The organism is Pseudomonas sp. 3A(2025) (assembly GCF_054589175.1).
In genome coordinates, this window is sequence record NZ_BAAILM010000099.1 from 1 (window position 1) to 46,218 (window position 46,218).

The following is a 46,218-nucleotide window of genomic DNA, read 5'->3' on the forward strand; positions in this document are numbered from 1 at the left end:
TGCCGAGCGATCTTTCGATCAACTCGTCAGCGGGAGGCGAATAATACAGCAACCGAAGTGACTGTCAACTGCCTTTTTTCACCGCCGGGCCCGGAGGCCTGCACTATTCCCTCGCCGTTTTCGCTTCTAACTCGTTGATCTTCAAGGAGTTTTCAGTTTCTTCCGCGGCGGGAATGGTGCGCATTATAGAGCGCTGAGACGGGGCGTCAACACTTAATTTCAATATTGTGAAATTAACGCCCTAACCGCCCGTAAACTGCACTTCTTCTATATAGAGAGAAGGAGTGTAGATCACGCTGTAGATATTGTCGGACAAATTTACCAATAGTTCTTGTCGGATTCCCACGGGTGCGTTATCAGTGCAACGCACAGCAACCCTCGTAACCCTGATCTGCGGAAGTGCCCCATGCCCCTCGAAGCCCCTGCGCACAGCACATCCTTGAACAAGCCCGCCAGCCGCATTCGGCAGAAGAACCAGCTGCTTATCCTCAAGGCTGCCGAAGACGAGTTTGCCCGGCACGGATTCAAGGGCACCAGCATGAATGCCATTGCCCTGAAAGCCGGCCTGCCCAAAGCCAATCTGCATTATTACTTCACCAACAAGCAGGGGCTGTACATCGCCCTGCTCAACGACATCATCGAGCAGTGGGACAACACCTTTAATAACCTGGCAGTGGATGACGATCCGGCCACCGCCCTGGCAACCTACATACGTGCCAAAATGGAGTTCTCGCGACGCCAGCCGCAAGCTTCGCGAATCTTCGCCATGGAGATCATCAGCGGCGGCGAATGCATGAACCAGCACTTCAACCAGGATTACCGCCAGTGGTTCCGCGAACGTGCCGCTGTGTTCCAGGCCTGGATAGATGCTGGCAAGATGGACCCGGTCGATCCGGTCAACCTGATCTTCCTGCTCTGGGGCAGTACCCAGCATTACGCCGACTTCGCCAACCAGATCTGCCGCGTTACCGGCCGCAACCGCCTGACCCGCCAGGACATGGATCAGGCCGCCGATAACCTGATCAGGATCATCCTCAAGGGTTGCGGCTTGACGCCACCGACCTTGTAATATGCGCATCCCGTAACCGGTCGGACACAGCGCATGCCTTCTACCCTCGCCGGCTTTTGTGAATTTCGCGAAGACATCCGCAAAAGCCGCTTCATCACCTTCGCCGGCCCCATCAACAGCCCCGCCGAAGCACAAGCCTTTATAGAACAGCACAGCGACCTGGACGCCACTCACAACTGCTGGGCCTGGAAACTCGGCGGCCAGTACCGCAGCAATGACGACGGCGAGCCCGGCGGCACAGCCGGCCGGCCGATCCTGGCCGCCATCGAAGCACAAGATTTCGATCAGGTGGTGGTGCTGGTGATTCGCTGGTACGGCGGCATTCAACTGGGCACCGGCGGCCTGGCCCGAGCCTACGGTGGCGGTGCAAACAAATGCCTGCAGCAGGCCGAACGCATTGCTCTGATCAATCGCCAGCCGTTCAACCTCGAATGCAGCTTCAGCGAACTGGCCCTGGTCAAACTACGGCTGGCTGAACTCAACGGCCTTATAGAAGAAGAAACTTTCACCGCCAATGGCGTGCAGCTGTCGATCGCCGTAGGCCCGGAACACCTCGACACCCTGCGCCGGCAGCTGGCCGACCTGAGCCGTGGCCGGATCATGCTGCACGCACCCGACCAACCATGAGCGAGCAATTGCCCACATCTACTGTGCACCCGACTGTGGATAACCTGAGCATACCGCGCTGTAAGCCATACGAACCGGGCCTTGCAGAGCACTGATCATTATTTGCTCAATTAGCTGAGACATTGAACGCAGCCTGCTTTCAAACACTGTATCCACAGGCATGCGCCTGAAGTAGGCTGCAAGGCCGCACTGTCGACACCCGACGCGACAACTATCCACAGAAAAAGGAGTTTTCCATGTCTGCCGAAAAAACTGCGTTGATCATCGGCGCCTCTCGCGGTCTGGGCCTGGGGCTGGTCCAGCGCTTGACCGAACAGAACTGGAAAGTCATCGCCACCGTACGTGACCCGCAAAAAGCCGATGCCTTGAAGGCCATTGGCGGCGTGCACATCGAAACCCTCGACATCGATGACAATGCCTCGGTGCAGGTCCTGATCCAGAAACTCAAGGGCGAGGCATTCGATGTGCTGTTCATCAACGCCGGCGTGCTGGGCGCCCAGCATCAGAGTGCAGCACAATCGACTGCTGCCGAACTGGGTCAATTGTTCCTGACCAACGCCGTCGCGCCCATCCGCCTGGCTGAATACCTGGTGGGCCAGGTGCGGGCAAACACTGGCATCGTGGCCTTCATGAGTTCAGTGCTGGGTAGCGTCGCCTGTCCGGACGGCGACACCATGGGCCTGTATAAAGCCAGCAAGGCGGCCCTCAACTCCATGACCAATACCTTCGTCACCCGCCTGCCCGAGCCACGGCCAACCGTATTGTCGCTGCACCCGGGCTGGGTCAAGACTGACATGGGCGGTGAAAACGCCGAGATTGACGTGCTGACCAGCACCACCGGCCTTGTGCAACAGCTCAATGCCTACGCCGGCAAAGGCGGTCACCACTTCATCAATTACAAAGGCGAAAGCATCGTCTGGTAAATCGGTCGTTCACAGCCCCAGGCACGAGAGCATGATAAAGGTCGCGAACAACACGAAATGCGTCATGCCCTCGATCGCGTTGGTCTGCCCGTCATTCAGGTTGATCGCGCAGACCAGCAGCGTGATGAACACCATCACCGTCTGCACCGGGGTCATGGCCATCTGGAACGGCTGATCGCTGTACAGCGCCATGGCCTCCATCACCGGCACAGTCAGAATCACGGTGGACAACGACGCGCCCAAAGCGATGTTGACCACCGCCTGCATGCGATTGGCCAGCGCCGCTCGCAAGGCCGTCAGAATCTCCGGTGCTGCCGAGATGGCCGCCACCAGCACGGCGGTCATCACCGGTGGCGCGCCGCTGCCCTCCAGCCCGAGGTCCAGAGTCTTGGCCATCACCTCGGCCAGCGCGCCGATCACCACCACACCGGCCACCAGCGTCGCAATCGAACGGGTCAGGTTGCCCGCCGCGCCATGGTCTTGCGCAGCACCGTGGCGCTGTTTCTTTTCCGGGTAGTTGTAACTGAAAAAGTAACTGTGCGGCCCGACCTGCATGCGCAGGAACAACGCATACAGCACCACCATTGCACCAATGGTGAAGGCCGAGTACAGCTTCCAGTCGCCCTCGGGAATGAACTCGGGCACCACCATCGACACGCCCATCGCCGTCAGGATCATCACGCTATAAGTACGCGCCGAACTGTCGTTATACGACTGCTCGCCATGCTTGAGCCCGCCCATCAATGCCGCCAGGCCCAGAATGCCGTTGATGTCGAGCATCACGGCGGCATAAATAGTGTCGCGCACCAGCGTCGGTGAAGGTTCGTTGCTCATCATGATGGCCAGAATCACCACCTCTACCAGCACCGCCGACAAGGTCAGAATCATCGTGCCGTACGGGTCGCCGACCTTTTCAGCCAGCACCTCGGCGTGATGCGCCACCCGCATCGAGGCGCAGACGATGAAGCCCACCAGCGCCAGTCCTGCGATCAACGCCACGGTGCGACCGTTGCCGAGCAACGCGTGCTCCAGTGCATAAGCGGCCACCGCAGCGACAATCGCCAGGAGAAGGAGTTTTTCTTGCCTGAATATCGAGCCCATGTGCCTGTCCGCTGAATCACGCAACCTTGCGTGCAGTCTCAGAGCTGCCAATGTGTCAAAAGGTTTCAAAGCATCCAACAGATACGCATAGACCATTTGGTCAGCTTTCATCCCGCAAGCCCTTTGCCACCTGTAAAATGCCCGGCTATTGCACCTGATGAGAAGAATCCATGTACGACTGGTTGAACGCCCTGCCCAAGGCAGAACTGCACCTGCACCTCGAAGGCTCGCTGGAGCCTGAACTGCTGTTCGCCCTGGCCGAGCGCAACAAGATTGCCCTGCCGTGGAACAGCGTCGACGCCCTGCGCCAGGCTTATGCCTTCAACAACCTGCAGGAATTTCTCGACCTCTACTACCAGGGCGCCGATGTACTGCGCACCGAGCAGGACTTCTACGACCTGACCTGGGCCTACCTGCTGCGCTGCAAGGCGCAGAACGTGATTCATACCGAACCGTTCTTCGACCCGCAGACCCACACCGATCGCGGCATCCCGTTCGAAGTGGTGCTGGCCGGTATCACCCAGGCGCTGAAAGACGGCAAGACCCAACTGGGCATCGGTAGCGGCCTGATCCTGAGCTTTTTGCGCCACCTCAGCGAAGAGCAGGCCGAGCAGACGCTCGATCAGGCCCTGCCGTTTCGTGATGCGTTCGTCGCCGTCGGCCTCGACAGCTCGGAAATGGGCCATCCGCCAGGCAAGTTCCAGCGCGTGTTCGACCGCGCCCGTAACGAAGGCTTCCTGACCGTCGCCCACGCCGGCGAAGAAGGCCCGCCCGAATACATCTGGGAGGCGCTGGACCTGCTCAAGATCCAGCGGATCGACCACGGCGTGCGCGCCATCGAAGACGAGCGCCTGATGCAGCGCATCATCGACGAGCAAATCCCGCTGACCGTCTGCCCGCTGTCCAACACCAAACTGTGCGTGTTCGACGACATGAGCCAGCACAACATTCTCGACATGCTCGAGCGCGGCGTGAAGGTCACCGTCAACTCCGACGACCCGGCGTACTTCGGCGGCTATGTGACGGAAAACTTCCACGCCCTGCATACCCACCTGGGCATGACCGAAGACCAGGCCAGACGCCTGGCCCAGAACAGCCTGGATGCGCGTCTGGTCAAACCCTGATGCTACGCGGCTGACGCAATCTTGCTGATCTCGCGCTGACCATTGGACGAGATCTGCAACGTGTTGGACTCTTCGGTCGTCCGCAGCCAGCCCATCTGGATGAACAACTGCAACAGCCCCGCCCCCAGCGCGCCGCCCAGATGCGGGCTGCGTTCGCTACAGGCGGGGCACGTGCAGACGGTTTCACGTTCGCGCTGGGCCAGGGCCGGCACATAAATGCCGCGCTCGGCGAACTTGGCCATGCCCTTGCTGGTGACTTCTATGCGCTGTTCCTGCTGGGCGATCCAGCCGTCGCCCAGCAAACGCTGGTACAGCTCAGCGGCCAGTTCGCCACCCAGGTGGTCGCAGCACACCCGAGCACGACGTAACGGTAAAAGCGGCAAGGGCTGCGCCAGACGGCGACTGACGTGTTCGGCGCTGATTTGCGAAGCACTGGCCAAGGCTTGCACCGCCACACCGATTTCCGGCGCGGCCAGACGGAAAAACCGCTTGCGCCCACGGGTTTCCTGCTTGAGCAAACCGCCCGCCGCCAGACGCGCCAAGTGCGCACCCGCAGAAGCGGTCGACAATCCCGCCTGCAAGGCCAACTCATCGGCAGGCCGCGCAGCGCCGTCCATCAAAGCCCAGAGCATTGCGCTGCGCTTGGGATCGGCCAGCAATGACGCTATCTGGCTGATGCTAGGTGCGTAATCCATTTATTCACTCCCTGTCGAAACATTCATCCATCGCCTGCCGTCCCCGGACTACAGCGCGATCCCTCCCAGGTTCGGGATTATAGGCCCGGCATGCATCCCCAGGGACCGGGATAACGGCCATCATCGACGTGGTGCCTGCCAGCACGGTAGCCATTATGTTCATGTTGACACTTCGCAGCTAAAAGCAGTCTTTACCCCTGCTATTTTCCGAAATTGCCGTAGGAGATTTCGCCAGCCTGCGCCCCCCACTCGGCGCATCGCTGCCGCAGCATAGCCAACAGCAAATTGACCGGCCGGCTCAACTGCACGCGGTGGGTGCACAGCAGATTCAAGGGCGCCCATTCACCCAGCAGCTCGGGCATCAACACCTTGAGCCGTCCGGCGCGCACATCGGCGGCCACATCCAGCCACGACTTATAGGCCACCCCGGCACCGGCCACCGCCCAGCGCCGCACCACATCGGCATCATCGCTGAAACGGTCGCCGCGCACGGTCAGGCTGACTTCGCGCTTGCCATCCTGAAAACACCAATGGTCATGAGCCCGCTCGCCAAGCCGGTACAACAGGCAATTGTGTTGCGCCAGTTGTTCGACCTGTTGTGGCTCGCCATGCCGGGCCAGGTACGCAGGCGCCGCACACAGCACCCGCCGGTTGTCCGCCGCCACCGGCAATGCCACCAGGCTGGAATCCTCAGGCTCGCCATAGCGCAGCGCGACATCCACCGGCTGGCGAAACAGGTCGGTAATACCGTCGCCCAGCAGCAAGCGCACACTCAGTAAAGGATGTTGCTGCTGGAAGTCATCCAGCCACGGCAACAGCACATTGCGGCCAAAATCCGAAGGTGCCGAAAGCAGTAACACACCGCTGCATTGATCCTGACGCCCTGCCAGCAAACGCTTGCCTTCCTCCAGGCTGCTGAGCGCTGCGCGGGCATATTGCAGAAAACCTTCGCCCTCGGCCGTCAATCTCAGGCTACGGGTCGAACGCGCCAGCAAACGCACGCCCAACTGCTGCTCGATACGCTTGAGCGCCGCACTGGCGACCGCCGCCGACAGGTCCATCGCTCGCGCGGCGGCCGACAAGCTGCCCAGATCGGCCGCCCTGACAAACAACTGCAAATCGTCAAAACGCAGCATGCAGCCCTCGATTATCAAAATAATATTGAAAGAGACTGCGGTTTTAGCCGGTTTTACCCTGACCGGAAATAGGCAATGATTCACCCATCGATCAATCCCCCAAGGATTCACCATGAAAGCCATCGCTTACTATCAGCCGCTGCTCATCGACGACGCCAACGCCCTGCAAGACATTCAGTTGCCTGAACCGGTCGCCGGTCCGCGCGATCTGTTGGTGGAAGTCAAAGCCATCTCGGTCAACCCGGTGGACACCAAGATTCGCCGCAATGTCGCGCCTCAGGACGGCGCCGCCAAGGTGCTGGGCTGGGATGTGGCCGGGGTGGTCAAGGCGGTGGGCAGCGAAGTCACGCTGTTCCAGCCGGGCGACAAGGTGTTTTATGCCGGTGACCTGACCCGCGCCGGTGGCAATAGCGAGCTGCATGTGGTCGACGAACGCATCGTCGGGCACATGCCGGCCTCGCTCAGCTTTGCCCATGCCGCCGCCCTGCCACTGACCGCGATCACGGCCTGGGAACTGCTGTTCGAACGGCTGCAAGTTGCCCAGGGCGCAGCGCAAGAGGAGCAAACCCTGTTGATCGTCGGTGCCGCCGGCGGGGTGGGCTCGATCCTCACCCAACTGGCCCGGCAGTTGACCTCGCTGAAAGTGATCGGCACGGCCTCACGACCAGAAACCGCCGCTTGGGTGCGCGAGCTGGGCGCTCATGAGGTGATCGATCACAGCAAGCCGCTGGTTGAAGAGCTGCAACGCATCGGCGTGGCCAACGTGACCCATGTCGCCAGCCTGACCCACACCGACCAGCACCTGGCACAACTGGTCGAAGCGCTCAAGCCGCAGGGCAAGCTGGCACTGATCGATGACCCGGAGCACCTTGACATCAAACTGCTCAAGCGCAAAAGCCTGTCGCTGCACTGGGAGTTCATGTACACCCGCTCCATGTTCCAGACTGAGGACATGATCGAACAGCACAACCTGCTCGACCGCGTCGCTCGACTGATCGATGCCGGCACACTGAAAACCACTTTCGGCGAACACTTCGGCAGTATCAATGCCGACAATCTGCGCCGTGCCCATGCCCTGCTCGAAAGCGGCAAGGCCAAGGGCAAGATTGTGCTCGAAGGCTTTTAAGCAGCTGTTTTCTGCGCCTCGCGCCGGGCAACCTGGCGCGCGGTATAGATCGACACGGTCACCGCCACGGCGGCGCACAGGCTGATCACCAGGGTCATCGGTGTTGCGGTGCCGTCGTGCAACACGCCCACCAGGCTCGACGCACCGGCTGCCACGCTGAATTGCAGGCAACCGAGCAAGGCCGAAGCGCTGCCGGCGCGGCGACCCTGGCCGTTCATGGCGCAGGCCGAGGCATTGGGGATGATGCACCCCAGGCTGGCCAGGCACACGAACAGCGGCACCAGCAACGGCCACAGCTGTTCAGTGCGCAGCAGGCTGATGCACAGCACCGTCAAGGCTGCCGCGAGGTACACCAGAATGCCCCGCGACAACAGCCAGGCCGGGCCGAAACGACGCAACAAGCGTGCATTGACTTGCGCCACCAGAATGAAGCCTGCCGCGTTCATGCCGAACAGCCAGCCGTAATGCTCGGCCGGCACGCCGTACAGCTTGATGAACACGAACGGCGAGCCGGCGATGTAGGAAAACATCCCAGCCATGGCGATGCCACCGCTCAGCGCATAACCGATAAACACCCGGTCGCCGAGCAAACTGAAATATTGCTTGAGAGCACCACTTAACGGCGCACGCTTGTCGACGCTCAGGCTTTCCGGCAAACCACGGGTGACCGCGATCAGGCAGGCACCGCTGAACAGCGTCAACGCCAGGAAGATCGACTGCCAGCCGTAGGCGTTGACCATCACCCCGCCAAGCATCGGTGCCAGGATCGGCGCCAGGCCCATGACCAGCATCAGTTGCGAAAATACCTTGGCAGAACCGACCGCATCGCACGTGTCACTGACGATGGCCCGAGACACCACCATGCCCGCGCATCCCCCCAACGCCTGAACGAACCGCGCAGCGATCAGCCATTCCAGGTTGGGCGCAAACGCACAGGCCAGCGACGCCAGGGAAAACAGACTGACGCCCACCAGCAGCGGTTTGCGCCGGCCAAAGCGGTCGGCCGCCGGGCCATAGAGCAACTGCCCGATCGACAGCCCGAGAAAATACGACGCCAGGGTCAACTGCACGTGTTTTTCGTCGGTACCAAAAGCAATGGCCATCGCCGGAAAACCCGGCAGGTAAAAATCGATGGCCAACGGGGCGAAGGCACTCAGGGCGCCAAGAATGAGGATAATGCGAGGATTCATCGGGTATCCGTAAGCAAGCTAAGCATTACGCTAGTCTACCCGGCTTGCCCATGGATGACTGCCAGGGCAGCGAAATATTACCGCTACCCCGCACTGAACAAGGCATTCAGGATTGAACCTGATAGCCCTCTTCGCTGATCAGTTCGATGATCCGCTGCGCCGCCAGCGCACTCTCGACCTTCACCTGCTTGCCGGGCAGATCGACCTCGACCCGGGCCTGCGGGTCTTCGCCATGAATCACGTTGGTAACCGCCCGGACGCAATGGCCGCAGGTCATGCCTTGAACCTTGAAAACGTGCATATCGATAACCTCGTTGAGTGGTGTTGAACACAGTCTCAACCTTGCCATCGGGGCAAGGTCAAGTTTCGCGTGTCGCTGCCGGGCTGGCATTCGGGCCGGCACTGGGCCAAGCTTGGCCATCATCGTTTTCCACAGGAGTACCCGCGATGCGTCGGTCAGCTTTGAGCCTATTGGGCATCCTCGGTCTTCTGGCAGCAGCCCCCGGCGTCCAGGCCGAGCAGGAATACGGCATCCTGATCATTTCCCGCGAGCGCCTCGAAATCGGCAGCTCATGCGAAATCGGCATCTACGTCCAGGACCAACTGGCAGGCCGCGTCTTTCAGGAACAATCGGTGTCGTTCAACCTGCCGCCTGGCGATGTGAATGTGCGCCTGACCCGCCTGCCCGGCGCCGTTCCCGGCTGCGCAGCGGGCATGGAAGCGCAAAGCAGCACGCGCATCAAGGTCCATGCCGGCGACATCCTCAAGTACCGCATTGCGGCCAGTCTCAATGGTCTTTACCTCAAACGCGCCGACCTGAATTATTGATTGCCTTGACCTTGCCCCTGGGTCAAGGTTGATCCTTGCAGGCATTGAGCCTTCAGGGAGTGAACACAATGCAAGAACCCATCGTCTTCGACCTGCCGATTGGCGGCATGACCTGCGCCAGTTGTGCCGGCAGAGTCGAGCGAGCCCTGGCCAAGGTGCCAGGGGTCGACAGTGTGACGGTCAACCTGGCCAATGAACGCGCGCATGTCCAGGCCCGTCCGGACCTTGATCCGCAAACCCTTGTCGCGGCGGTCAGCCGCGCCGGTTATGACGCCAGCCTGGCCCCGCCGGGCGCCACGCCTCAAGAGCAACACACCCGCGCTCGGCAGAACCACCATGAGCGCTGGGCGGTACTGCTGGCGTTGGCACTGGCCTTGCCGCTGGTAATCCCGATGCTGCTCGCCCCGCTGGGCATCCACACCATGCTGCCGGCCTGGTTGCAGTTCGCGCTGGCCACGCCCGTCCAGTTCATTCTCGGTGCGCGCTTTTATGTCGCCGCCTGGAAAGCCGTACGCGCAGGCGCCGGCAATATGGACCTGCTGGTCGCACTGGGCACCAGCGCCGGTTACGGTCTGAGCGTCTACGCCTGGATCAGCGCCGCCCCCGGTATTACGCCGCACCTGTATTTCGAAGCCTCGGCCATGGTCATCGCCCTGGTCTTGCTCGGCAAACACCTTGAAAGCCGCGCCAAACGCCAGACCGCCAGTGCCCTGCGCGGCCTGGAAGCCCTGCGCCCGGAACGCGCCTGGCAAGTGATCGATGGTCAGGAGCACGACGTCGCGATCAGTGCCCTGCGCATCGACGACGTGGTGGTGGTGCGCCCCGGCGAGCGCTTTCCGGTGGACGGCCAGGTCATCGAAGGTCGCAGCCATGCCGATGAGGCCCTTATCAGTGGCGAAAGTCTGCCGGTGCCCAAGCATCCGGGCGACGCCGTGGTCGGCGGCGCCATCAACGGTGAAGGCCGCCTGCTGGTGCGGGCCACCGCTTTAGGCGCCGAGACGGTGTTGGCGCGCATCATTCGCCTGGTCGAAGACGCGCAAGCCGGCAAGGCGCCGATCCAGCGTCTGGTAGACAAAGTCAGCCAGGTGTTTGTGCCGGCGGTGCTGGTGATCGCCCTGCTGACCCTGGCCGGCTGGATGTACGCAGGCGCAGGCCTGGAAGTCGCGCTGCTCAATGCCGTTGCCGTGCTGGTCATCGCCTGCCCCTGCGCGCTGGGCCTGGCCACGCCGGCAGCGATCATGGCCGGCACCGGCGTGGCCGCCCGCCACGGCATCCTGATTAAGGACGCCGAAGCGCTGGAGCGCGCCCACCAGATCGACGTGGTGGTCTTCGACAAGACCGGCACCTTGACCAGCGGCACCCCGCGCATCACCAACATGAGCGCCGCACGGGTCAACGAAGAGCAACTGCTGCAATGGGCTGGCACCCTGCAACGCGGCAGCGAACACCCTCTGGCCAAGGCGGTGCTCGATGTCTGTGCGCAATGGCAATTGACCCTTGCAGTGCCCGAACACAGCCACGCCCTGCCCGGCCGCGGCATCGCCGCCACCGTGCAAGGCCGGCAACTGGCGCTGGGCAATCGCCGCCTGCTGGACGAAAACAATCTGGCGATGGCCGAGCTGGCAGAGTCTGCGCAGACCTGGGAAGCCGAAGGCCGCACCATCTCCTGGCTGGTCGAACTGGCTCCGGAGCCGGGCGTGATCGGCCTGTTCGCGTTTGGCGACACCGTCAAGCCCGGCGCCCTGGAAGCGGTGCAGCAATTGACCCAGCGCGGCATTACCAGCCACCTGTTGACCGGCGACAATCAGGGCAGCGCCCAGGCAGTGGCCAAGGCACTGGGCATCTTCGAGGTGCATGCGCAGGTGCTGCCGGCCGACAAGGCCACGATTGTCAGCGGCCTCAAGCGCAACCGGGTGGTGGCGATGGTCGGCGACGGCCTCAACGATGCACCGGCGCTGGCCGCCGCCGATGTCGGCATCGCCATGGGCGGCGGTACCGACGTGGCCATGCAGGCGTCCGGCATTACCCTGATGCGCGGCGACCCGCGTCTGGTGCCCGCCGCACTGGAGATCAGCCGCAAGACCTACGCGAAGATTCGCCAGAACCTGTTCTGGGCCTTCGTCTATAACCTGATCGGCCTGCCACTGGCGGCGCTGGGCTACCTCAACCCGGTACTGGCCGGTGCAGCCATGGCCCTGTCGAGCGTCAGCGTGGTCAGCAATGCCTTGCTGCTCAAGGCCTGGAAGCCCAAAGACCCGGTGGATACGCCATGAATATCGGTGAAGCGGCACAACGCAGCGGCCTGAGCGCCAAGATGATCCGTTACTACGAATCCATCGGCCTGCTGCAACCGGCGCACCGCAGCGACAGCGGTTATCGTCGCTACAGCGCGCAAGACCTGCACACCCTGAGCTTTATCAAGCGTTCGAGGGACCTGGGGTTTTCACTGGAAGAAGCCGGCAAGCTGCTGACCCTGTGGCAGGATCGCGGCCGCGCCAGCGCCGACGTCAAGGCACTGGCGCAGCGGCATGTAGAAGAACTGGAGCGCAAGATCATCGAGATGGCCAGCCTGCGCGACACCCTGAGCGACCTGATCGAGCACTGCCAGGGCGACCAGCGCCCCGACTGCCCGATCCTCAAGGACCTGGAGTCGGGTGGCTGTTGTGCAAAAACCCGCTAAACCCTAGCGCATCCAGGGCGGCGTCGGTTCTTCGTCAACCGGCTCGGCCGTCGTTTCAGCCGCTGCGCGGGCAGCCTGGCGGCGGGCTTCGTCGCGTTGCGCGGCTTCGATTTCGCGCATCACACCAAACACATCGGCGCTGTGATCGTCGTCCGCGAACACACCGGTCAGCTCGGTGGCAGGCGTTAACGTGGCGGCCTCGTAGTGCGACCACATCTCGCGGGCATAACGGGTTTGCAACAGCTCCGGCGCAAAGCGGCCGAAGTAGCTGGCCATGTTGCCGACATCGCGCTCCAGCATGTTGAACGCATGGTTGTTGCCCGCCGCATCCACGGCCTGCGGCAGGTCGATGATCACCGGACCATCGGGCGCCAGCAGCACGTTGAATTCCGAGAGGTCACCGTGCACTAAACCTGCGCAGAGCATCAGCACGATCTGTTTGATCAGAAAGGCGTGGTATTCACGCGCCTGATCAGGCTCCAGCGTTACGTCATTAAGCCGTGGCGCAGCATCGCCATAGCCGTCGGTGATCATTTCCATCAACAGCACGCCGTCGAGAAAGTCGTACGGCGTCGGCACACGTACACCGGCGCTGGCCAGCTTGAACAGCGCGGCCACTTCGGCGTTCTGCCAGGCTTCTTCGGCCTCTTTGCGGCCGTACTTGGTGCCCTTGGCCATGGCGCGCGCCTGTCGGCTGTTGCGCACCTTGCGTCCTTCCTGATACTCCGCCGCCTGGCGGAAACTTCGTTTGTTGGCCTCCTTATAGACCTTGGCACAGCGCAGTTCCTTGCCGCAGCGCACCACATATACAGCTGCCTCTTTACCGCTCATCAGCGGACGCAGCACCTCGTCGACCAGACCGTCTTCGATCAGGGGTTCAATGCGTTTTGGAGTTTTCATCGGCTTTCAGTGTGGGTCCTTTGCCTGATACGCGGTACCGCCGTTATACGGCAATCTTCTACATGCGAGTAGAGGGAGCAGTGGCGGGTTTGACGCCCGGTGAAGATCAAGGCGTGTAGCAAGCCTTGGAGTAGCAGCTTTCACGCCAGTTTCATCCATGCCGAAACAACTCGCCGGGGGTAAAGCCGAACAGAATCTTGAAGGCTGCAATAAACGCTGAAGTCGAGTCATAGCCGCTTTGCAGCGCGGCTTGGGTAACACTGGCGCCGTTGTGCAACGCCCCCAGCGAGGCCAGCAAGCGGGCGCGCTGACGCCAGCCACGAAAGCTCAAGCCGGTCTCACGCTGAAACAAACGCATCAGGGTTTTTTCCGACATTCCCAGCCGCGCTGCCCATTCCTGCAGGCTGACCGTCAGGCTCGGCTCGGCAATCAGCTCGTTGCACAGCGCCAATAACCGCGCATGACGTGGCAGCGGCAGGCTGAAACCGACCTCTGGCAGGTTCTCCAACTGATCGAGCAACACCTGCACCAGCCGCGCCTCGGCACTGTTTTGTTCAGGATAAGTGGCCGGTAACTGGCAGAAGCGCTTGATGAGCTCACGCGCCAGTGGCGTGACTTCCAGCACCCGGCAACGTGAAGGCGCCCATTCACAATCGCGGCTGCGCACATACAGGCTGCGCATTTCGGCCTGCATCGAGGTCAGCACCTGGTGTTCCAGCCCGGCCGGAATCCATACGCCCCACTGCGGCGGCGCGAAGAAACTGCCCTCGCTGGTGTGCACGCCCAACACGCCGCTGATGGCATACGAAAACTGCACCCAGTCATGGCTGTGCGGCGCGGTCCACGAGCCCGCGCCCAGGCTTTCGACCCGTGCATACAACGGGCGCGGCAAATCCGTAAGCTCTGGAATGCGCCGCTGCCCACGTGGCGCAGGGTCGGCAAGTTGTCCGTTACTCGGCATCTAATGGCCTTATGTCGCAAGACGGCAGAAGTGCATCAGAGTAGCCTGCCGACATTCCCTTTTACAAAGATCCGGCTCATGCAAGCTCTCAAACACCTCAAGCGCGTCGTCACCGACTGGTTCCTGTGCGGCATGGTGCTGATGACGATCCTCGCGTATTTCTTCCCGCACTTCGGCGGCAAGGGCGGCACGCTGCATGCCGAATACCTGATCAACGCCGGCGTGTTCATCGTGTTCTTCCTGCACGGCATCCACCTGTCCAGCGAACAGATTGCCAAAGGCCTGAAAAACTGGCGCCTGCACGTGATGATCCAGGCCTTCACTTTCCTGGTCTTCCCGCTGATCTGGCTGGCCTGCGACCGGCTGCTGGGCACGCACCTGCCGGCCATGCTGATGCTCGGTTTCCTGTACCTGTGCGCCCTGCCGTCGACCATTTCGTCCTCGGTGGCCCTGACCGGCAGCGCAGGCGGCAACGTGCCGGCGGCGATTCTCAATGCCAGCCTGTCCAGCGTACTGGGGATTTTCATCACGCCGTGGCTGATGAGCCTGGAAATGGGGTCGGGCACAGGCGGCATCGATCTGGGCGATACCTTGCTGGACCTGTGCACCATCCTGTTGCTGCCGCTGATCCTCGGCCAGTTGCTGCGCCCGGTATTGGGCAAGCTCTTCGCCCGCTACAAGAAATTCACCAACATCATCGACAAGCTGGTGATCCTGCTGTTGGTCTACGCGGCCTTCTGCAACTCGATGCTCTCGGGGTTGTGGCAAGACCAGGGCAACGGCGTGATCGTCGCGGCGATTATCGGCAGCGCGATTTTGCTGGCGGTGATTCTGCTGCTGACCACCTCGACGGCGCGTGTCCTGAAACTCGACCATGCCGACAAAGTCGCGGCGGTATTCTGTGCCACCAAGAAATCCCTGGCCGCCGGTGCGCCAATGGCGGCGATCATTTTCAACGGCCACCCGGCCATGGGCCTGATCCTGCTGCCGATCATGATCTACCACCCGTTGCAATTGATCGTCTGCTCGGTGATCGCGGAAAACTACGCCAGCCAGCACAAACGCACGCTGTCCGCCGCCGCCCTGGAAGAGGCCCGCGCCGCCTGAATACGGCCTACATCAATCCTTCGTCATCGAGCATCACCCGCGCATAAAAAACGATGGCGACCGTGGGAATCAACGCCGAATAACCCGGTCGCAGCGCACTGCCCAGCCGCGCTACCAGACGCTGCACCGGGACCTTGCCCGCCGCGGCACTCTTGAGCGACGTCGCCACGGTCAGGCGCTCGGCCAGAGCATCGACATGCCCGGCATACACCGCCCACGGCATGGCCCGAACAATCGCTCGCGGCGCCTGAACCAGGGCCTGCACCACCGGGTGCTCATCGACAAAGGCATGCCGAAAGAAACTGCGCAGCAACAAGGCCTCGACCTCTATCACCGAAGCGCACTGATGCAGCGCCTCGTCCAGACCGTACTGGCGGGCCAGCATATTCAACACCCGCGTATAAGAAACCCCACGCCGGCGCGCGGCATTGAGCAGAAAATGCCCTCCCACCAACTGGAACTCGCGCACGAAGGCATAGGTTCTATCGGCATCCGAATCCTTCAGGCGCGTCCAGCGGCTGCGGCTCAGGTGTTTGATCGCCGCATCCAGCAGATAGTCCGGCGAGCGCTCCAGCACGCTGTGCAGGTAAGCGTCCTGCAACACCGGGTCCAGATCGACAGCGCGCAGCAGCTCACTCCCCGCCATCGGCTCGCGAAAGCCACTGAACTCGCAAGCCACCAACACTTCACCCAGGCGCTTCCAGTAATGGTTGTGGCCAAAACCCTGCATGCACACGTTATCGAAATGCTCGACCACCGTGCGTCCCAGGCTGCGCTCGCCCAGATTGAGCAACAAAATCTGATCGTCGCGTGAGTAGGCATTGATCAGCCGCCCGTGGATTTTCGGCCGCAAGCACGCCGCCTCGTCGGCCTCCACACGCACCGCCGCCCCCATCAACAGCACATCGCCAACGCTCAGCCCGCCGTCAGCCTCGGAGCCCAGTTGCCGGAGCGCACTGACCAATAGCCGCCCGCCCAGCGAATGACCGATCAGGTTGATACGGGTGATTTCAGGATGATGCTCGGCCAGGTACTGCGCCAGTTGCGTGAGCAAGACCTTGCCCATCGCCTCGGCACGCGCACGGATGCGGGCAAAATGCAGTGCCCGGTCGCCCGCCAGCGCGGCCGCCGCAGCCAGCGGATGAAAACGGGCGGCAGCCATCAACAGCCCGCGAGAACGGTTATCCAGTTGCGCAAAATGACTCGACGGCCAGAAGGCCAGCACATTGACGCTCTGGCGCAACTCGCCGGGGATGCTGTTGGCCAGCAGGCGCCGGTCATCCAGATCGTGCCCGGCCGAATAGCCGTGAATGAAGATATTGGCGACGTTGCCCGTGGCCTTGGGCAGTGTCAGAAACTTGAAGTGATTGTCCACGGTGATCGAATGGCGCCCTTTCAATCTCTGACCTTTTAATCCCTGAAGATGAAACGCTTGGCGATCCGTTTGATCAGGCGCAGGCACAGCATCACACCGGCCAGTGCTATCACCGCCTTGGCCACCAGCATGAACCAGCCTTCGATTTCAGCCGACAACAGGCCCATCAGCCAGCCCATGCCGGCAATCAACAAACCGATCAGCAGCAGGCCGATGTGTGGTTGCAGCCAGCGAGTCCTGGCGCCTTTATCGAACAGATAAAGCGCGATGCCCACCAGAGTGAGAAAGACCAGTACCGCGATGATGAGTCCCATGTTCTACCTGTCAGCCAGCCAGTCGGTGCGCGCCGTGTCGCCGCAGCGCCCCGATTATGCCCACCGCCCCAACCTATTGCTATCAGGCTCAGCGCTCCAGAATCGCCGTCACGCCCTGCCCGCCGGCGGCGCAGATCGAAATCAGCCCGCGCCCCTGGCCTGCCACCTCCAGCAATTTGGCCAGGTTGGCGACGATCCGACCCCCGGTGGCCGCAAACGGATGCCCGGCCGCCAGCGAACTGCCTTTGACGTTCAGCTTGTTCAGATCGATGCTGCCCAATGGCGCATCGAGGCCCAGGCGGCTGCGGCAATAGTCCGGGTCTTGCCAGGCCTTCAGGGTGCACAGCACTTGCGCGGCAAAGGCTTCGTGAATCTCGTAGTAATCGAAATCCTGCAGGCTCAGGCCATTGCGCGCCAGCAGGCGCGGTACCGCATAAACAGGCGCCATCAACAAGCCTTCTTCGCCGCGCACGAAATCCACCGCCGCCGCTTCGCCGTCGCGCCAGTACGCCAGAATCGGCAGGCCACGCGCCTTGGCCCAGTCTTCACTGGCCAGCAGCACCAGGGAGGCGCCATCGGTCAGCGGCGTCGAGTTACCGGGCGTCAACGTGCCCTTGGCACTGCGCTCGAACGCCGGTTTCAGACTCGACAGTTTGTCCAGAGTCAGGTCACTGCGCAGGTTGTTGTCGCGGGTCAGGCCGCGAAACGGCGTCAGCAAGTCATCGTGCCAGCCTTCGGCGTAGGCGGCAGCCATCTTCACATGGCTCTCCAGCGCCAGGCGGTCCTGGGCCTCGCGCTCGATACCCCAGGTCTGCGCCATCAGCTCACAATGCTGGCCCATCGACAGGCCGGTGCGCGGCTCGCCATTACGTGGCAACTCGGGCTTGAGGTGGTGCGGGCGTACCTGAAGCAGCGCCTTGAGCTTGTCGCCGGTGGATTTGCTGCGATTAACCTGTAGCAGGATATTACGCAGCCCTTCATTGACCCCAATCGGCGCATCCGAGGTGGTGTCCACACCGCCTGCGATGCCGCATTCGATCTGCCCCAGCGCAATCTTGTTGGCCACCAGCAACGCCGCTTCAAGCCCGGTGCCGCACGCCTGTTGCAGGTCGTAGGCCGGCGTTTGCGCCGACAGCCGCGAGCCGAGCACGCACTCGCGGGTCAGGTTGAAATCGCGCGAATGCTTGAGTACCGCCCCCGCGACCACTTCGCCCAGACGCTGGCCGTGCAGGTTGTAGCGCTCGATCAGCCCTTCCAGTGCGGCGGTGAGCATGTCCTGATTACTGGCCGTCGCATACGCGCCATTGGAGCGGGCAAACGGGATGCGATTACCGCCGATAATGGCGACACGACGTGGCTGATTCATGGAAAAACTCCCTTTTTTCAAGGATTGCGCAAGCGCTTGGAGGCCTATGGATAAGTCGTGCTGTGGATAAGTCCGGCACAGGACGAACAGTACAGCCCAGACACGAACAAATGTCGCACCCCTGTGGTCCACTGCTTTGAACCCCGACTCAAGGAGAGTGTTCCATGTCGTCCGACCGTTATATCAATTTCGCCAATTCCGACATGGGCCGTCGGCTGGTGAAAGCCGTGGGCCTGCCGACCCCGACGCGTCTGGAACGCTGGCAGGCAGGACGCCTGCGCCCCATCGAAGGTGCCCTGCTGATCAGTGCCGGCCCCCTGGCCGATCAGGTCCGGTCGTTTGCCGCGCGGCTGACCGATGCGCAATACACGCTCGGCAGCGATGTGTCTGGCGCCAGCCCTTGGGTCGCCGAACAAAGCCCGCGTCTGAAAGCGGTGGTGTTCGACGCAAGCCAGTTGCAACGCAACGAACACCTGGTGCAGTTGCGCGACTTCTTCAAGCCGTTGCTGCGCCACCTTGAACGCAGTGCGCGCATCGTCATTCTCGGCCTGGCCCCGGATACCCTCGACGACCCGCTGGCCGCCAGCACCCAGCAAGCCATCGAAGGTTTCAGCCGCTCGCTGGCCAAGGAAGTGCGCGACGGTGCCACCGTGCAATTGCTGCGTGTCGATACCGGCGCCGAAAATCAGCTCGAAGGCGCACTGCGCTTTTTCCTGTCGCCCAAGAGTGCGTTCATTTCCGGCCAGGTGCTGCACCTGAGCGCCTCCAGCGGCCAGGTGCAGGACTGGAGCCGGCCCTTGAGCGGGCGCCGGGCACTGGTCACCGGCAGCGCCCGGGGCATTGGTGCATCGATTGCCGAAACCCTGGCCCGCGACGGCGCCAAGGTCATCCTGCTGGATGTGCCGCAGGCCCGCGCCGACCTCGAAGCCCTTGCCTCACGCCTGGGTGGCCAGGCGCTGGCGCTGGACATCACTGCCGACGATGCCGCCGCCCAATTGCAGGAACACCTGCCCGACGGCCTGGACATTCTGGTGCACAACGCCGGCATCACCCGCGACAAGACCCTGGCCAACATGACCCCGGATTTATGGGACGCGGTGCTGAACATCAACCTCGATGCGCCGCAAAAACTCACCCAGGCGCTGCTCGACAGCGGCACCCTGCACGACGGCGCCAGCATCGTGCTGATGGCCTCGATCAGCGGTCTTGCCGGTAATCGCGGGCAAACCAACTACACCACCAGCAAGGCCGGGCTGATTGGCTATGCACGGGCCATGGCGCCAGCCCTGAAGACACGCGGCATCAGCATCAATGCCGTGGCGCCGGGCTTTATCGAGACCCGCATGACCGAACACATGCCCTTTGCCCTGCGCGAAGCCGGGCGACGCATGAGCTCGCTGGGCCAGGGCGGCTTGCCGCAGGACGTCGCAGAAGCGGTGGCCTGGCTCGGCCAGCCGGGCAGCGGTGCGGTCAGCGGCCAGGTGCTGCGCGTGTGTGGACAAAGTGTCATTGGGGCCTGAAGCCCCCAACCCGTACAAGGAGGACATGCAAGATGACTGCTCACTGGCGATACCTCGAAAGCCTGCAACCGTTGCCCAACCTGTTTATCCAGGCCGCTCTGCGGCGCAAGGTCAGTGGCACGCAACTGCCGGACCTGGGCCTGCGCAGCTGGCTTGACGTAGACGCCGGCAAACTCGCCGTCTACCGCGAGGTGTGCGGTTTTGCCGAGAGCAGCCTGCTGCCGCCCACCTACTTGCACGTGCTGGCCTTCCCGCTACAAATGCAGTTGATGACCGCGCCAGACTTTCCCTTTCCGCTGCTGGGCCTGGTGCATCTGGCCAACCGTATCAGCATCCATCGCCCGCTCGGCGGAGTAAGCAAGGTCTATGTCAGCGTGCAGGCCACCGACCTGCAAGCACACGCCAAGGGCGCGACCTTTAACCTGGTCACGCAGATCGACGACGGTGTGGGCCTGCTGTGGGAAGAACACAGCACCTTTTTGTGCAAAAACGTCAAACTCGACGGTGCCATAGGCGGCGACTTCGAACCCTCGCCGCTGCCGCTGAGCGAGGTCACTCGCTGGGAGACTCCTGCCGCCATTGGCCGGCAGTACGCCAAGGTGTCCGGCGACTACAACCCGATTCACCTGAGTGCACCCAGCGCCAAGCTGTTCGGCTTCCCTACCGCCATCGCCCACGGCATGTGGCTCAAGGCCCGCACCCTGGCGGCACTGGCCGATCACCTGCCCGCCTCGAACGTCGAGATTGCCGTGCAGTTTCACAAGCCGGTGCGCTTGCCCGGCAGCGTGACCCTGTCGGCCAGTGCGGCGGGATCGCATGGCCAGTTCAGGGTCGACGGCCATGAAGCGGGCATCGAGCACATGACCGGGGAATGGAAACCGATCGAGGGATAACGACCAGAGCGGCGGCCTGGTAGCCTGGCGAGCCATTGTCTTGGCCCTGTTGCAACCGTGCCGCCGATATTCGCCTGTTACCAGGGCTGACGTTCACGGTCCCTGTCACGCTCCAGCTGGCGAATGCGATCAACATCGCGCTCGCGCTCCATTTCCCGATCGCGTTCCCGCTCGCGCACCTGATCGATTTCCCGCTGGCGTTGCATTTCTCGCATCCGCGAATCCTGGCTATAACCCCTGCGCTCGAAATCACTGTGTGGGGCACAAGCGCCGAGCAACGTCATCGGCAACAGCCATATAAGAAGCAGTCGTTTTTTCATCCTATTCACCCGGTAAGCACTTGTTGAACCCGAATTAAAAATGACACAACCCAAAGGATTCATTTAAAAACAGTCACCCTAAATCAATGTGAGAGCAAACTATAAACCAACGCATCAGCGCCTCTGGAAATACCGACTTGCGCCGCTGACAAGCGCCCGAAAGTTGCACCTATGTCATATACCTTCGGATATTGACGGGTGACATAAGACTCCAGTAGCTGTGAGGTAGAAGCATCAAAAATCTCAACTGCATAACTGACAGAACCGGTAAATGTGCCTTTACGGTCACGCACCGCTTGAACGAGGTTATAGGAGCCCATACCGATATCGAAACGAGAGAAGGTTGACAAGCCGGCCACCGTGGCCTCGGCCCCGGTCAAAGTAAGGCGGATTCTGAGGGTCCCGCGCGCAGACCTCGCAGTCAATCGAAAATGCTGGCCCAGTGCGTCCGAAAACCTGCCCGTCATGTCATTGGCCAGCGTTACTTTATCGTTGCGCTCCAGCCCGGAAAACTGCGCATCGGGCCCAGCGTAGATCACCACAGGTTCAAGTATGACCTGATCATAGTTATCCCAGTTAACGGCCGCCGTGTAGTTAAAGGGAATACGGCCGGTGGTGTCTTTTTCATTCAGGCGCATTTCACGCGACGACTCAATCCCCGTGTACGGAAACGGTTCCTGGCTGGCACAACCGACAATCACACTACTCAAGAGTAAAAGTCCAATCAGCTTTATAGATTCGAGGCAACGCATGCAGAACGCTCCAATTCAATCGGTTGATTTGATTTTACGGATTCGCCGATACAACATTCAGCCCTTGATTACCCATCAACCGACGACCCTTTTTGAACGCCAATTAAATCAACGCCAGGCACTGGCGCAGACAGCACTTTAAGCAGCCTCAGCAATAAGGGATTATCTGACACCTGATTCATTCAGGTCCCGTCAGGAGCATGGCTGCCCTCAAGTAATCGGCGAGTCATCGTCTACAATGGTGCACGGCATCCACCAGAACTGTACCAGCCCGTATAGTTTTAGACGGTTGGCTGCCATGCGTCAATCGAAAATGTACACCCGAGTATAGTTTTGGAGAAAAATGAAGATTCGTACCGCTGCTCGACGTGCTGCCATTGTAGAAACCGCTGCCAGCGTATTTCTTGAACTGGGATACGAAGGCACCTCGATGAACGAGGTCTCAAAACGCTTGGGTGGGTCCAAAGCCACGCTATACGGCTATTTTCCGTCCAAGGAGGAGCTGTTCGTTGCCGTGGTGGAAATGTATGCCACAGCCCACCTGAACGACGCCGTCTCTGGACTGGTGGCCACCGCAACGGAGCACGTTAGCTTGAAGGAGCAGTTGCTGCAGTTCGGCCGAAGGATGCTGATGATCATCCTTAATGATTCGACCGCTATACGGGTGTACCGCATGGTTCTGGCGGAATCCGGGCGCTCGGAAATCGGTGTTCTGTTTCACCAGTCAGGCCCCAGCCAATGCATTGATGCGCTGAGCGCGCATATCACCCGCGCCATGCAAAACGGCGAACTGCACAATGCCAATCCAAGAGTCCGGGCAAAGCAGTTTCTTTCGCTGCTGACTGCCGAACCCGATGAGCGTTTGTTCCAGCAAGCACCACAACCGGTGACCCTGGCGCAAATCGAGGAGATGGTAACCAATGCCGTGGACCTGTTTCTCGGCGGTGCGGCTCCACGCTGAAAAACGCAGACACGTACTCGGTCGGTCGGATATTGGCCCTGGCGGCGCAGGCAAATATGCCTGCGCCACTTGCCTGTCCGGCCATTGCACCTGAAGCTATGCGCCCTCAGGAGACCATTGATGAACCTCGAAGAACTTACCGCCCGCCTGCACCGTATCCGCGATAACAACGACTGGAAGCAGTTTCACAGCCCGAAAAACCTGGCCATGGCCGCCAGTGTCGAAATGTCCGAACTGGTGGAAATCTTCCAGTGGCTGAGCGAAGACCAGTCGCGCCAGTTGCCGCCCGAAAAACTCGCGCATGCCGGCCAGGAAGTTGGCGACATCGTGTTGTACCTGCTGTTGCTGTGCAGCGAGCTGGGGCTGGACATGAACGAGGTGGTGCGCAGCAAGCTGGCCGACAGCGAACGCAGGTTTGCCAAATGACCGATCTGGACATCACCGGCAGCGACCGGCATTTCGATCAACTTGCCACCCGCTTTGCCGAGAAAATCTATGGTGGCGCCAAGGGCGCGATCCGTCTGGCGGTATTACAGGCCGACCTGACCGAAGCCTTGCCCGCGCGCCCGTTGCGGGTCCTGGACATCGGCGCGGGCCTGGGCCATATGTCGCTGTGGCTGGCCAGCCTTGGCCATCAAGTGACCCTCGCCGAACCCGCCGCGCCGATGCTTGAAGGCGCGCGCCAGCGTTTTAGCGAGGCCGGCCAGTCGGCGACGTTCATCCAGGCACCCTGGCAGCAATTGCCTGACCTGCTGCACGAACCTTACGACCTGGTTCTGTGCCACGCCGTGCTGGAATGGCTGGCCGAGCCGTACACCATCCTGCCGGTGCTGCATCGACTGACCCGTCCCGAGGGCTGGTTGTCGCTGGCGTTTTACAACCGTGATGCGCTGGTGTACCGCAACCTGCTCAAGGGCCACTTTCGCAAACTGCGCGGCGACAGCCTGGCCGGCGAGAAACAGAGCCTCACCCCGCAAGAACCTCTGGACCCGCGAGAAATGGCCACGCAACTCGGCGCGCAATGGCGGGTCGAAACTCAAAGCGGCGTGAGAGTGTTCCACGACTACATGCCGATCGATTTCCAGAAGCGCGCCGAACTCGAGCAACTGCTGGAAATGGAACTGAGCCATCGCCGGCACCCGGCCTTTGCAGGGCTGGGTCGTTATCTGCACTGGATCTGCCGCCCCGTGTAAACCACACCGGAGACCGCGCATGAACATCAAGGTAAACCCTCGGCTCGCCGTGCTGGCCATGGCCTTGGCCATCAGCGCCTGTCAGAGCGAAAACCCATACCGTGCGGTCTCCAGCCCCTTGCCACCGGCCCCGCCGCAAGCCGCGCAGGCCATCGACCTGAGCGCCTACCCGGCAGCGCCGCGCGACTACGCCCAGTACCGCAGTTGGCGCTGGCTGGACGACCGACCGCCAACCGGCTCTGCCTGGGTGGATCCTGCACAGATCAGCGAGGCGATCAGCAACGGGCTCGACCAGCGCGGCCTGCGCCCGTCGCGTACAGCCGGTGCCGACCTTTATGTGCAAGCCGGCAGCCGGCTCGAAACCCGCCTGCGTCAGGTGCGCGAAGACTACAACGACCCTTATTATTCCGGCGGCATGGGCTATGGCGGCTATCACCGCGGTTATGGCGGTTACGCGACGGTGCCCATAACACGCACGTATCAAGAGCAAGTGCTGGTGGTCAACATTCAACTGTTCGATGCGCGCACCGGCCAGCCGGTCTGGAGCGCCAGCGCCGAAGCGCCCAGCGGCAACGACCAGGCCACCCGCAGCCAGGCATTGCGCCAGGCTGTGCAACAGGCACTGACGGCGTATCCTCCGTCCTAATTCCCTGGAGAAACTGCCATGTATCTTCGTCTTGCCGTGTTGTCTTTTACCGTGCTGCTCGGCGCCTGCCAGAGCAGTAACGTCAACCGTGACTTCGATGCCCGTCGCGACTTCGCCGGTTACCGCAACTGGAGCTGGCAAGAGCCCGGCGTGCAGTACCAGCCGGCCGACCCGCGGCTCAAAAGCGACCTGACCGAACAGCGCATTCGTGATTCGATCAACCAGCAACTCGAACAGCGTGGCCTGCGCCAGGCAGCCAAGGGCGCCCCGGTCGATCTCAAGGTGCAGGCCTGGCTGATCGTCGAAGATCGCCAGCAACTGGTCAGCACCAACTACGGTGGTGGCTGGGGTCCGTGGGGCGGTTATGGCTATTGGGGCGGGCCGATGGCCAGTGAAACCCGCAGCGTCGACTATAAAGTCACCACCCTGCAGATCGACCTGTTCGACGGCAAGGACGGCAAGCTGGTCTGGCGCGGCAGCACCGAGCGGATTCTCGACCAGAACCAGGCTGACCCGGCTGCGCGCGAGACAGCGGTGCGCAATACCGTGGCGAAGATTCTGGAGCAGTACCCGCCACGCTAAGCGCAGCGCGTACCTGCTACATCATGCCTGCAGCCAGACCCGCACCGTACGTTGCGGGCCTTCGCTCATGAGCAGTGCGTCAACCTGACCGGCTTCGCGCAGATCCTCCTGCGCTTGCACCAGCCATTCCAGCATCGCGGGCTGATCAATCACCTCGACCCGCTCAACCGCCGCCTTCATCGACAATTTCGCATCCGACTTGGCCTTGCGAATCGCCGCCAGTACCGCGCTCACGCCGTCGAGCATCGGTTCGACAAAATCGTCGGCGGCCTGGCCCTGCGGCCAGCCGGCCCGATGCACCGATTCTGGCTGCCAGCAGCGCCAGACCTCCTCACACGCAAACGGCATGAACGGCGCAAACAACCGCTGCACGATACTCAGTGCTTTGGCCAGCGCATTCCTCGCCGAATGCTCCTCGGGCCGATAGGCGCGACGCTTGACCAGTTCGACGTAGTCATCGCAAAACCACCAGAAAAATCCTTCGATGCGGGTCAGCGCAGTGCTGTAGTCATAACCCTCCAGCGCCGTGGTGGCGGCCAGCGTCACCGCGCCAAGCCGTTGCAACATGGCCAGGTCCAGCGGCTGGTCGACACACCCATCCGGATCACCCGGCAGCCCCAGTACGAATTTCGACAGGTTGACCAGCTTGAGTGCCAGGCGCCGGCCGATCTTCATCTGTTGCTCTTCAAAAGCCGTATCGCTGCCCGGCCGACCGAGCGCCGCCCAGTAACGCACGCCATCGCTGCCGTACTGATCCAGCAAGGCTTGTGGGGTGACCACGTTGCCTTTGGACTTGGACATCTTCTTGCGGTCCGGATCAAGGATCCAGCCCGACAACGCCACGTGCCGCCACGGCGCAGCGCTGTGCTCGAAATGGCTGCGCACCAACGTCGAAAACAGCCAGGTGCGGATGATGTCGTGGCCTTGCGGGCGCAAATCCATAGGCCAGACCTGAGCGAACAGGCTGTCGGCCTCTTCCCAGCCAGAGGCAATCTGCGGGGTCAGCGAACTGGTGGCCCAGGTATCCATGATGTCGCGCTCACCGATAAAGCCCAGCGCCTGACCGCGCTGCTCAGGCTGATAACCGGGCGGCGTATCGAGGGTCGGATCGATCGGCAAGTCGGCTTCATCGGGCAGAATTGGCGCGCTGTAATCCGCCTCGCCCTGTGCGTCCAGGCGATACCACAGCGGCAGCGGCACGCCGAAGATGCGCTGGCGGCTGATCAACCAGTCGCCATTCAGCCCGCCAACCCAGTGTTCGTAGCGGCTGCGCATGAACGGTGGATGCCAGTCCAGCGCCCGGCCACGCGCCAGCAATTGTTCACGCAAATCGGCGCTGCGCCCGCCATTGCGCAAATACCACTGGCGGGTGGCAACGATCTCCAGCGGCTGGTCGCCCTTCTCGAAGAACTTCACCGCATGCCGCATCGGCCGTGGCTCGCCGCTTATCCCGCCACAGGCCTGCAACAGCGGCAGCAAGCGCTTGCGCGCCGCGTTCAGCGACAAGCCGGCCAGCGCTGTCCAGGCTTCACGGCTGGCAGGTGAACTCAGCCAGTCCGGCGTTTCGCTCAGCAAGCGCCCGTCGCGGCCGATGATCGAACGCGTCGGCAATTGCAGCTCGCGCCACCACAGTACGTCGTTCAAATCGCCAAAGGTGCAGACCATCACCAGCCCGGTACCTTTATCCGGGTCGGCCAGTGCATGGGCCAGCAGCGGCACGTCGACGTCGAACAGCGGCGAGCGCAGCCGCTGGCCGAAACGCGCCTGATAACGCGCGTCGTCCGGGTGCGCAACCAAGGCCACGCAAGCCGCCAGCAGCTCGGGCCGGGTGGTGGCGATGCTCAACGGCGCGCCATCGCCGGCGGTAAAGTGCAGGTCATGCCAGACGCCGGCGACCTCGCGGTCTTCCAGCTCTGCCTGGGCCACCGCCGTCTGGTAGGTGACATCCCACAAACAAGGCGCCTGCTGGCTGTACAACTCCCCGCGCTGATAATTGCGCAGCAAGGCACGCTGGCTGACCCGCTGTGAACGTTCATCGATGGTCGCGTAGGTCAGGCTCCAGTCAACCGACAGCCCTAACTGCACGAACAACGCCCGGAAAGCCTGCTCGTCGATGGCGGTCAGTTGGTGGCACAGCGCGATAAAATTGCGCCGGCTGATCGGCGCAAAATCCCCGCGCCGCGCAGGCACTGTATCCGGCGGCTGGAAATCGGCCTGCCAGGCCGCATCGGGGTCGCAGCGCACGCCGTAGTAATTCTCGACCCGGCGTTCCGTAGGCAGGCCGTTATCGTCCCAGCCCATGGGATAGAACACGGCCTTGCCGCGCATGCGTTGAAAGCGCGCAATGATATCGGTGTGGGTGTAACTGAACACATGCCCGACATGCAAAGAGCCGGAAGCAGTGGGCGGCGGGGTATCGATGGAGTAAACCGCTTCACGCGGTGCGCGGCGATCAAAGGCGTAAGTGCCTTCTTCGAGCCAGCGGCGGGACCAGCGATGTTCGAGGGTGTCGAGCGAGGGTGTGACGGTGGGGTCTATCGGCAGGGTTATACGTTTAACGGTGACATGGCATCCTCCCGGGATATCGCCAGAGGGCACAACAACATGTTGCGCCTGAGCGTCTTTTATAGCGGTTGCGGCGCAATTGGTAAACCCATGACCACCCATCCAATTGAATGGCCCGTTGCCAGCGAGGGCCTTGCGCCTTTACTACACTCCCGACAGGCAGGTGAGTGAGCCAAAGGAGTGCCGATGTCTCCCCTGAAACGTGATATTGCGCCGCCCGCAAGGCAGCGAGGCGCAATTGGTCTGATGGCAGCCCTGACCCTGGGCCTGGCCATGCTGTTCATGGTCACGGTGGTCGACAGCGGGCGGCTGTATCTGGAAAAGCGCTCGTTGCAACGGGTTGCCGACATGTCGGCGCTGGAGGCGGCGACCCTCAAGGGTAACTGCGCCAGCGGCAACAGCGCGTCGACATTTGCCCGCCAAAGCGCGACCCGCAACGGCTTCCCGCCCGATGTCGATGACCGCACCATTACCGTCACCTGCGGCACCCTGAGCGTGAATGCCGCCGACAACCGGCGCACCTTCGTCAGCAATTCGACCAGCACCCAGGCCGTTCAGGTGGTGGTTTCGCACCCCGTTCAGCGCAGCATTGCCGCCGGCATCGCGTCGCTGTTCAGCGGCGGACCGCAGTCGACCACCATTACCTTGAGCGCCACGGCAGTGGCCGCCGCCGCGCCGCCGCTGGCGCAATTGAGCATTCGTAGCGTTGCGGCAGAGATCACCAGTGCCAACTCTGCCTTGCTGAACCTGATCTTCAGTAACCTGCTGGGTGGCAGCCTCAACCTCAGCGCGGCCAGTTGGGACGGCCTGATAAACACCAATCTGAACCTGCTCAGCTACCTGGACCGGCTCAAGCTAGACCTCAACCTGACAGCGCTGGATTACAACCAGTTGCTGGCGACCAACGTCACGCTCAACCAATTGATTCAAAGCACGATCAACCTGCTGCAAACCAACAGTACCGCGAACACCGCCGTCACGATCCTGGGCCTGCAAGCGCTACAGGCCTCCATCGGCAGTGCGACCATCACCCTCGGCGATCTGGTCAAGGTGCAGAGCGGCACCGATATTAGCGGGCTGACCACGCAACTGCGTCTGGTCGACCTGTTGCAAACCCTCGCTCAGGTGGCGAACAAGAAAAACGGCATCGCCACGTCTGCACAGATCAACCTGGCCCCGCTGGCCACGATCACCACACGCATTCAGGTGATCGAACCGCCACAGCTGTCGGCCATCGGCGACCCTAGCAAGGTCAACCCGAGCATCCCGGTACTCAATGACCCGAATCGTATCTATGTGCGCACCGCGCAGACGCGGGCACTGATTTCGATCAACCTGCCGATTCTGGATACGTTGCTCAATGGGCCACCGCTGTCGGCTGTGACCGATCTGGTCAACAACCTGACGCCGGTCCTGAACGGCGCCCTGAGCCTGAACCTTGTCAAACTGGTCGGCGGTTTGTCTTGCTTGCTGGCCAGCCCGTGCACAGTGACCGACATCAAGTTCCTGACTTCAAGCAGCTCTACCAGCCAGGGCCCGCGGATAGACTTGAGTCTGGCACTGGCCGCTGCCGAGAGCTATGTGACCGGTTACAGCTGCACCAGCAACACCAACAAGTCGTTAAGCGTACGCACCACCGCCACGCTGCTCAGTGCTCGCCTGGGTCTGATCGACAGCGCAGCGGCCTTTCCGGCCAGCACCGATCCGGCGGCGGTCGTCGCCCTGCCGCTGCCAATCGTCGATATCGGCACCAAGAAATGCAGCATCCTGCTGGGCTTGCTGGGCACCTGCTCCGCACGCACACCCTATGTCGGTGGCGGCCTGGGGCTCAGTTTCGGCACGCTGAACAATGCCATTGTCGGCACGGCCGCCAGCACCAACAGCACTTTCACCTCACCCAACCTGCCGGAAATCGGCCAGCCGCCCTATTACCTCAACAATGTGGCCTCGGTACTGCCCAGCACCGTGCTCGACGGGGTCGTGTCCGGGGTCCAGGTGCAGGTCTACAAGCCCATCGTCAATAACGTACTGGGCAACCTGATCAGCGCTACCGGCAGCTTGTTCAATCAGGTGCTTGCACTGGTCAACACGGAAATCATCGGCAAGGTCGTCAAGCCGCTACTGACCTCACTGGTCGACCCGTTGCTCAATAGTCTGGGCCTGACACTCAACCCTGCCGATGTCGGCGCCAACCTCAGTTGCAATATCGGCCAGGCGACGCTGGTGATCTAGGATTTATGAGCCCTTGACCACCGGCAAGGCGATCTTGAATTGCGCGCCTTCATCGACATTGCTGACACTCAGCTTGCCGCTCATTTGCTCGATGATCCCGTAACTGACCGACAGCCCAAGCCCGGTCCCGACGCCCACCGGCTTGGTGGTAAAGAACGGCTCGAAAATACGCTCCATCAAGCGTGGATCGATGCCGCCGCCGTTGTCCTGCACAGTGATCGACACCGTGTCGCTGTCCTGCTGTACCTGCACGTTGATGCAGGGCTCAAGGTCAGGATGGGTGGTTTCCTTGCGCGAGAGCATCGCGTCGCGGGCGTTGACCATCAGGTTGATCAGCACCTGTTCCAGTTGATCGCCATGCCCGCGCACCTGCACCGGCGCACCACGCTCACTGACGTGCACCTGCACGCCCTTGCCTTTCATGCCCTCGTTGAGCATGGCCATCGTGCCCTCGATGGCGTCGTTCAGGTCAAACACCTGTTCCTGGATTTCCGAACGCCGGCCAAACACGCGCATGTGGTCGACCACCCGCGCGGCGCGCTGCACCTGGCTGTCGATGCGGTTGAGCTTTTCGGTGATGTACTCGACATCGACATTGCCGCGCTCCAGACGCTTGAGCACGTTGATCACCGCCATGCGCATCACGTTCAGCGGCTGATTGATTTCGTGGGCAAGGCCGGTGGCCATTTCGCCCAGCGTGGCCATTTTCGCGCTCTGGTTGAGCTGCATGCGCGAGCGGCGCACATCGGTGTTGTCGCGCCCCACGGCCTGGATTTCGACCAGCGTGCCGTCGGCGTCGAACACGCCGCGGTCGGCCCACACCCACCAGGCATGCTCGCGGCCCGGCAGTTCGAGACACACCTCGGCGGTGCTCATCGGCGATTCGGGAGTCAGTTGGGCAATGCGCTGGACAAAGTCGGCGCGTTGCTCGTCGCTGAACCAGTCGCCCAGATTGATACCGGGCAGTTGCTGCGGGTCGCACTCCAGGTAGGTCGCCAGCGGGCGGTTGCCGAAGATCAGCGCCAGGTCCGGGGTGTAGCGGCAGATCATCGCCGGTGAGTCCTCGACCAGAATCCGGTAGCGCTCCTCACTTTCGCGCACACGCTCGGCGGCCAGGGTGGCATCGGTGACATCCAGCCACAGGCCGACGGCCTCGACCGGCATGCCCAGGTCATCGCGCAGCAGCCGCGCTTCATCCAGCAGCCAGTGATAACGGCCGTCCTTGTCGCGCAAGCGGTAACGGCGGCTGACCAGTCCTTCACGCAATAACTGACGATTGCGCTCGAACCACACATCGTGGTCCTCGGGGTGAATGTAGTCGGCCAGTTGCCCGTCGATGCAGTCGGCCAGGGTCCAGCCCAGTAACGGGGTCAGGCTGTCGCTGAAAAACGTCGGCTCCAGATTGCCCTGGTCGTAGCGCTGCACATAGATGACCGCCGGCGAACTGGCGATCAGGTTACCCAACCGGGCATGCGCGGCCGCCGCCTCGGTTTCCTGGTTCTTGATGTCGCTGACATCGAGCATGAAGCCCAGCACCCGCTGCACCTGACCGCTGATCAGTGCCTGGCCCTGAATGCGCAACCAGACCGTGTCCTGCGCCGCATCGGCCTGCGCCAGACGCACGCACAGCAGCATCGGCGTGCCTTTATCGCGCAGTTGCACCAGTCGGCTCGACAGCTCCTGGCGGTCGGCGGGGTGAATCAGCGCCAGCCAGTCCTGCCGCGACAGGCGCTCGACGCGGTCACTCAGGCGCAGGCTGCGCGCCAGTTGCGGCGCCATCAGAATCTCGTCGCTGCCCGGCAGCAGTTCCCACCAGCCGGTGCCGAGCAGGTCCTGCAACACCGCCAGGCGCTCGACATGGTGGCGGTTATGCTGCTCGGACAAGCGAAACAACACAGGGCCCGCCAGCGCCGAACACAGGTTCAGCCATTCGCGCTCGCCCAGGTCCGGGGCTTGCTGCTGTGCATCGTAGAAGCCAAACATCAGCCAGGCGCGGGCCACACTGTCGCGGCTGTGCGCCAATAAAAAACCATCGGCGTTGCCAAACATGCCCTGCAACGGCGACAACTCGCTGTGCCCGGCAAAGTGCAAGGCATGAGCGACATTGACGTCCAGCCGGTCAAACTCGGTGCCCAGCCGCTGGCCCACCTGCCACAGCTCGGGCGCAGTGTGCGCGCTGTACTGGCTGTAGACCCGCCAGCCAACGCCGCTGGCCTCGGGCAACGCCAGCGCCACACACGGAATGCGCCACATCTGCGCCAGTTCCTGAAGTTGCTCGGTGACCACCGTGGCCAGCCGCTCGGTGCTGCACACGCGGACTTTCTCGGCCATGGTCCCGGCAAAACGCAAGCATTGCTGGCGAATGCGTGCAGCGCTGGCCTCCTCCATCAGGTCGCTGATGTCGAGCAGTTGCAACAGCCAGCCCTTGCCGTGGTGCTGCACCCAGCCCCGGGCATGCAGCGTGTGGCCGTCGTTGCTGCGAAAGTCCAGGTCGAGCATGTGCCCCATCCAGTCCTGCGGCACGCCCTCGATCACCAGCGCGCTGTTGGGCAGCAGCAGGCTCATCAGGCGCTGGTTGACCACCGTGCTGCCAATCAGACCCAGACGGTTGAGCAATAACGGACTCAGGCTTTGCAGGCGTCCTTCTTCGTCGAGCAGCAGGTACAGGTCGGCGCCGATCGCTTCAGGCTCCGCGCTCAACGGTACAGACGGCGCGCTGGCAGGCGCCTCCGAGCGCCCCAACCAACGGCTCAAACGGCTTTTTTCAAGGGACAAGTTGGAGACTCGCTTGGGCAGACAGGTTAGTGGGCAGCTGTGGCACCTCGCCGATGAATGGCAGGGTCAGCACGGGGAGCACTTTGACCAGCTCGGTCTTGGGATAGTCGATGGCAACGGTCAGCAGACCACTGGTAAAGGTCACCTTGATATAGCTCGCGTTGAACTTCAGCGACGCCGGCATCCAGTCCAGCTGGCTCAGCACCGTGCTTTTTGCCTGGGTGACCACCTGGGTGGCGTAGTTGGCAGTGCCAATCGCCGGACTCAACGCCACACTGCGACGCACCGCCTCGCTGGCGGCGGCATTGAATGACTGCATCATCAACAGCGGCAGGCTATAGCTGACCATTGCATAGAAAACGCCAAAAAAGATCACGAATACGGCGGCGAACTCAATCGCAGCGGCGCCTTTCTGGCGGCGTGACCCAGATAATTGGTTGGCACGCATGTCGACGTCTACCCTGACAATGCTCCTGCAATGAGCATAGGTTCTTTCAGAAAAACAGGACGTTTTTTACGCAATGAAATTACTTTTCCTACTCACCTGGTTCGCGATCTGCGCCGAACAGGATGCACGGCATAAACAGATTTCCAACGGGCTGACTCTCGGCGGTTTTATCGCGGCGTTAGTGTGGTTGCTGTACAGCGGCCAGACCTGGCTGGGTGACACCGCCGCCCAAGGCGGCTGGGCGCTGCTGCTGGCCCTGGCCATGACCCTGCCCGGTTATGCGATGGGGCGCCTGGGCGCCGGTGACGTCAAATTGCTGGCTGCACTGGCGCTGGCCAGCAACAGCCTGTACCTGCTGGGCACTTTTATTGGCGCCGGTATGGCCGCCGTCCTCTGGCTGCTGATTCGCCGTCCACTGTTTCGCCATGCCGGTCAAATGTTTGCCCAACGCTATGCGGCCATGAACCCCGATATGACAGAAAAATTTCCCTTCTCGCCGTTGCTGTTTGCGGGGTTGCTACTGGTAGCGGTTTGCATCCATTAGTCTGAATCGCGCTGCATTTTTATGTACAGAGTCAGCAAGTGCGTCTAGGTTTATTGCATACCCGCCAGGTTCGCAGCGCTCTGCCACGCAGTGCGCTTACGGCTGGCCGGGATCAGGGACAAGTCGCCAGGGAGTCGCGTGTGACCAAGTATTCGGCAGTAAAGGTTCTGGTAGTCGATGATCAACCGCTGATCGTCGAAGAACTCAGTGAGTTTCTTGAGAACAGTGGCTATATCTGCGTGCAGTGCACCAATAGCCGTGAGGCTATCGAGCAGTTTCGTGACCAGCCCGACATCGGGCTGGTGCTCTGCGACCTGGACATGCCCGGCATGAACGGCATCGAGCTGGTCGAGGCGATGAAGCTGATCGGCGGCAAGCAGCACCTGTTCGAAGCCATCATGCTCACCGGTCGCGCAGAGAAAAAGGACGTGATCCGCGCGCTACGCGCCGGCATCTCCGACTATTACCAGAAGCCGGTCGACCTCGAAGAACTGCTTGAAGGCCTGCAACGTCAGGAAGTCGCCCTGCAGGAGCGCCAGCGCAGCATGCAGCAACTGGGCGTGCTCAATGAGAAGCTGCAATACCTGGCGGCCTCCATCGACGATCTTTATCAGGACCTGGACAAGGCCCGCCCACGCGGCGTGCAGCCATCGGCCAATGACATCGAACAGGACGACGTCGAGGCTGAAGTCCCGGCGCTGTTTGCCGACCTGTCGCCCCGGCAGATGGACGTTGCCCGGCTGGTCGGCAAGGGCCAGACCAACTACCAGATCGCCTGCGAACTGGGCATCACCGAAAACACCGTCAAACTGTATGTCTCGCAAGTGCTGCGCCAGACCCACATGCACAACCGCACGCAGCTTGCTCTTGCATTGGGCAGCGGTGCGGCACGCCGGCAGACGACGGCGCATTGAGGGGCGGTGCAAGCCGCTCCTGTGGACCACAGCTGCAATCACGCTTCATGCCCGTTACTTGCCCGAGCCCATCTTCCCTCCCGACTCCTGATCATAAAACTCCGGAATAGGATGTTTGTAGCTGTCCAGCCAGCGTTGCAGGCTCTGTTCCTGCTCGCTCGGGGTTGGGGTCTGCACCACCTTGCTCGCGGCATCGCCGCGCACCTGTAGCTGCAACCAGGCCTCGGTCTGCGCCTGGGTTGGTGCTGAGGGTCCGGGCTCGATAGCCCAGGCCGCGCCGCAAAAGCCGAGCCCCCAGAGCCCGGCAAGCACTACAGGTTTCATGGGGTCGCTCCTCGTGGGGTACGGCTGGCCGGTGTTTTCAATTGCGCGGCGCGTTGTTGCGCCTCGCTGACCTGACGCGGTGTCAGTCCTGCGCGCGTGGTCAATTCGGCGGCGCGTTGCCAGTTGTCTTCATAAATCAGCAGGGTGACCAGATTCTGCGCCGGCAGGGTGTCGCCGGGCTTGAGCTCAAGCGCGGTCAAAAACTGAAAGCGAGCCTCATCGGTTTTCATCAGGTTCAGGTAGGCAATGCCCAGGTCGTTGCGAATCTTCTCGTCAGTGGGCGCCAGTTTCGAGGCACGCAGCAAGTACTGTTGGGCCTTGCTGTAATCGCCACGGGCTGCCGCCAACTGACCCAGGCCATGCTCGCCTTCGGCGGCGCGGCAGGTGCCGAGCAGGCTGCTGTACAAGGGTTCGGCCTCGCCGCTGCCGAGCAGGCGCCAGATGCGCGCCTTGCGCAGGCGCACCTCGCCCAGGTCCCCCGGCAGGGTTTCGAGGTTGGCCAGGCTGGCGTGCAGGCGGCCTTCGTCAGCCATGTTCTGCGCCATGTTCAGGGTAAATTCCTGATCGGACGTCAGCTTGGGGCAATCGCCCTGACTGGACTGCCCGCCCGGCAACCAGGCGGTCTGGCCGCCTGTGGCGCACCCGCCCAGCATCAAAAGTGCACATGCTGCGATCACTGCCTTCATGCGTTGTCTTTCCTTGTACATTCGCGGCTAAAGCCGCTCCTACGAGGCCAATATAATCTTGAGCGATCTGCATCACTTGCTCCCCAGCGCATGGCTCAGGGCAATAAAACCCGGCCCCGCCAACACGATCAGCAGCGCCGGAAACAGAAACAGCATCATCACCACCGACATCTTCGCCGACAGTTTGGAAATGTACTCTTGCAGACGCGTCAGGCGCCGGTCGTCGATCAATTGCTTGAGCGCCAGCAACGAGCGCAGCGCACCACCACCCTGGTGGATCAATTGATTGAGGATCACACAGGTGTCGCTGAACTCGTCCACCGCCAGCAACCCTGAGGTTTTGCGCAACTCTTCTCCCAGCTCCAGCCCGGAGTCGACCCGTATCAGAATCAGGCGGATTTCTTCGGACAGCACCGGCAGCAAATCCTTGCCTTCATTGCTCAGTACGCGCAGTGCCTGCTCCACCGCCATCCCGGATTCGAACAGGATGCGCAGCAACGGAATAAACGTCGAAATCTCGACCACCACCTGCTTCTGGCGGTATTTGGCAGCGGCGGCCAGGATACGCTTGGGCAAAATATAGCCCAGCCCCACGGCAAACATCGGCGCCACGATCGGCTGCTCGATATCCTTGTAGAACAGAAACTGCACCGCCAGCGTCACGCCCAACAGCCCGATCGGCACCCCGATCTGACACGCCGCAAACAGCGAGCGCTTGCTCGCCCGGCGCCAGCCGACCCGGTTGAGCAGGTCCTGGGTTTCGCTGTCCATGCTGATCACCCGATGCCCCAGACGGGTGTCACCCAGCAGGCGCAGCCAGCTGCCGATGCGGCTTTCACGTACCACCTGGCCTTTCAGGCGCTGGGCCACCAAGCGTTCATTGCGCCGCTGGCTGGCGATGTTCGACAACAGCAGTGCCATCGCCATCAAAAACATCAGCACACTCACCATCAGCAGGACCATGTCAGATACTCCGCATCATGCGCCACAGGGCCAGGCAACCCGCCGCCTGAAAACCGAAGGCTGCCAGCATCAGGGTCTTGCCACCGTCGTCGTCCCACATGTGCATCAGGTAGTTGGGGTTGGTCAGCAGAAAGTAACCGACCATGGCCAGCGGCAGCGAGGCCAGTACCACGGCGGTCATGCGCGTTTCACCGGTCATCGCGCTTAACTGGCGAGCCATCTGGTCACGCTCGCGAATCAGCTTGATCAGGCTTTCCATCAATTCGCTGGCATTGCCGCCATAGCGGTGGTTGACCCGCAGCCCCAGGGCAAACATGTGAAACTCGTCGCGCTCGTACAGCTCGGCAAAGTCCTGCGCGGCATCCGGCAGGCTCACCCCCAGTTGCACGTTGCGCTCGATACGCCCCATGCCGTCGCGCAGCGGTTGATCGGCGGCCTCGATGCCATGCAGCACCGCATCGGCCAGGGTCCGCCCGGACTTGAGACTGCGCACACTGTGGTCGAGCATTTGCGGCAATTGTTCAATCATGCGCCGCACCCGCTTGCGATAGCGCCACGACACATACAGGCGCAGCAACAGCGGCGCGCCCAGCACGGCACCGATCAACCCAAACACGCCGCCCAGCAAATAGCCCAGCAGCGCCGCCAGCGCCCACACCGTCAGTGCCAGCCCCAGCCGGTCGGTGGGGCGGCCCATTCCTGCGCGCAAAAACGCCCGCTCCAGACGCTGCAATCCGGGCTTGGTGGTGCTCGGCGTCACCTGGCCCTGATTCAGGCGCTGCATGATCCGCTCGCTGGCACCGCGATTGAGGCTTACATAAAACAGATACCCGGCCATACCCAGCAACAGGATGAAGATCAGTGCCAGAATCCAGATCACCTTCATCCTGGTGCCTCCTCAATACATCGGCCGCAGCTTGTCGCCTGCCGCATGCATGGCCTCGCGATGAAAGCCGAAGCCGGTGCGCCGGTCCAGGCGGAACAACGTGTTGGTCACATAGATGTCGTCGCGCATGCCCACCACCTCGACCACTTCACTGACGCAACGGCGGCCGTCGGGCAGGCGGGTCAACTGAATGATCACGTCCAGCGCCGCACAAATCATCTGCCGCAGGGTCTTCTCGGCGATTTGCCGGCCGGTCAGGCCGACCAGCGTCTCCAGACGCAGCAAGGCATCCTGAGCGTTGTTGGCGTGCACGGTACTCATCGAGCCATCGTGGCCGGTGTTCATCGCGGTCAGTACATCGAGCACTTCGACGCCGCGAATCTCGCCGAGGATAATGCGGTCCGGGCGCATCCGCAGGGCGTTGCGGATCAGGTCGCTGGAGCGTACTTCACCATGACCCTCAGCATTGGGCGGGCGGGTTTCCAGACGTACCACATGCGGGTGGCTCAGTTGCAACTCGGCAACGTCTTCGATGGTCACCAGCCGTTGATGGGTGTCGATCAACTGGCTGAGCACGTTGAGCATGGTGGTCTTACCCGTGCCGGTACCGCCGCTGATCAGGATGTTGCAGCGCTTGCCCACCGCCTCCTGAAAAAACTCGAAAATCGACAGATCGATGGTCTGGGTCGCGACAAGGTCGGTGCTCTTGAGCATGTCCTTGCGAAACTTACGAATCGACAGGCACGGCCCGTCCAGGGCAATCGGCGGAATGATCGCGTTGACCCGGCTGCCATCGGGCAGGCGCGCATCAACCATCGGCGAAGACTCGTCCAGGCGCCGGCCCATCGGCGCCAGAATGCGCTGCATGACCCGCTCGACGTGATGCGAGTCGATAAAACGCAGGTCGGTGTGGTGCAGCACCCCGTCACGTTCGACAAAGACCTTGCTGGGCCCGTTGACCAGAATCTCGGTGACGGAGGTATCGCGCAGCAGCACTTCCAGCGGACCGAAGCCGGTCAGCTCATCGACCAGTTCTTCGGCCAGCCGCTCCATCTCATAGCGCGAGATGGCCAGGCGCAGCCGGGCGACATACTCGGCCACCTTGTCGATGACGAACTGCGCCAGTGCCGGGCGCGAGCCTTCGAGCAGGTTGCGGCCGTTTTCTTCGATACCGTCGATGATGTAGCGGTGCAGCACCAGCTTGAGGCCTTGCGCATCGTCGGCGGCGTGCTGGGCGCGTGAAGAGGCGCCAAAAGGTCTGTCGGGCATCAGCGGTTTCTCCGCAGCCGGCTGAACCAGCTTTCAGTGGGTTTTTCTGCCGCGCCGCTGTGGCGCACCAAGTGCTCACCCAACTGGCGCAGCCCTGAAGACAAGGCCTCGCGCGGCGCCAGATCGAACAGGGTCACGCCCTGGTTCTTGGCATTGAGGCGCAACTCGGGGTTGAGCGGCAGCACCGAGGCCACCGGCAGACCAAAGGTCTTGCCCACGGTGTCGGAATTGGGCGCTACCGCCCGCAGGTAACGGTCCACCAGCAAGACGGCGTGCGACAGTTTCATGCCCTTGTCGCGCCACAGGTTGAGAATCGCCAGATTGCGTCGGCACTCCAGCACGCTCTGGTCGGTGTACCACACCAATTGGTCGCAATGGCTGACCAGCGTGCGCAGCGCTTCGCTGTCGGGCTGGCCGACCAGGTTGATGATCACGTGCTCGAAATGCTGGCGCAGCGCACTGAGCAGCATGTACAGCTCGGCGGCGCTGGAATGCTCCAGGTTATCGTCGGCCTCGGTGTAGGCCAGAATGCGCAGCCCGCTGGGCGCGACGGTAAAGGCGCTGTCGATCAGGGTGGCATCGAGCCTGCGCAGATGACGCAAGGCATCGCCAAAACTGAACGTCGACTCAAGCCCCAGCAAGGCCAGGCTGTCGCCACGCGGCAGGCCCAGGTCCAGCAACAGCGTACGCGGCAGGGTCTTTTGCACCACCAGCGCCAGATGGCTGGAAATCAACGCGCCATCGCCATCGCACTGCACGCCATACAGCACCGACAGGCCACTCATGTTGGGGTTGGGCGCAACCGCGGGCAGGCGCTTGCTCAAGCGCCGCACCAGCCCCGCCACTTCGCTGGAGCGCGAACCGTAGGCGACAAAGTCGCGGGCACCGGCGCGCATGGCGTTGAGCACCAACTGGTTATCCATACCATCGCCCAGAGCGACGATGGCCAGCATCGGCTTGGCCTCCAGTGCACCTTCGATCAGCGCGCTCTGGGTCATCAGATGATCACGGTCCAGGCCGATGAACACCACGCTGGCGAAAGTCACATCGACCAGTGCCAGCAAGTCATCGAGACTGCCGGTGCCGGCGCTGACCACCTGGCCCAGCGAACCCAGCGCACCTTGCAGCCACTCAAGATCGGCGGCGCTGCGGGTAATCGCCAGAAAGGTCTGACTCAGGCTCTGGCTCATTGCGATAACCCGCTACGCCGATCGAAATCGCCTTTTTCGAGAAAGTACATGCGCAAGAAGCTCGGGTCGTAGTTGCGCAGCCCCTCACCCGGCAACGACGGCAGTTGCGCATCGCGGGCCAGTGGCCGGACCAGATGCGGGGTCACGATCATCAACAGCTCGCGCTCTTCACGGTTGATCTGTGAATTACGAAAAAACGCGCCCAGAATCGGAATATCGCCAAGCCCCGGAAACTTGCCCACCTGCGAGCTGTTGCTGGAACTGATCAGGCCGCTGACCACAAAGCTCTCACCATCGGCCAGGGCAATGCTGGTGTCGGTACGCCGCACGTTCAAGGCCGGCACCGTGGTACCGGAAATGGTAATCCCGGCACTGAAATCCAGCTCGCTGACCTCCGGGGCGACCTTGAGCAGAATGCGGTTCGCCCCGACCACGGTAGGCGTCAGGGTCAGGCGTACACCGTATTCCTTGTATTCGATAGAAATACCGCTGCCTTCGGCGTTGGGCACCGGCACCGGAAATTCGCCGCCGGCCAGAAAGCTTGCGCTCTGCCCGCTCAGGGCCACCAGGCTGGGCCGCGCCAGGGTATAGGCGAAACCGCTGTTTTCCATGGCATTGATGACGCCCAGTACCTTGCTGCTGCCACCGCCCCAGGCAATGTTGAACATGTTGTTGTTCAACGGAATCATCGCCGCCCCAGGCAATACGGGCGCTACGCCGCCGCTCGCTTCACCGAGGACCGATGGCACCAGACCCGGCGTAGCGCTGATGCCCGAAACGGTGCCCGGCGAGCCAAACAACGAGTTGTTCGAGCCCGTGCCAAAAATCGAGGTGCTGGCTTCCTTGAGCTTGCTACGACTGACTTCGACGAAACGGATATCGGTCTGCACCTGGCTGGGTAATGGATCGACCCCGGCCGGCAAACGCGCCGCCTCGGTCATCGCGGCGGTGGCCTTGCCACGTACGAAAACCATGCTCTGCTGCGGTGCCGGTGAGCAGTGGGTCCACAGCATCAGGCTGGTCGCGCCGGGCGCCATGCCGGTGAGCAGCACGCCCTGATTGCCGGTGACCTGCACGTCGGCAATCCGCGGGTCGCCGACTGCCACGCGGGTAATCGCAACCCCCGGACGGATGTCGCGCTGCGTGCCCTGATCGACCTCCAGCACGGCGGGCACAGCGCTCTGGGTCGAGCATCCCGCCGGGGCGGCGGCATAGCCCATCGGTACCCAGGCCCCGGCCAGCGCTACAGTTATAGAAAGGAAACGAACATTCATCGACGGCAATCCTTGGCTTTAATCAGGGCGTCTGTTGCCCGGGCAGGTTGCCGCGAATCACCTCGACCGGCTTCGGTGCGGCAGGTGAAGCGGCTTTGCTGGCGGGGCTGGCGAGGGTCAGTTGAGTAAAGCGCACCAGGCTGCGCCCGGTGGTGTCCAGGCGCAGGGCCACATCGCGGCTGCCGGCCTCGGCGGCCCAATAGTCCTGCAGGTGTTTCTCTTCGGCGCTGCGCACCGCCAGGCGCAGTACGCCATTCTGGGTGGCCAGCATCAGGCGACCGAGCAATGGCTCCGGCACCGCCAGCACCACGGTGCGGGCCGTGGCGCGGCGTTGCTCCTGCTTGAGTCGCTCCTCACTACTGAGCGCCTGGGCCGGGCTGCCGTCCAGCGTCGGGCCGAGCAGTTCACCAATGCTCAAGACCCGCAAGGCCGGCACCACAACCTGGGTCGAGCGCTGGGAGTTTTCGGTGTCCTGAGGCAAGTACAGCAGCACGTCGACATAGTCACCCGGATTGAGGTGCCCGGCCGCGCTGGCCACCTCGTCCACCGCCACGGCCAGTGCCCGTTCGTCAGGGCGAATCATCCGCGCCAGGCTGCCACCGGCCTCGAAGCTGCTTTCATTGAGCCAGGTGCCAGCAGCCAGACTGCGCCAGGTGCTGCGCCCTACCGCCTGATCCAGCGCGGTAAAGCTGCCGGGCGGCGCGACCTTGAGCCGCTCGACCGTCAGGTCTTCGGCCTTGATCGCGGTATAGGCCGGCAAGTCGTGAGCCAGCACCAGTACGTTCTGGCGCAGGGCATCTTCGGCTTTTTCGGCCACCGGTGCTGCAGTCACAGGGGCTGGTGCTTGTACAACGGGCTCAACCGGAACGGGTGGCGGGGTGGGCGAACTACTTAACGTAACGCCGAGATAGCCGACAAGGATCGCGCCCAGCAAAAAGACCAATGCCAGGATCAAGGTGGCGCGACTGCTCATGACGACTCTCCCTCTGTCACGACACACAACCCCGAGACCGCTGAACCTCGCGTTCACGCATGGCGCTGTGCTTTTCTTCCCTTCATTTTGATATAGGAATGTAGTTCACCCATTCGAAAACGCCATTATTGCGTGTGCAAATCGCCTTCATCTAAAGGCAGGCACAAGGCGCCGCCCCGTAAAACAGGCAGCCGACGGCGTCTATCACTTTATGACTAATGCTTTATTACGATTGAAGGAAGTGGTTGGCCGGACAATGCTGTAGTGGCAAGGAAGATTCATGCCCCCTTCCGTGATTGTCTGCGCCTTGAAAGGGTGCAAGGAGAACGACCATGTCACTCACACAATTGTTCGTACGCACCCAGTTGCGCATCGAGAGTTTTTTCAAGGACAAAGAGGCAGCTTCCGCCATTGAATATGTGCTGATTGCGGCGATGGTGGCGGTGGTCATTGTTCTGTTCGTGACGCCACTGGGTAACGCGGTGAAGGCCACCCTCAACGATGTTCTGGTCGCCTTGAAAGGGACTGCTGTCACTTGATACGCGCCCCCCAGAATGAGGTAGGATTCTGGATCGCTATCAACAACACAGGTATCCCTATGGCCGTCCAGCCCACCCGCCAACAACTGCTGCTGGTTGACGACGAAGAGGACGCCAATGAAGAGCTGGCAGAGCTGCTCGAAGGTGAGGGTTTCTGCTGCTTCACTGCGTCCTCCGTCAAGCAGGCCCTGCAGGTGCTCACCCAGCATCCGGACATTGCGCTGGTCATCACCGACCTGCGCATGCCCGAAGAAAGCGGCATCCAGCTGATCAAGCGCCTGCGCGAACACACCTCGCGACAGCACTTGCCGGTGATCGTCACCTCGGGCCATGCCGACATGGATGATGTCAGCGACCTGCTGCGCTTGCAGGTGCTCGACCTGTTCCGCAAGCCGATCTATCACGTGCGGTTGCTGGAAACCCTCAATAACCTGTTCCCGGAACCGAAGATTTTCCAGGTCGGGCACTGATCCCCCTTCCTCACTCCGTCACATTGAACGTCACCTGTGCCGTCTGCCCGCTTTCATCGAGCACGCTCAATTGATAGCGGCCAAGGCGGTTCAGGCTGGTGCTGAAGTGTTCCTGATTATCGGTGTCGGCGGCCGGTACGCCATCGATAAACCACCAGCGTCTGCCGCTGCCGCCCAAGGCCGATAACTTGAGGTTCAAGGCCTGACGGCTGCCGGCTGGCAACCGCAGGTTATCGCCCTCGCGCACCCCGACGATGCTCAGCGGCGTGGCCAGGCTCAAGTTGTGCGGCGGGCAGCTCGGGTCGATGGCCGGCAGCCGCGCATCGCGGCGCTCGGCGCGGGCCAGCCACGGCTCCAGCGGTGCCGGCCACAAGGCGACATCCCGCGATACCGCGCCCGGGCAGCCAGCATCGACACGCAAGCCCGCTTCGTTGACCCAGATCTTTTCCAAAAGCCCCAGCCCCAAAGGCTGATCGCCCGCCTGCAAGGTCGGCGGCGTGGTGCCGTCCAGGGTCCAGGCAAAGCGCTGGCGCCGGCAGTTGGGGTCGCTCTTGCTCAGCGGCTGGCCAAGCGGCCAGCAGATCGCGGCCACGCCAACGTTCATCGGCACCGGCGCCACGGGGCTGGCGATACCGCGCTGGCTGTCGCGGTTGGCCAGCACATCATGCACTTGCAGCATCAGCGGCGCCGCCGAGGCCAGGCCGAACTGGCCCGGCACCGGCGTGCCGTCCGGCCGGCCGATCCACACGCCGACCAGAAAGCGCGGCCCGACGCCAATTGCCCAGGCATCGCGAAAGCCATAACTGGTACCGGTCTTCCAGGCCAGTTGCGGGCGCTGTACCAGTTCGGCGTGCGGGTCGAGGTCCGGGCGCGACTGGCCGCTGAGAATGCGCCGGATAATCCACGCAGCACCGGGCGAGAGCATGCGCCGCTCGCGCAGCACATCCTGCGGTTGCAGGCGCACATCGGCGCTTACCCCGCCCCGCGCCAGCGCGCTGTAACCGGTGACCAGGTCCTGCAAGCGCGCACCGGCACCGCCCAGAATCAACGCCAGATTCGGTTCGGCCAGCGGCGGCAGAATCAGCGGCAGGCCGCCATTGCGCAGTTCGGCGGCAAAGCGCTTGGGTCCGTAGACTTCCAGCAACTGCACCGCCGGCAGGTTGAGCGACATCGACAGCGCCGAGCTGGCCGCGATCGCACCGCCGAACCCTGCGGAAAAGTTACCGGGGCGATAGTCGCCATAACGGCGTGGCACATCCTGCAGCAGCGACTCGGAATGAATCAGCCCGGCGTCCATCGCCATGCCGTACAGAAACGGCTTGAGCGTCGAACCCGGCGAGCGCACCGCGCTGATCATGTCGACGTGACCAAAGCGCTTGGTGTCGTTGATGTCCACCGAGCCCACATAGGCGCGCACCGCCATGGTTTCGGCCTCGACGATCAGAATCGCCGCCGAGGTGCGTTCCGGCAGCCGGGCGCGCCAACCCAGCAGCAGGTCTTCCATGCGCCGTTGCAGGCTGGCGTCCAGCGTGGTGCGGATCAGCGGCGGGCTACCCGGCCGGTTCAAACGCCGGGCCAGCAACGGCGCCAGAGTCGGCTCCTGACGCGGCGCCAGCAGCAAAGGCTCTTGCAGGGCTTCATCGACACTGCCTTGTGGCCACACGCCAAACTCGGCCATGCGCCGCAGCACCTTGTCGCGGGCCAGTTGCGCACGCTCCGGGTGGCGATCAGGGCGTAGCCGACTGGGCGCCTGGGGCAACACGGCAAGCAGCGCCGCTTCAGAGCGGGTCATCTGCGACGGCGACTTGCCCAGGTAGGCCCAACTGGCCGCCGCCACGCCCTGCAACGTACCGCCAAACGGCGCACGGTTGAGGTACAGCTCCAGAATCTGGTCTTTCGACAGGTGCCATTCCAGTTGCAGGGTGCGCCACAACTGACGCAACTTGCCCGGCAGCGTGCGCGAGTGCGGGTCGAGCAGGCGCGCCACCTGCATCGACAGCGTGCTGCCGCCCGACACCACACGTGCCCCGCTGAGGTTCTGCCAGGTGGCCCGCGCCAATGCCAGCGGATTAACCCCAGGATGGCTGTAGAACCAGCGGTCTTCGTAGGTCAGCAGCGCTTGCAGGTAATACGGCGACACCTGTTCGCTGCTCACCGGGTAGCGCCACACCCCGTCGCTATCGGCAAAGCGCCACAAGGGCGTACCATCCTCGGCCAGCACCACCCGGGCCAGATCGTCCGCCGGCAGCGGCAACGGCCACAGGCGGTCGGCCAGCCACAGCAAGGCCGGCGGCACGACAATGATCAGCAGCGCCAGGCGTAGCCATTTACGTGCACGCAGGTTCATGGCAAATACGCTTCCCGGCACAGGGAACCGCAATGGCTGGCCGATGGCCAAAGCCAACAGACATCTCTTTCAGGCAGGATGATTACATGCAAGTAGAAGGCTTCTTTGAGTGGCTGGGCCAGGCGATCGGGTCGGTGATCCGCTTTGTGGTCGACGGGCTGGCGTGGTTGTTCAATCTGCTGGCTCATGCCGGTGGCAACTTTGTCGATGGTTTGTCCCGCGCGCTGGGCATGGACACCTCACTGATCAGCATCCTGGCCCTGATCGTCGGCCTGATGCTGCTGTACGCCGCGATTCGCGCCTTCATGCGCGCCTCTATCGTGCTGGGCATCATCTGGCTGGCGCTGGGATTATGGTTGCTGAGCTGGATTATCAGCTAAAAACACAGACCTATGGGATCAAGGACGGCGCGGTGTCTGGGACACCGCGC

At 62.2% G+C, this 46,218-nt stretch carries 46 protein-coding genes; 22 read left to right on the plus strand and 24 right to left on the minus strand.

The genetic code is table 11. The features are described from left to right. Positions 1–406: 406 nt before the first annotated feature. The 3 genes from ACYP2A_RS25780 to ACYP2A_RS25790 all read left to right on the plus strand — a co-directional run bounded on the left by ACYP2A_RS25780 (position 407) and on the right by ACYP2A_RS25790 (position 2,619). Positions 407–1,069: a TetR/AcrR family transcriptional regulator gene (locus ACYP2A_RS25780; protein WP_459748761.1), complete on the plus strand. Its 663-nt coding sequence runs from the start codon at positions 407–409 to the stop codon at positions 1,067–1,069. A 33-nt stretch (positions 1,070–1,102) separates the two neighbouring features. Next, positions 1,103–1,696: an IMPACT family protein gene (locus ACYP2A_RS25785; protein ID WP_459748762.1), complete on the plus strand. Its 594-nt coding sequence runs from the start codon at positions 1,103–1,105 to the stop codon at positions 1,694–1,696. Between the two features lie 236 nt (positions 1,697–1,932). Next, on the plus strand, positions 1,933–2,619 hold the full coding sequence (locus ACYP2A_RS25790) for an SDR family oxidoreductase (RefSeq protein WP_459748763.1): 687 nt from the start codon (positions 1,933–1,935) through the stop codon (positions 2,617–2,619). Positions 2,620–2,628: 9 nt separating this feature from the next. On the opposite strand, the gene ACYP2A_RS25795 is transcribed toward ACYP2A_RS25790, so the two are convergent. Beyond that, positions 2,629–3,720 carry a calcium:cation antiporter gene (locus ACYP2A_RS25795; protein WP_459748764.1) on the minus strand — a complete coding sequence of 364 codons (1,092 nt, stop codon included), beginning with the start codon at positions 3,718–3,720 and terminating at the stop codon, positions 2,629–2,631. Between the two features lie 170 nt (positions 3,721–3,890). Between ACYP2A_RS25795 and ACYP2A_RS25800 the strand changes: the two genes are divergently transcribed. Then, positions 3,891–4,844, plus strand: a complete 954-nt coding sequence (locus tag ACYP2A_RS25800; RefSeq protein ID WP_459748765.1) for an adenosine deaminase — start codon at positions 3,891–3,893, stop codon at positions 4,842–4,844. Positions 4,845–4,846: 2 nt separating this feature from the next. Here the strand turns inward: ACYP2A_RS25800 and ACYP2A_RS25805 are convergent, their stop codons facing one another. Together ACYP2A_RS25805 and ACYP2A_RS25810 are read right to left on the minus strand one after the other, a co-directional pair. Beyond that, positions 4,847–5,539: an ArsR/SmtB family transcription factor gene (locus ACYP2A_RS25805; protein WP_459748766.1), complete on the minus strand. Its 693-nt coding sequence runs from the start codon at positions 5,537–5,539 to the stop codon at positions 4,847–4,849. A gap of 200 nt (positions 5,540–5,739) precedes the next feature. Next, entirely contained in the window at positions 5,740–6,675 is a 936-nt protein-coding gene (locus ACYP2A_RS25810; RefSeq protein ID WP_459748767.1) for a LysR family transcriptional regulator, read from the minus strand. Positions 6,676–6,787: 112 nt separating this feature from the next. Here ACYP2A_RS25810 and ACYP2A_RS25815 point away from each other — a divergent pair, with 112 nt between their 5' ends. After that, positions 6,788–7,801, plus strand: a complete 1,014-nt coding sequence (locus tag ACYP2A_RS25815) for a zinc-binding alcohol dehydrogenase family protein (protein WP_459748768.1) — start codon at positions 6,788–6,790, stop codon at positions 7,799–7,801. Here ACYP2A_RS25815 and ACYP2A_RS25820 read toward each other — a convergent pair. Both ACYP2A_RS25820 and ACYP2A_RS25825 read right to left on the minus strand, forming a co-directional pair. Next, a complete protein-coding gene (locus ACYP2A_RS25820; protein ID WP_459748769.1) occupies positions 7,798–8,991 on the minus strand; it encodes a Bcr/CflA family multidrug efflux MFS transporter in 1,194 nt (397 codons plus the stop codon). The two genes, ACYP2A_RS25815 and ACYP2A_RS25820, sit on opposite strands and share 4 nt — an antisense overlap. A 106-nt stretch (positions 8,992–9,097) precedes the next feature. Next, positions 9,098–9,292, minus strand: a complete 195-nt coding sequence (locus tag ACYP2A_RS25825; protein WP_459748770.1) for a heavy-metal-associated domain-containing protein — start codon at positions 9,290–9,292, stop codon at positions 9,098–9,100. A gap of 146 nt (positions 9,293–9,438) precedes the next feature. Here ACYP2A_RS25825 and ACYP2A_RS25830 point away from each other — a divergent pair, with 146 nt between their 5' ends. From ACYP2A_RS25830 to cueR, 3 genes are all read left to right on the plus strand, one after another. Then, on the plus strand, positions 9,439–9,819 hold the full coding sequence (locus ACYP2A_RS25830; RefSeq protein ID WP_459748771.1) for a hypothetical protein: 381 nt from the start codon (positions 9,439–9,441) through the stop codon (positions 9,817–9,819). Positions 9,820–9,887: 68 nt separating this feature from the next. After that, positions 9,888–12,092, plus strand: a complete 2,205-nt coding sequence (locus tag ACYP2A_RS25835; RefSeq protein ID WP_459748772.1) for a heavy metal translocating P-type ATPase — start codon at positions 9,888–9,890, stop codon at positions 12,090–12,092. After that, entirely contained in the window at positions 12,089–12,499 is a 411-nt protein-coding gene (gene cueR, locus ACYP2A_RS25840) for a Cu(I)-responsive transcriptional regulator (RefSeq protein WP_459748773.1), read from the plus strand. Before ACYP2A_RS25835 ends, cueR begins: the two co-directional genes overlap by 4 nt. A 3-nt stretch (positions 12,500–12,502) precedes the next feature. Here cueR and ACYP2A_RS25845 read toward each other — a convergent pair whose 3' ends face one another. Together ACYP2A_RS25845 and ACYP2A_RS25850 are read right to left on the minus strand one after the other, a co-directional pair. Then, on the minus strand, positions 12,503–13,399 hold the full coding sequence (locus tag ACYP2A_RS25845) for a PA4780 family RIO1-like protein kinase (protein ID WP_459748774.1): 897 nt from the start codon (positions 13,397–13,399) through the stop codon (positions 12,503–12,505). A gap of 151 nt (positions 13,400–13,550) precedes the next feature. Further along, entirely contained in the window at positions 13,551–14,360 is an 810-nt protein-coding gene (locus tag ACYP2A_RS25850; protein ID WP_459748775.1) for an AraC family transcriptional regulator, read from the minus strand. A gap of 78 nt (positions 14,361–14,438) precedes the next feature. On the opposite strand from ACYP2A_RS25850, the gene ACYP2A_RS25855 reads away from it, so the two are divergent. Further along, positions 14,439–15,467 (plus strand): bile acid:sodium symporter family protein, encoded by a 1,029-nt coding sequence (locus ACYP2A_RS25855; protein WP_459748776.1) that lies wholly within the window; start codon positions 14,439–14,441, stop codon positions 15,465–15,467. Positions 15,468–15,474: 7 nt separating this feature from the next. Here the strand turns inward: ACYP2A_RS25855 and ACYP2A_RS25860 are convergent, their stop codons facing one another. The 3 genes from ACYP2A_RS25860 to ACYP2A_RS25870 form a co-directional block, all read right to left on the minus strand. Continuing rightward, on the minus strand, positions 15,475–16,842 hold the full coding sequence (locus tag ACYP2A_RS25860; protein ID WP_459748808.1) for a DUF726 domain-containing protein: 1,368 nt from the start codon (positions 16,840–16,842) through the stop codon (positions 15,475–15,477). Positions 16,843–16,877: 35 nt separating this feature from the next. Continuing rightward, a complete protein-coding gene (locus ACYP2A_RS25865; RefSeq protein ID WP_459748777.1) occupies positions 16,878–17,156 on the minus strand; it encodes a hypothetical protein in 279 nt (92 codons plus the stop codon). Between the two features lie 88 nt (positions 17,157–17,244). Further along, the gene (locus ACYP2A_RS25870) at positions 17,245–18,522 is read right to left on the minus strand and encodes an acetyl-CoA C-acetyltransferase (protein WP_459748778.1); all 1,278 of its coding nucleotides are present in this window, start codon (positions 18,520–18,522) and stop codon (positions 17,245–17,247) included. 164 nt (positions 18,523–18,686) lie between these two features. Here ACYP2A_RS25870 and ACYP2A_RS25875 point away from each other — a divergent pair, with 164 nt between their 5' ends. After that, on the plus strand, positions 18,687–20,042 hold the full coding sequence (locus ACYP2A_RS25875) for a 3-oxoacyl-ACP reductase (RefSeq protein ID WP_459748779.1): 1,356 nt from the start codon (positions 18,687–18,689) through the stop codon (positions 20,040–20,042). A gap of 32 nt (positions 20,043–20,074) precedes the next feature. Further along, entirely contained in the window at positions 20,075–20,935 is an 861-nt protein-coding gene (locus ACYP2A_RS25880; protein ID WP_459748780.1) for a MaoC family dehydratase, read from the plus strand. Positions 20,936–21,012: 77 nt separating this feature from the next. Here the strand turns inward: ACYP2A_RS25880 and ACYP2A_RS25885 are convergent, their stop codons facing one another. Then, positions 21,013–21,150 (minus strand): hypothetical protein, encoded by a 138-nt coding sequence (locus ACYP2A_RS25885; RefSeq protein WP_459748781.1) that lies wholly within the window; start codon positions 21,148–21,150, stop codon positions 21,013–21,015. A gap of 188 nt (positions 21,151–21,338) precedes the next feature. Then, positions 21,339–22,007 (minus strand): DUF3313 domain-containing protein, encoded by a 669-nt coding sequence (locus tag ACYP2A_RS25890; RefSeq protein WP_459748782.1) that lies wholly within the window; start codon positions 22,005–22,007, stop codon positions 21,339–21,341. A 343-nt stretch (positions 22,008–22,350) separates the two neighbouring features. Between ACYP2A_RS25890 and ACYP2A_RS25895 the strand changes: the two genes are divergently transcribed. The 5 genes from ACYP2A_RS25895 (at position 22,351) to ACYP2A_RS25915 (ending at position 25,389) form a co-directional block, all read left to right on the plus strand. Continuing rightward, positions 22,351–22,968 carry a TetR/AcrR family transcriptional regulator gene (locus ACYP2A_RS25895; RefSeq protein WP_459748783.1) on the plus strand — a complete coding sequence of 206 codons (618 nt, stop codon included), beginning with the start codon at positions 22,351–22,353 and terminating at the stop codon, positions 22,966–22,968. Between the two features lie 120 nt (positions 22,969–23,088). Continuing rightward, positions 23,089–23,394 (plus strand): MazG-like family protein, encoded by a 306-nt coding sequence (locus ACYP2A_RS25900; protein WP_459748784.1) that lies wholly within the window; start codon positions 23,089–23,091, stop codon positions 23,392–23,394. Next, the gene (locus tag ACYP2A_RS25905; protein ID WP_459748785.1) at positions 23,391–24,161 is read left to right on the plus strand and encodes a methyltransferase domain-containing protein; all 771 of its coding nucleotides are present in this window, start codon (positions 23,391–23,393) and stop codon (positions 24,159–24,161) included. Before ACYP2A_RS25900 ends, ACYP2A_RS25905 begins: the two co-directional genes overlap by 4 nt. A 19-nt stretch (positions 24,162–24,180) precedes the next feature. Further along, positions 24,181–24,807 (plus strand): DUF4136 domain-containing protein, encoded by a 627-nt coding sequence (locus tag ACYP2A_RS25910; RefSeq protein WP_459748786.1) that lies wholly within the window; start codon positions 24,181–24,183, stop codon positions 24,805–24,807. Positions 24,808–24,825: 18 nt separating this feature from the next. After that, entirely contained in the window at positions 24,826–25,389 is a 564-nt protein-coding gene (locus ACYP2A_RS25915; RefSeq protein ID WP_459748787.1) for a DUF4136 domain-containing protein, read from the plus strand. Positions 25,390–25,410: 21 nt separating this feature from the next. Here ACYP2A_RS25915 and valS read toward each other — a convergent pair whose 3' ends face one another. Then, complete coding sequence (gene valS, locus ACYP2A_RS25920) at positions 25,411–27,987, minus strand: valine--tRNA ligase (protein ID WP_459748788.1); 2,577 nt, start codon at positions 27,985–27,987, stop codon at positions 25,411–25,413. Positions 27,988–28,140: 153 nt separating this feature from the next. On the opposite strand from valS, the gene ACYP2A_RS25925 reads away from it, so the two are divergent. Next, the gene (locus ACYP2A_RS25925; RefSeq protein WP_459748789.1) at positions 28,141–30,186 is read left to right on the plus strand and encodes a TadG family pilus assembly protein; all 2,046 of its coding nucleotides are present in this window, start codon (positions 28,141–28,143) and stop codon (positions 30,184–30,186) included. A gap of 3 nt (positions 30,187–30,189) precedes the next feature. On the opposite strand, the gene ACYP2A_RS25930 is transcribed toward ACYP2A_RS25925, so the two are convergent. Both ACYP2A_RS25930 and ACYP2A_RS25935 read right to left on the minus strand, forming a co-directional pair. Next, positions 30,190–32,961 (minus strand): PAS domain-containing sensor histidine kinase, encoded by a 2,772-nt coding sequence (locus tag ACYP2A_RS25930; RefSeq protein ID WP_459748790.1) that lies wholly within the window; start codon positions 32,959–32,961, stop codon positions 30,190–30,192. Then, positions 32,951–33,409, minus strand: a complete 459-nt coding sequence (locus ACYP2A_RS25935) for a TadE/TadG family type IV pilus assembly protein (RefSeq protein WP_459748791.1) — start codon at positions 33,407–33,409, stop codon at positions 32,951–32,953. The genes ACYP2A_RS25930 and ACYP2A_RS25935 overlap by 11 nt, the downstream gene beginning before the upstream one ends. A 73-nt stretch (positions 33,410–33,482) precedes the next feature. Here ACYP2A_RS25935 and ACYP2A_RS25940 point away from each other — a divergent pair, with 73 nt between their 5' ends. Together ACYP2A_RS25940 and ACYP2A_RS25945 are read left to right on the plus strand one after the other, a co-directional pair. Further along, the gene (locus tag ACYP2A_RS25940; protein ID WP_459748792.1) at positions 33,483–33,953 is read left to right on the plus strand and encodes a prepilin peptidase; all 471 of its coding nucleotides are present in this window, start codon (positions 33,483–33,485) and stop codon (positions 33,951–33,953) included. Between the two features lie 140 nt (positions 33,954–34,093). After that, entirely contained in the window at positions 34,094–34,867 is a 774-nt protein-coding gene (locus ACYP2A_RS25945; RefSeq protein WP_459748793.1) for a response regulator, read from the plus strand. A 54-nt stretch (positions 34,868–34,921) separates the two neighbouring features. Here ACYP2A_RS25945 and ACYP2A_RS25950 read toward each other — a convergent pair whose 3' ends face one another. From ACYP2A_RS25950 to cpaB, 8 genes are all read right to left on the minus strand, one after another. Continuing rightward, positions 34,922–35,191, minus strand: coding sequence for a DUF3613 domain-containing protein (locus tag ACYP2A_RS25950; protein ID WP_459748794.1), 270 nt, complete (start codon positions 35,189–35,191; stop codon positions 34,922–34,924). Beyond that, positions 35,188–35,877 carry a tetratricopeptide repeat protein gene (locus ACYP2A_RS25955; RefSeq protein ID WP_459748795.1) on the minus strand — a complete coding sequence of 230 codons (690 nt, stop codon included), beginning with the start codon at positions 35,875–35,877 and terminating at the stop codon, positions 35,188–35,190. The genes ACYP2A_RS25950 and ACYP2A_RS25955 overlap by 4 nt, the downstream gene beginning before the upstream one ends. Before the next feature lie 72 nt (positions 35,878–35,949). Beyond that, on the minus strand, positions 35,950–36,840 hold the full coding sequence (locus ACYP2A_RS25960) for a type II secretion system F family protein (RefSeq protein ID WP_459748796.1): 891 nt from the start codon (positions 36,838–36,840) through the stop codon (positions 35,950–35,952). 1 nt (position 36,841) lies between these two features. Further along, a complete protein-coding gene (locus ACYP2A_RS25965) occupies positions 36,842–37,726 on the minus strand; it encodes a type II secretion system F family protein (protein ID WP_459748797.1) in 885 nt (294 codons plus the stop codon). Between the two features lie 12 nt (positions 37,727–37,738). Beyond that, the gene (locus ACYP2A_RS25970; RefSeq protein ID WP_459748798.1) at positions 37,739–38,995 is read right to left on the minus strand and encodes a CpaF family protein; all 1,257 of its coding nucleotides are present in this window, start codon (positions 38,993–38,995) and stop codon (positions 37,739–37,741) included. Then, positions 38,995–40,185: a pilus assembly protein gene (locus ACYP2A_RS25975; protein WP_459748799.1), complete on the minus strand. Its 1,191-nt coding sequence runs from the start codon at positions 40,183–40,185 to the stop codon at positions 38,995–38,997. The genes ACYP2A_RS25970 and ACYP2A_RS25975 overlap by 1 nt, the downstream gene beginning before the upstream one ends. After that, positions 40,182–41,405, minus strand: a complete 1,224-nt coding sequence (locus tag ACYP2A_RS25980; protein WP_459748809.1) for a type II and III secretion system protein family protein — start codon at positions 41,403–41,405, stop codon at positions 40,182–40,184. The genes ACYP2A_RS25975 and ACYP2A_RS25980 overlap by 4 nt, the downstream gene beginning before the upstream one ends. Before the next feature lie 76 nt (positions 41,406–41,481). Then, on the minus strand, positions 41,482–42,432 hold the full coding sequence (gene cpaB, locus ACYP2A_RS25985) for a Flp pilus assembly protein CpaB (RefSeq protein ID WP_459748800.1): 951 nt from the start codon (positions 42,430–42,432) through the stop codon (positions 41,482–41,484). 332 nt (positions 42,433–42,764) lie between these two features. Here cpaB and ACYP2A_RS25990 point away from each other — a divergent pair, with 332 nt between their 5' ends. Together ACYP2A_RS25990 and ACYP2A_RS25995 are read left to right on the plus strand one after the other, a co-directional pair. Then, positions 42,765–42,971 carry a Flp family type IVb pilin gene (locus ACYP2A_RS25990; protein ID WP_459748801.1) on the plus strand — a complete coding sequence of 69 codons (207 nt, stop codon included), beginning with the start codon at positions 42,765–42,767 and terminating at the stop codon, positions 42,969–42,971. 59 nt (positions 42,972–43,030) lie between these two features. Then, complete coding sequence (locus ACYP2A_RS25995) at positions 43,031–43,441, plus strand: response regulator (RefSeq protein WP_459748802.1); 411 nt, start codon at positions 43,031–43,033, stop codon at positions 43,439–43,441. Between the two features lie 10 nt (positions 43,442–43,451). Here the strand turns inward: ACYP2A_RS25995 and pbpC are convergent, their stop codons facing one another. Then, positions 43,452–45,788, minus strand: coding sequence for a peptidoglycan glycosyltransferase PbpC (gene pbpC, locus ACYP2A_RS26000; protein WP_459748803.1), 2,337 nt, complete (start codon positions 45,786–45,788; stop codon positions 43,452–43,454). Between the two features lie 86 nt (positions 45,789–45,874). On the opposite strand from pbpC, the gene ACYP2A_RS26005 reads away from it, so the two are divergent. Then, positions 45,875–46,168 carry a hypothetical protein gene (locus tag ACYP2A_RS26005; RefSeq protein WP_459748804.1) on the plus strand — a complete coding sequence of 98 codons (294 nt, stop codon included), beginning with the start codon at positions 45,875–45,877 and terminating at the stop codon, positions 46,166–46,168. The last annotated feature ends 50 nt before the right edge of the window (positions 46,169–46,218 follow it).

What these genes read in the sequence shown, in the direction of transcription:
- ACYP2A_RS25780 (WP_459748761.1), top strand. Translation starts at nt 407, where the DNA reads ATGCCCCTCGAAGCCCCTGCGCACAGCACATCCTTGAACAAGCCCGCC.
- ACYP2A_RS25785 (WP_459748762.1), top strand. Translation starts at nt 1,103, where the DNA reads ATGCCTTCTACCCTCGCCGGCTTTTGTGAATTTCGCGAAGACATCCGC.
- ACYP2A_RS25790 (WP_459748763.1), top strand. Translation starts at nt 1,933, where the DNA reads ATGTCTGCCGAAAAAACTGCGTTGATCATCGGCGCCTCTCGCGGTCTG.
- ACYP2A_RS25795 (WP_459748764.1), bottom strand. Translation starts at nt 3,720, where the DNA reads ATGGGCTCGATATTCAGGCAAGAAAAACTCCTTCTCCTGGCGATTGTC.
- ACYP2A_RS25800 (WP_459748765.1), top strand. Translation starts at nt 3,891, where the DNA reads ATGTACGACTGGTTGAACGCCCTGCCCAAGGCAGAACTGCACCTGCAC.
- ACYP2A_RS25805 (WP_459748766.1), bottom strand. Translation starts at nt 5,539, where the DNA reads ATGGATTACGCACCTAGCATCAGCCAGATAGCGTCATTGCTGGCCGAT.
- ACYP2A_RS25810 (WP_459748767.1), bottom strand. Translation starts at nt 6,675, where the DNA reads ATGCTGCGTTTTGACGATTTGCAGTTGTTTGTCAGGGCGGCCGATCTG.
- ACYP2A_RS25815 (WP_459748768.1), top strand. Translation starts at nt 6,788, where the DNA reads ATGAAAGCCATCGCTTACTATCAGCCGCTGCTCATCGACGACGCCAAC.
- ACYP2A_RS25820 (WP_459748769.1), bottom strand. Translation starts at nt 8,991, where the DNA reads ATGAATCCTCGCATTATCCTCATTCTTGGCGCCCTGAGTGCCTTCGCC.
- ACYP2A_RS25825 (WP_459748770.1), bottom strand. Translation starts at nt 9,292, where the DNA reads ATGCACGTTTTCAAGGTTCAAGGCATGACCTGCGGCCATTGCGTCCGG.
- ACYP2A_RS25830 (WP_459748771.1), top strand. Translation starts at nt 9,439, where the DNA reads ATGCGTCGGTCAGCTTTGAGCCTATTGGGCATCCTCGGTCTTCTGGCA.
- ACYP2A_RS25835 (WP_459748772.1), top strand. Translation starts at nt 9,888, where the DNA reads ATGCAAGAACCCATCGTCTTCGACCTGCCGATTGGCGGCATGACCTGC.
- cueR (WP_459748773.1), top strand. Translation starts at nt 12,089, where the DNA reads ATGAATATCGGTGAAGCGGCACAACGCAGCGGCCTGAGCGCCAAGATG.
- ACYP2A_RS25845 (WP_459748774.1), bottom strand. Translation starts at nt 13,399, where the DNA reads ATGAAAACTCCAAAACGCATTGAACCCCTGATCGAAGACGGTCTGGTC.
- ACYP2A_RS25850 (WP_459748775.1), bottom strand. Translation starts at nt 14,360, where the DNA reads ATGCCGAGTAACGGACAACTTGCCGACCCTGCGCCACGTGGGCAGCGG.
- ACYP2A_RS25855 (WP_459748776.1), top strand. Translation starts at nt 14,439, where the DNA reads ATGCAAGCTCTCAAACACCTCAAGCGCGTCGTCACCGACTGGTTCCTG.
- ACYP2A_RS25865 (WP_459748777.1), bottom strand. Translation starts at nt 17,156, where the DNA reads ATGGGACTCATCATCGCGGTACTGGTCTTTCTCACTCTGGTGGGCATC.
- ACYP2A_RS25870 (WP_459748778.1), bottom strand. Translation starts at nt 18,522, where the DNA reads ATGAATCAGCCACGTCGTGTCGCCATTATCGGCGGTAATCGCATCCCG.
- ACYP2A_RS25875 (WP_459748779.1), top strand. Translation starts at nt 18,687, where the DNA reads ATGTCGTCCGACCGTTATATCAATTTCGCCAATTCCGACATGGGCCGT.
- ACYP2A_RS25880 (WP_459748780.1), top strand. Translation starts at nt 20,075, where the DNA reads ATGACTGCTCACTGGCGATACCTCGAAAGCCTGCAACCGTTGCCCAAC.
- ACYP2A_RS25885 (WP_459748781.1), bottom strand. Translation starts at nt 21,150, where the DNA reads ATGCGAGAAATGCAACGCCAGCGGGAAATCGATCAGGTGCGCGAGCGG.
- ACYP2A_RS25890 (WP_459748782.1), bottom strand. Translation starts at nt 22,007, where the DNA reads ATGCGTTGCCTCGAATCTATAAAGCTGATTGGACTTTTACTCTTGAGT.
- ACYP2A_RS25895 (WP_459748783.1), top strand. Translation starts at nt 22,351, where the DNA reads ATGAAGATTCGTACCGCTGCTCGACGTGCTGCCATTGTAGAAACCGCT.
- ACYP2A_RS25900 (WP_459748784.1), top strand. Translation starts at nt 23,089, where the DNA reads ATGAACCTCGAAGAACTTACCGCCCGCCTGCACCGTATCCGCGATAAC.
- ACYP2A_RS25905 (WP_459748785.1), top strand. Translation starts at nt 23,391, where the DNA reads ATGACCGATCTGGACATCACCGGCAGCGACCGGCATTTCGATCAACTT.
- ACYP2A_RS25910 (WP_459748786.1), top strand. Translation starts at nt 24,181, where the DNA reads ATGAACATCAAGGTAAACCCTCGGCTCGCCGTGCTGGCCATGGCCTTG.
- ACYP2A_RS25915 (WP_459748787.1), top strand. Translation starts at nt 24,826, where the DNA reads ATGTATCTTCGTCTTGCCGTGTTGTCTTTTACCGTGCTGCTCGGCGCC.
- ACYP2A_RS25925 (WP_459748789.1), top strand. Translation starts at nt 28,141, where the DNA reads ATGTCTCCCCTGAAACGTGATATTGCGCCGCCCGCAAGGCAGCGAGGC.
- ACYP2A_RS25935 (WP_459748791.1), bottom strand. Translation starts at nt 33,409, where the DNA reads ATGCGTGCCAACCAATTATCTGGGTCACGCCGCCAGAAAGGCGCCGCT.
- ACYP2A_RS25940 (WP_459748792.1), top strand. Translation starts at nt 33,483, where the DNA reads ATGAAATTACTTTTCCTACTCACCTGGTTCGCGATCTGCGCCGAACAG.
- ACYP2A_RS25950 (WP_459748794.1), bottom strand. Translation starts at nt 35,191, where the DNA reads ATGAAACCTGTAGTGCTTGCCGGGCTCTGGGGGCTCGGCTTTTGCGGC.
- ACYP2A_RS25955 (WP_459748795.1), bottom strand. Translation starts at nt 35,877, where the DNA reads ATGAAGGCAGTGATCGCAGCATGTGCACTTTTGATGCTGGGCGGGTGC.
- ACYP2A_RS25960 (WP_459748796.1), bottom strand. Translation starts at nt 36,840, where the DNA reads ATGGTCCTGCTGATGGTGAGTGTGCTGATGTTTTTGATGGCGATGGCA.
- ACYP2A_RS25965 (WP_459748797.1), bottom strand. Translation starts at nt 37,726, where the DNA reads ATGAAGGTGATCTGGATTCTGGCACTGATCTTCATCCTGTTGCTGGGT.
- ACYP2A_RS25970 (WP_459748798.1), bottom strand. Translation starts at nt 38,995, where the DNA reads ATGCCCGACAGACCTTTTGGCGCCTCTTCACGCGCCCAGCACGCCGCC.
- ACYP2A_RS25975 (WP_459748799.1), bottom strand. Translation starts at nt 40,185, where the DNA reads ATGAGCCAGAGCCTGAGTCAGACCTTTCTGGCGATTACCCGCAGCGCC.
- ACYP2A_RS25980 (WP_459748809.1), bottom strand. Translation starts at nt 41,405, where the DNA reads ATGGGCTATGCCGCCGCCCCGGCGGGATGCTCGACCCAGAGCGCTGTG.
- cpaB (WP_459748800.1), bottom strand. Translation starts at nt 42,432, where the DNA reads ATGAGCAGTCGCGCCACCTTGATCCTGGCATTGGTCTTTTTGCTGGGC.
- ACYP2A_RS25990 (WP_459748801.1), top strand. Translation starts at nt 42,765, where the DNA reads ATGTCACTCACACAATTGTTCGTACGCACCCAGTTGCGCATCGAGAGT.
- ACYP2A_RS25995 (WP_459748802.1), top strand. Translation starts at nt 43,031, where the DNA reads ATGGCCGTCCAGCCCACCCGCCAACAACTGCTGCTGGTTGACGACGAA.
- pbpC (WP_459748803.1), bottom strand. Translation starts at nt 45,788, where the DNA reads ATGAACCTGCGTGCACGTAAATGGCTACGCCTGGCGCTGCTGATCATT.
- ACYP2A_RS26005 (WP_459748804.1), top strand. Translation starts at nt 45,875, where the DNA reads ATGCAAGTAGAAGGCTTCTTTGAGTGGCTGGGCCAGGCGATCGGGTCG.